This is a genomic window from Mannheimia glucosida, from assembly GCF_046267875.1.
Lineage (GTDB): Bacteria > Pseudomonadota > Gammaproteobacteria > Enterobacterales > Pasteurellaceae > Mannheimia > Mannheimia glucosida.
The window spans coordinates 1-57671 of the sequence record NZ_CP176502.1; the positions used below are offsets into that span (position 1 = coordinate 1).

Sequence of the window (57671 nt, forward strand, 5' to 3'; positions counted from 1 at the left end):
TTGGAGCAAATTGTGTCTTCCCTTTGGTCTGATTGCCTTAATCACTTACAAACGAAAGTCTCACCAACCGATTACAGCACTTGGTTGCGTCCTCTGCAAGCGAGTTCTGAGAATGGGGAACTCACACTTTATGCACAAAATCAATTTGTTGAAAACTGGGTAAAAGATAAATTTTTATCAGAGATTATCGAGCTTGCCCGTTTTTTGGCGAAAAATGATAATTTGGTGGTGACGTTAAAAGTTGGGATTAAACCGACAGAGCAGCCAAAGGTCAGCCCAACTCTAAAAAACGAGAGTTCAGAATTCAGCAATACCGGCTTTAAAACCGGGCTAAATCCAAATCAAACCTTTGATAATTTTGTACAAGGTCGCTCAAACCAATTAGCTAAATTAGTGGCTCAACAAGTGGTGGATAATTTAGGCGAAAGCCATTGCAATCCACTCTCGTTTTATGCCGGCACCGGTTTAGGAAAAACCCACTTATTGCACGCTATCGGCAATGAATTAGTTAAACGCACACCGGGTACTCGGGTGCTATATATTCACTTGGAACGTTTTTATCGTGATATTATTAAGGCGATCAACAGTTCCAACAACGATGCGGAAAAAATCAAAAAATTCTACCGCTCGCTTGATGTGTTAATGATTGATGATATTCAATTTCTTGCCAATAAACCGAAAGTGCAAGAAGAATTTTTACATCTGTTGAATTCGCTGTTTGAACAACGCAAACAGATTATTTTAACCTCCGATGTGCTACCGAAAAACATTGATAAAATCGACACGGCGATTAAATCCCGTTTAAGCGGCGGTATTAGTGCGACCATTGAGCCACCTGAATTGGAAACCCGAGTGGCAATTCTTCGCCAAAAAGCCTTAGAACGTGGAGCAGATTTGCAAGAAGATGCCGCCTATTTAATGGGGCAAAAACTTCGAACCAACGTGCGGGAATTGGAGGGCGCATTAAACCGTGTAATTGCGTGGCAAAAATTGACCCTTCGCCCAATTACGGTTGATGCGGTGCGTGAAACCTTGCAAGATCTGTTTGCCTCTTTTGATTACTTGATTACGATTGAAAATATTCAACGCATTGTAGCCGAATATTACGGCATAAAAGTTGCCGATATTAAATCGAAAAGTCGGGCAAGAAGCATTGCCCGTCCTCGCCAAATGGCAATGGCACTGGCAAAAGAGCTAACCAACCATAGCTTGCCGGAAATTGGTCGGGAATTTGGCGGTCGGGATCATACTACCGTGATGCACGCCTGCAAAACCATTAATGAATTACGCGATACCGAAAGCGGTATCCAAGAAGATTATATCCATTTAACACGCAAATTATCATCTTAGCCCGATGAAGGAATGATTATGCAAATTACCATTACCAGAGAACAATTACTTAAGCCTTTACAACAGGTGTGTGGCGTATTAAGTAGCCGTCCGACTTTGCCTGTTATTAACAATCTTTTATTAGAAATTGAAGGTAATCGTCTATCTTTAACCGGTACCGACTTAGAAGTGGAATTAACCACCCAAGCACAACTGCTACAAGCGGTCGATTTTGCCGGAAAATTTACCATTCCGGCGAAAAAATTTTTAGACATCAGCAAAAGCCTACCTGATGACAGCGTGATTTCGGTACAATTTGAAGAAGATAAAGCCATTATCAAAGCAGGGCGTAGTAAATTTAGCTTAGCTACATTGCCGGCAAGTGATTACCCAAATTTGATGGATTGGAAACCGGAAGTGGATTTCTCCATCGATCAATCTACCCTTGCCCGTCTGATTGATGCCACCCAATTCTCAATGGCGAACCAAGATGCCCGCTATTTCTTAAACGGAATGAAATTTGAAACCGAAGGCAATTTATTACGCACCGTTGCGACAGACGGACACCGTTTAGCGGTTTGCACAATGGTGCTAAATCAAGAGCTTTTGACCCATTCGGTTATCGTGCCACGCAAAGCCGTGCTTGAACTTTCCCGCTTGGTTTCCAGTAACGATGAAACCGTGCGTTTGGAAATCGGTTCAAGCAATATCCGTATTACAATGAACGGCATTGTGTTTACCTCTAAACTGATTGACGGCAGATTCCCAGACTACCGCCGAGTTCTACCTCGCAATGCAGACCGTATTTTAGAAGCGGAAACCGAAACCCTCAAACGAGCATTGATGCGTGCGGCAATTCTTTCTAATGAGAAATTTAGAGGCGTGCGTTTAACCTTAAGCAATAATTTACTCAAAATTACCGCCAACAACCCGGAGCAAGAAGAGGCAGAAGAGATCATTGATGTTGCCTACGACAGCCCGGAAATGGAAGTCGGCTTTAATGTTAGCTATGTATTAGATGTGCTAAATACCTTAAAATGCCAACGTGTGCGTTTTAGCTTAGTGGATTCAAGCTCAAGTTGTTTAATTGAAGATTGCGACAATAGCTCTGCCGAATATGTGATTATGCCGATGCGTTTATAATTCACGCAACACTAAACCAACAAAAAAGCCTGATTGATTTTATTTCAATCAGGCTTTGTTTTTATAAGTTATTCAAACGTACATCAATTAAGGTCTGTTCCTGAGGAGCTGCGGTCGTTTTAGCTTGCTCATAAGCACTTTTCGCCGCAGGAATATCGCCTTTTGCGGCAAGAATATCGCCTGTTAGAATTTGCTTACGCAATTCCCACGCTTTATCTTGAATTTGAGCCAGACCTGCCAATGCTTCATCGTAAGATTTTAGTTGGAAGTCAATTTGAGCCAAACGAAAACGGGCGATAGATTGTAAGGTTGAATCTGAATGAGTCAAAACTGACTGTAACGCTGTTTTAGCCGCAGAAAAATCACCTTTTTCGACCGCTTGTTTAGCCGTTTCAAATTGGGCAAAAGCGGCATAGCTTGAATCTTTATTATCCGCAATAAATTTCTCGACAAGCGGTTGATTTTTGCTTGGATTTTGCAAATAACTCTCCATTACACTTTGGTATGAAGCAGAGGTTTTTTGTGCGGTTTCAAGCTGATGGTTTTTCCAGAAATTCCAGCCCAGACTTGCAGCAGAGGCCAAAATAATCGCCACCAAAATCGGTGTGCCGTTCTCTTTAAACCAATTTTTGGCATCTTCAAATTGCTGTTCTTCGGTTTTATTTAAATATTCGTTACTCATCTTTTTCTCCTAAAATCGTTTAGATAGCTCAGCAATCAGCTCTGATTGAGCAATCGTGATTTGTTCTGCTCCTGAACGTAAATCTTTGATAACAACTTGCTTTTCAGCCACTTCACTTTCACCAATCACTAACGCAATTTGGGCTTCTACTTTATCTGCACGTTTAAATTGTTTTTGGAATTTACCACCGGAACAGTGTGTCATTACGCCAACGTGTGGCAATTCGCTACGAATCTGCTCTGCAAGTTGGAAGGCATTTAGTGTTGCCCCTTCACCGGAGAATACGATATACACATCCACCGTTTTTGGTAAATCAATCTCTTTATTCACCTCTTGTACCAACAGCACTAAACGCTCTAAGCCCATTGCAAAGCCAACGCCTTGGGTTGCGTGTCCGCCGAGTTGTTCGACTAAGCCGTCATAACGCCCACCGCCACAGACTGTGCCTTGTGAGCCTAAAGCTGAAGTGACCCATTCAAACACGGTTTTATTGTAATAGTCTAAACCACGCACCAATTTTGGATTGACTTCGTAACGGATTCCCATTGCATCAAGTAAGGCACAAAGCTGGGTAAAATGCTCACGGCTGTCATCATCTAAATAATCAAGCAGTTTTGGGGCATCGTTTAATACATTTTGTAGTGCTTCGTTTTTGGTATCTAAAATCCGCAGTGGGTTTTTCACCAAACGCTCTTTCTCTTCTTCGCTCATTAAAGCGGTGTGATTTTCTAAAAATTTTACTAATGCTGAGCGATAATTTGCACGAGCTTCTAACGAGCCGATAGAGTTAAGTTGCAAAGAAACGTGTTGGTCGATACCTAACTCTTTCCATAGGCGTGCAGTGAGAATAATCAACTCCGCATCAATTTCCGGATTTGCAATGCCAAACACTTCAACACCGGCTTGGTGGAATTGGCGGTAACGCCCTTTCTGTGGACGTTCGTGGCGGAACATCGGCCCCATATACCATAAGCGTTGCTCATTATTGTAGATCCAACCACGCTCAATCGCTGCACGCACACAACCGGCTGTACCTTCCGGACGGAGCGTTAATTGCTCATCGTTATCCCAGAACGTGTACATCTCTTTTGAAACCACATCGGTTACTTCGCCAATGGCACGGGCAAATAACGGGGTGCTTTCTACAATCGGCATACGCACTTCCGAATAGCCGTAACTTGCCAGCACATTACGCACTTTCTGTTCAACCCATTGCCATAATGGAGACTCACTTGGTGAGCAGTCGTTCATTCCTCGAATTGCTTGAATTGTTTTTGCCACTATATTTATCCTATTTGTTCAATATCTATACGATTATGTTGTTGTGCAACTCTGGCACGAATTTTAGCTTCTAATTGGTCGATTAATTTTGCGTTGTCAAAACGCTCTTTTTGACGAACGCCATCTAAATAAAAGCCGCTCATTTTATTGCTGCCGGTTACCCCTAAATCAGACACCAACGCTTCCCCCGGCCCGTTTACCACACAGCCGATAATCGAAACGTCCATTGGTGTGATAATGTCTTCTAAACGTTGCTCTAGCTCGTTTACCGTCGCAATTACATCAATTTCTTGGCGGGAGCAGGTTGGGCAAGCAATAAAGTTGATCCCACGAGAGCGAATACGCAACGATTTCAAAATATCAAAACCGACTTTCACCTCTTCAACAGGATCAGCCGCTAATGACACACGCAAGGTATCACCAATCCCTTCCGACAGCAGCAGACCTAAGCCTACCGCCGATTTCACCGAACCGGCTCTCGCACCACCTGCTTCAGTAATACCTAAATGCAGGGGCTGATCAATCTGTTTTGCAAGAAGTCGGTAAGATTCAACCGCTAGAAATACATCTGAGGCTTTCACGCTGACTTTGAATTGATCAAAGTTAAGGCGATCTAAGTGTTCAACGTGGCGTAATGCCGATTCTAATAATGCCTGTGGTGTCGGCTCGCCATATTTTTCCTGCAAATCACGCTCTAATGATCCGGCATTTACCCCGATTCGGATCGGAATGTTTTTATCTCTGGCACAATCTACCACCGTACGGATCCGCTCTTCATTCCCGATATTGCCCGGGTTAATCCGCAAACAATCCACCCCATATTCGGCAACTTTCAACGCAATGCGGTAATCGAAGTGGATATCCGCCACCAATGGCACATTCACTTGTTGCTTAATCGCTTTAAATGCTTCTGCTGCGTCCATTGTCGGCACAGACACACGCACAATATCAGCCCCGACCCGTTCCAGCGATTTAATTTGAGCAACGGTGGCTTCCACATCGGTTGTGCGGGTGTTGGTCATTGACTGAACCGTAATCGGTGCATCGCCGCCTACAGGCACATTACCCACATAGATTTTCTTCGATACCCGACGTTTAATAGGTGATTGATGTATCATATTTTTAGCTAATTGTGAAAATTTATAAAAACAGAAAACGCTCGTAAAGACAGCTATCGTTAAATGCTAGCTTTACGTGCGTTTCATCGTTAAATCAAGCTTACTGTAACGGTAAACGAATACGAGCTACACGCCCATCAATTTTCAATGGTACTTCTTGACCTTTATAGTACACTTTTACATTGGCAGGCGCACCAATGGTTAAACGATATTGCTCATTCTCATTGAAACTTAAAGTCTCACCATTGTTATATAATTTTTCTGCTAAACGTTTATTTTTAGCACCTCTTACTGTAATCCAACTTTGTGAGCCGGTAATTTCGATACGAAGCTCATCATTCGTTACCGCAACAGGTTGTTCTGTAGGGGCTTGTTCCGATTGAGATTGCTGTAAAACATTAACTGCCTCAACCTGTGCAGTGGTGGCATCAGCTTGTTTAACTTCTTCTACCACTTTAACATCTTCTTGTGTTACAGGTGATGATGCTGCTTGTGTAGGCTCTACTTTTTCAGTTAATGCCGGTTCTGCTGCAACTACCGTTTCTGCTGCTTGAGCGGGCTGCTCTGAAACCTGAATAGGTTGCTGAACAGGCACGGAAGTTTGTGCTGAAGCATCATTATTATTTGTAGTGGTATTTGTCACTTCAGCAACTGGTGCAGAGCTAACAAATTGCTCACGATTTTCCTGTTCTTTTTGATACCCTTGCCACCACCAAAGTAATGTCATTCCTAATGCCGCAAGCAATACTAATACCGTTAAATACTTTAAGGTTTTACCTTGTGAATTTGATGAGGGTTTTACTGAGGAAACTTTAGTGACTTCTTTTGGAATAGTGACTTCACCATAATTCACGCTCGAAATAAGGGATTCAGGCAAACGCAAAAATTTCACATAATTACGCACATAGCCACGCACAAAAGTTGGGGCAACGTTTTGTAGAATAAAGATATCATTTTCAAGTGATTCAATATGTGATTTTTTTAAGTTGGTTTTTTGAGCAACATCTGTAATAGAAAGATTTAACGCTTCACGAGCCGCTTTTAATTGTTGCCCTAAAGAAAGTGCTGTACCAGCTTGAGTAGAATTAACTGATTCCGTCATATAAAACTCTTTAAAGAAAGTAGTAGAAATAAAATTCAAAAATTATTCGGAAGTTTAAAGAGGTAATGCCTATTTTGCAATCTTAATGCGTAAAAAATTGAAAATTTAATCGGCAAGCGGTCATATTTTTCAATTTTTTTGCAAAATATGACCGCTTGTATCTGGCTTTACTTAGAAGCTAAATTGGCTTTTGCAGCCGCAATCGCCTCTGCCACACGTTGTGGGTTCACTCCACCTTTGGCACAACGTTTTTCTAAGCAAGATTCTAACGAGAGAATTGGGTAAACATCATCGCCAATCGAATGATGGAATTGCTGGAATTCGTTAATGCTTAATGCTTCAAGTGGCTCTTTTTTGCTGATTGCGTAAACCACCGCTTCACCAACAATATGGTGAGCTTCACGGAATGGCACACCTTTCGCCACTAAATAATCTGCCAACTCGGTCGCATTCGCATAACCTTGCTGAGCGGCTTCTCGGGTGCGTTCGGTATTCACTTGAATATCAACCAGTACAAGTTCTGCAATTTCTAAACAAGCCTGCCAAGTTTCCAACGCATCAAAAATACCCTCTTTGTCCTCTTGCATATCTTTATTATAAGCAAGTGGCAACCCTTTGAGTGTAGTTAATAAACCGTTTAATGCTCCAAATACCCGACCGGATTTCCCACGAATCAGCTCACAAGCATCAGGGTTTTTCTTCTGTGGCATAAGTGATGAGCCTGAGGTCACACGATCCGACATTTCAAGAAAGCCTGATTCACCACTATTAAAAATGATTAAATCTTCAGCAAAGCGAGAGAGATGCATCATACTGATCGAGGCAGTAGAGAGCAGCTCTAAAATATGGTCACGATCTGACACGCTGTCTAAACTGTTGCGTGTGGCTTCTTCAAAGCCTAAATCACGGGCTAATAAGTCACGATCAATGCCGTAAGCCGTACCAGCCAATGCCCCTGAACCAAGCGGGCAAGTGCTCATACGTTTATTAGCATCGCTCAAACGGCTGAAATCCCGTTCTAGCATTTCATAATACGCCATACACCAATGGGCGAAGGTCACAGGCTGAGCCCGTTGTAAATGGGTATAGCCCGGCATCACCGACTCTTGGTTTTCTTCGGCAACGGAAACTAAACGTTCTTGCAAAGCTCGGATTCGCTCTTGCAATGCCACCGCTTGCACCTTGCACCACATTTTAATATCCACCGCTACTTGGTCGTTACGGCTACGCCCGGTGTGTAATTTTTTACCTAAATCGCCTACTTTTTCAATCAGCTTGGATTCAACCCAGCTGTGAATATCTTCCGCATCATCTTTTAAGATAATCGTGAGGTTAGATTCCACCTCTGCTCTCACCTCTTTTAACGCTGCGATTAGTTGTTCTAATTCTGCTGCCGTTAAAATACCTACCGAAGTAATCGCTTTTGCCCAGCCGATTGAGCCTTCAATATCTTGAATCGCCAAGCGGTAATCAAAACGTAGTGAATCATTAAAATATTTAAATTTTGCATCTGCTTGTTGTGTAAAGCGTCCACCCCAAAGTGCCATAGTCTGTTCCTTGTATATTATTCTTTGTATCGATCAAAATGAAAAAGGCGTTTTACCGCCTTAACTTTTCGCCTATTTTGCATAAATATGCAAAATATTTCAATATTTATTTATAACTATTTTAATTGTGACTCAATAATGCCACCGCCTAAGCAAACCTCACCTAAGTAAAACACGGCAGACTGCCCCGGCGTCACGGCAATTTGCGGTTCATCGAACATCACTCGAATAGTTTCATCATCAATCACTTGAATTTCACACGCAATATCTGCTTGACGATAACGGGTTTTCACCGTGCAGCGTAAATTTTCACGCAACGGCATCATATCCACCCAAGTGAGCTGTTTCGCAATTAAGCCACTTGAAAGCAGAGCTGAATTATCGTGTCCTTGTGCTACAATCAATACATTATTAATTAAGTCTTTCTCCACCACATAAAACGGATCTTCACTCAACCCTTTCACACCGCCGATACCTAAGCCTTTTCGTTGCCCAAGCGTGTGATACATCAGCCCATCGTGGCGACCGACTAATTTGCCGTCAACGGTGCGAATCTCCCCCGGTTGAGCCGGCAGAAAACGTGCCAAGAAATCTTTAAATTTACGCTCACCGATAAAACAAATGCCGGTAGAATCTTTTTTCTTTGCGGTTGCTAATCCTAGATCTTCGGCAATGGCTCGCACAATCGGCTTCTCAATTTCACCCACTGGGAATAAACTCTGCCCGATCTGCTTTTTATTTAACGCATATAAAAAGTAACTCTGATCTTTGTTTTCATCTAAGCCACGCAAAAGTTTCGCATCTTGATCATCGCTCGTACGGCGGACGTAATGCCCGGTCGCAATATAATCCGCACCAAGATCTTCTGCCGCATATTCCAAAAAGGCTTTAAATTTGATCTCTTTATTACACAAAATATCCGGATTTGGCGTTCTTCCTGCCTTGTATTCTGCCAAGAAATATTCAAATACATTATCCCAATATTCCGCTGCAAAATTAATTTTATGCAGTTTCATACCCAGTTTATCGGCAACCGCTTGAGCATCGGCAAGATCGGCAGCGGCAGTACAATAATCGGTATCATCATCTTCTTCCCAGTTTTTCATAAACAAGCCTTCCACTTGGTAGCCTTGTTGTTGAAGAATAAAAGCAGAAACCGAGGAATCCACCCCACCGGACATACCAATAATGACTTTTTTCTTGCCATTTTCAGCAAGTTGCTCTGGTGTTAATTTCGGGAAATGGGTGTTATAAGTGTTTGAAATTAATAGATTTGACATAAATTCTCCCGTAACTTCGGTTAAGGCGAAGCACATTGGTTAGTGATAAAAACAACAAGCGGTGAAATTTGCAAAAAATTTTGCAAAATGAACCGCTTGCCTATTAAGAAATTAGAGTTCTATTTGGTAAAAGACTTTTCCTACTCTATCAATATGTTCAATAAAGTTAGGATTTGTGAGTTTATCATAAATGGAAAGATCAAATAAATAAGGTGAGCTTGAGTCATCAAGATCACCCCAGATTCTTTTTACAATATCATAAGTCAGATCTTTGCCTTTGAAAGTAAGATCTACATCTGAGCCTTCACGATAATTACCTTTAGCACGCGAGCCATAGATAATTGCTTGCTCCACTTCAGGGTATTTCGCAAGAATATCGGTAATAGTTTTCGTCGCTCGTTCGCTTAGTCCAAAGTTTGGCATAGTGTTTCTACTCGCTGTTCAAATTCAATAAATAAAGGCAGATACGCCTTGATAATTTTATTAAATTCTTCAGTTAAAATAGTTTCATCGTAAGTATGAACTATTATATTGCGGCTTTTTATCATTTCTAGCCAAACTTCGCCCTGAGTGATTAGCCCACGATTAAAAGCCAAACGAGAAGCCGTTTTTGAACCATAAATATCAACTTCACCTTCCCATTTTAAAATATCTTGCATTAACTTCCACGCTAACTCGTGTGTAATCTCAAAACTCTGGATAATTCCTTTTTTAATTACATCAATGTCGGTATCAGCGTATTTTTCTGCTTCTGCTTGAAGGTAACTTACTGATTTTTTATAGTTATCAAACCGCTGTTTCCAGCGAATATCTCTATTCATATTATTTCACTTCATAAAATTGTGGCTCTTTATTAAAACGTGCCACTTCTTCAGGGTCGGCTGTGCCGTCTGCGATTTTAGATTTTAGGTTATCGCAAGGTTCTTCGCAGTCGCACATTTTTTTCATACCTAAGGCAGTAATACCGCCACAGCTACCTTTGATGGTTTTACCTTTAACGATAAAACCAATCGACATCGCAAAAATTACAGCTACAAAAAAGCCAAAGGTTAATAATACAGTTTCCATTTTTCACTCCAATTATTGTGATTGAATAAGTTTGTTAAATTCGCTTGACATTTGTGTTCCAAACTTGTCGCCGTTTTTAATAATTAAAAAGATCGCTAATTTTTCACGCTCTGCCACTGCTAATGCTTTTTCCGCTCCTAATACAAATAAACCGGTTGATAAGCCGTCTGCCGTCATTGTGGTTGGGGCAAATACGGTGATAGAGGCTAAATTATGGTTTACCGGACGTAACTGTTTTGGGTCGATAATATGTGAAAGACGGTTGCCTTTTTCATCTTCAAAATAATTACGATAATTGCCCGAAGTTGCCATCGCCAAATTGTGCAACGGCACGGTAATTTGTGCGGCTTGACCTTGTGTCATTACCGGTTGCTCGATTGCAATCCGCCAATCTAAGCCTTGTAAATTTTTTCCTTTGCCTCGTAATTCGCCACCAATTTCAACTAAATAGTTGCTCACACCTATAGTTTCAAGATGCTCGGCTAATTTATCTACACCGAAACCCTTTGCAATAGACGATAAATCTAGATAAAGATTAGCTGCTGACTTGGTGAGCTTGGGTTTACTACTCATTTCAAGCAAAATTTTATCAATGCCGACATAAGCAGAACGCTCTGCAATTTGTTCCTCAGACGGCACTTTATTTAAGCGTTTATCCGGCCCGAACCCCCACAAGTTCACCAATGGACCAACGGTTACATCTAAAGCCCCTTCGGTGACTTTATTCAAACGGATTGCCTCTTGTACCACTTTTGCAAAATCTTGCGAAATTTCGACCGCTTGATTTGCCTGTTTTGTTTGATTAAACCGGCTAATTTCCGAATCTTGTTGGTAGGTGGACATCTGATTATTCACCTCAATCAACAAGCCGTCTAACTGACTTTGCATTTTTTCAGGCGACATTAAATTTTTCACTTCACCATTATCAATATATTTTACGGTGTAAGTCGTCCCCATTGTTTTACCTGAAAGCGTAATTTGCTCAGGGGCTTTTTCACAAGCACTTAAAGTAAAAAAAGCAATTAAAAGAAGAAAAAATTTTTTCATTGGTATCACAAAAGTTAAAAATTGGGAAAATTATAGCATATTTAGCGATTAAATAAGCACTTCATATCGCTGTAAAATAATTTGTTTAAACGATTCGTTGCAACTTGCCCAGTCAATCAGATCTACTGTGAAAGGTAGGTCAGAATCCGTAAACGCAAGCTCTAACTCTGTTTGTTGCCGAATCGTGAGCGGTTGTTTGGTGATTAATGCTAAATCAAGATCCGAATAGGCTTTAGCTGTGCCTTTAATGCGAGAGCCAAAAACCCAAACGGGTGTATCAGGCAAGTATTTTTTGAAAATATCCAACACCTGTTGGCGTTGTGACTCAGTTAAATCAATCATAGCTATTGCGTTTTTGGAGCTGTTTAACTAAAAAATACGTACTTTCCAGAAAGTTTGAAATTCCGTTATACACTTGCTGTGCTTTATTTTGATCATAAGTATGCGAGGTAATATTTCGCATTTTGCGATAATCCAGCCAGGCTTCCGGTGATTCAATCAGCCCATATTGAGCAGCCATTCGCAAAATATCACGGAACTCGGTGCTATCAATATCAGTGTCATTTGATTCAATGTGTTTGAGCTGACGCTTAAGCATTTTTATCGACAATTCGTAAACAAATTCAAATTTTTGGATTGCTCCTGCAATCAAAGTGTCTTGAATAATTGCCTCTTGCCGGTTAAACCACGCTTGATTCTCAAGACTAACAATCGTTTTCTCAAGGGAATTGAAGGCATTTTCAAGTGCCGTAATATCCAGTTGTTCCATTTGCTTCCCCTTAAAATTCACATTATTAAATTACCAAAACTTAATAATATAAATTAAATCAAGCGGTCAATTTTGCAGAAAATTTTGCAAATTTGACCGCTTGTAGTCAGAAGTTAAGGTTTATCAACCACCGAAGTCATCTAATAAGATGTTTTCGTCTTCTACACCTAAGCTCTTCAGCATACCGATTACGGCAGCATTCATCACCGGTGGACCACACATATAGTATTCGCAGTCTTCAGGTGCTTCGTGATTTTTGAGGTAGTTCTCATAAAGCACGTTATGAATAAAGCCACGGAAGTAATCTTCTCTGTCGCCCGGTAATGGATCAGAAAGTGCCACATACCATTTGAAGTTGTCGTTCTCTGCTTGAAGACCATCAAAATCTTCCACATAGAACATTTCACGTTCTGAACGAGCACCATACCAGAATGACATTTTACGTTTAGATTTTAAACGTTTTAATTGGTCGAAGATATGTGAACGCATTGGTGCCATACCTGCACCACCACCAATAAAGACCATTTCCGCATCGGTATCTTTAGCGAAGAACTCACCGAATGGACCTGAAATTGTTACTTTATCGCCCGGTTTTAATGACCAAATGTAGGAAGACATTTGACCCGGCGGTACGTCCGGATTGCGTGGTGGCGGTGTAGCAATACGCACGTTAAGCATAATAATGCCTTTCTCTTCCGGATATGAAGCCATTGAGTATGCACGAATAATATGCTCGTCCACTTTTGAAGTATAACGCCATAAGTCAAATTTATCCCAGTCTTCATGGTACTCTTTTGGAATATCGAAGTCTTTATAATGAACAGTATGAGGCTCAGCTTCAATTTGGATATAACCACCCGCACGGAACGGTACTTCTTCGCCTTCAGGAATTTGAAGTTTAAGCTCTTTGATGAAGGTTGCTTTGTTATCGTTTGAGATAACGGTACATTCCCATTTTTTCACACCAAAGATCTCTTCCGGAAGTTCAACGTCCATTGAAGATTTCACGTTTACCTGACAAGCTAAACGCCAGCCTTCTTTCGCTTCTTTCTTAGAAATGTGCGATAACTCAGTTGGAAGAATTTCACCACCGCCTGATTTCACTTGCACTTTACATTGACCACAAGAGCCACCGCCACCACAAGCTGAGGAAACGAAAATCCCTTTACTTGCTAAAGCACCGAGTAATTTTCCACCAGCCGGTAGCGTAATGCCTTTTTCCGGATCGTTGTTGATTGAGATGGTAATATCACCTGAATCAACTAATTTTGATTTAGCGAAAAGAATGATCACCGCAAGCACTAATACCAGAGCCGTAAATGCGATAATACCGAAAATAAAATTACTATCCACGATATGCTCCTTATAATTGAATGCCTGAGAATGACATAAAGCCTAACGCCATTAAACCTACCGTAATAAAGGTAATACCTAAACCACGTAAGCCTGCCGGCACGTCGGAATATTTCATTTTCTCGGTTAAACCTGCAAGGGCAACAATGGCTAACATCCAGCCTGTACCTGCACCTACGCCATAAACCACAGATTCTACAAAGTTATACTCACGTTGTACCATAAACGATACACCACCAAAAATCGCACAGTTTACGGTGATAAGTGGTAAGAAGATACCTAATGCACTATAAAGTGCCGGGAAAAACTTGTCTAAAATCATTTCCAGAATTTGAACAAGTGCCGCAATAACCCCGATGAAAGTGATAAAGTTTAAGAAGCTTAAATCCACACCTTCTACTAATGCACCCTCTTTTAATACGTGGGTATAAACTAATTGGTTAGCTGGAACTGCAATGCCAAGTACTACAATTACCGCAATACCTAAACCAAAAGCAGTTGAAACTTTCTTAGACACCGCAAGGAATGTACACATACCAAGGAAGAAAGAAAGTGCCATATTTTCAATAAATACGGACTTAACAAAGATACTCAGAAGATGTTCCATCTTATTTCTCCACTTGTTCCGGTTTCCACGTTCTAATCGCCCAGATCACAAATCCGATAATAAAGAACGCACTTGGTGCTAATAAGAATAAACCGTTTGCTTGATACCAACCGCCATTTTGAACAGTTTCAAGAATGGTGATACCGAAAATTTTACCTGAACCGATAAGTTCACGTAAAAAGGCAACGATAATTAACATTGCACCGTAGCCTAAACCGTTACCGATACCATCAACAAAACTTTCAACCGGGCCTGATTTCATCGCGAATGCTTCTGCACGCCCCATTACGATACAGTTAGTAATAATAAGACCTACGAAGACCGATAATTGTTTTGATAGGTCGTAAGCATAAGCACGTAAGATTTGGTCTACCAAAATTACTAATGAAGCAATAATCGCCATTTGTACAATGATACGGATACTATTTGGAATATAGTTACGAATCATTGAAATGAACATACTTGAGAATGCAGTAACTAAACTTACCGCAATCGCCATTACTACTGCTGTTTGTAATTGAGTCGTTACCGCTAACGCAGAACAAATACCTAAGATCTGTAATGCGATCGGGTTGTTATCGACAATTGGCGATAACAATAATTTTTTAAGATTGTTATTGTCTGCCATTAGTTAGCTCCTGCCGCTGCTTTAAATTTTGCTAAATATGGACCAAAACCATTTTGACCAAACCAGTATTTGAATGAACCATCAACACCGTTTGAGGTTAATGTTGCACCAGATAAACCATCAACACCGTGATCTTTATCTGCAGATGCCCCTTTACCCACTCTTAACGCAACTTGGTTTTGCTCGTTATACAGTTTTTTACCTACAAAGTTTTTCTGCCAGTTCGGGTTTGCAATTTCACCACCTAAACCTGCTGTTTCACCTTGTTCATAGTAAGTAATACCATTGATCGTATTTGCATCAGGTTGTACCGCCACAAAACCGTACATAATTGACCATAAGCCGTTACCGTGCATTGGTAATACTACTTGAGTCGTTTTACCTGAGTCATCTTTTACTAAATAAACTTCCGCATATTTAGCTCGAGTTTTGATATTCGCTTTATCATCTTCAGGAGCAATCACAACATTTTGCGCCGGATCTTTAGCTGCTGCACGAGCATCAAAGCCTGTTACACCCTCAACGTAATCGCCTGTTGCTAAATCTACAATTTTCGGCTCAATAAATTTGGTATAGGTTTCTTGCACATCAGTATCTTTTTGCAATAAACCGGCTGCTTGTAAAATGTTTTTCTGTTTATCAAGTTGTTTCTGAATATCTTGTGTGGGTTTAAGCATTACTGCTGCACCTGCCACAATTAAAGAACAGATTAAACTTAATAAAACTACAACAGTTAGCGTTCCGCCAACGCTATCTTTATTAAATTTAGCCATTGTTTGCTACCCTCGCTAATCTGCGTTTGATATTCCCTTGAACTACTAAATAGTCAAAGATTGGAGCAAATAAGTTAGCAAATAAAATCGCTAACATCATACCCTCAGGGTATGCCGGGTTCACCACACGGATTAATACACACATAAAGCCGATTAAGATACCATATGCCCATTTACCTTTGTTGGTAAATGCAGCTGATACCGGGTCGGTTGCCATAAAGAACATACCGATCGCAAAACCGCCTAATACTAAATGCCAATGCCAAGGCATAGAGAATAACGGATTAGTAGCTGAACCAATTACATTAAATAATGTAGCGGTTGCTGCCATACCAATCATTACACCAGCAATAATTCTCCAAGAAGCAATTCGGGCAAATACAATGATTGCAGCCCCAATAATCAACATTAAGGTAGAGGTCTCGCCGATAGAACCCGGAATATTACCTAAGAACGCATCCATCCAAGTAATGGTTTCACCGGTTGCAACGTGCTGTAATGCACCTTGACCACCAACTGCCCATTGAGAAAGTGCAGTTGCACCTGAGAAGCCGTCTGCGGCAACCCATACTGCATCACCTGAAATTTGACCCGGGTAAGCAAAGAACAAGAAAGCACGACCGGCTAACGCAGGGTTCATAAAGTTTTTACCCACGCCACCGAACACTTCTTTTGCGACCACAACACCAAAGGTAGTTGCAAGGGCTGCTTGCCATAACGGTAATGTTGGAGGAACAATTAATGCTAGTAAGATAGAGGTTACAAAGAAACCTTCGTTGATCTCGTGCTTACGCACCATTGCAAACACCACTTCCCAGAAACCGCCCACTGCAAATACTGTTAAGTAGATTGGTAGGAAATAAGTTGCCCCTAGCAACATTTTAGTTCCCCAGCCTGCATCAGCCACAGAGCCTAAACTATCGGCTAAGCTATAGTGCCAGTTGTTAACAACTAAATCTGTTAACGTTCCCATTTTGAGTGCCGCTAGAATACCCTGTGCACCGACATTGTACATTCCGTAGAACATTGCAGGGAATAACGCTAACCATACAATTAACATCATACGCTTAGAGTCAATCGCATCACGCACATGAGCATCTTTACGAGTTACTGTACCTGGTGTATAGAAAATCGTATAGGCAGCTTCAAATAGCGTGTACCATTTCTCATACTTTCCACCTTTATGGAAAGCGGGTTCCATTTTTTCAAAAAGATTTTTCAAACCCATTTTTAACCGTCCTTCTCGATCTTATCTAACGCTTGACGTAATAATGGTCCCCAGTTGTTTTTACCGGAACACACAAAAGTACATAACGCTAAATCTTCTTCGTCTAACTCTAAGCAGCCTAAAGCTTGAGCGGAGTCTGTATCTCCAGCTGCTAAATCACGCAATAAGAGTGTTGGGATAATATCCAACGGCATTACACGTTCATAAGCACCTGTTGGCACCATTGCACGCTCGCTACCATGGACTGCGGTTGTGAAGTTAAATAATTTCTTCGCAAAATGTCCTAAAGTAGTACGCGTAATTGAATACTTATCAGAGTAAGGAGCAATCATACCGAAGAACGCTTTCTCACGCCCTTCTAATAAAGCAGACACTTGTAATGCGTAGCGACCTAAATAGTCGTGTACGCCCGCTGCGATAGCACCACTTAACACAGAACCAGAAATGACACGGTTTTCACCTGCATTTAATTCATTTGCCGTTAATTGTGAAAGATTCGCACCTAAACGAGTACGCACCAAACGTGGATTTTTCACTTGTGGACCTGCTAATGCCACTACACGGTCAGTAAATAACTCACCGGTCGTAAATAATTTACCGATAGCAATTACATCTTGGTAATTTAAATACCAAACTTGTTTAGTTGCACCTACCGGGTCAATAAAGTGAATATGCGTACCAGAAAGACCTGCAGGGTGCGGACCTTTAAAGCGGTTAGTTTCCACATTATTGATCTGACGGCTTTGTGCCGCATTTAAAATATTTGAGTCTGCACTGCCACAGAGATGAATCACTTTTTTACTTTCAAATAAACGACTTAATACAGTTAAGCCATCAAAGAAAGCTTGTTGGTGTTCTGCAATAATCACTTCCGGATTTGCTGCAAGTGGATTGGTATCCATCGCATTGACAAAAATAGAGGAAGGTTCTGCATCTAATGCAGGCACTTTGCTAAACGGACGTGTACGGAAAGCCGTCCATAAGCCTGACTCTACAAGGTTTTGTTTTACTTGCTCTGAAGTTAATGAAGCTAATTGGCTGGCTTCATAACGAGCAAAGGTAATTTGCTCATCACCCTCAACTTTAATTACTACCGATTGAAGAACACGCTTCTCGCCACGGTTAATTGCCGTTACGGTACCACTTGCAGGGGCAGTAAATACCACGCCCGGATTCTTTTTATCTTCAAAAAGAACCTGACCTTTCTTTACTACATCGCCTTCACGCACTTTCATTGAAGGACGCATACCCACATATTCTTCACCAAGCATAGCAACTTCAGTAACGGTATTACCGTTATGGATTACTTGCTCAGGTTTTCCCGCAATCGGAAGATCTAAGCCTTTTTTGATTGTAATCATATTGTTTGCACTACTTTTATTTTGGGTTAAAAAATATGATTGCGCTAACGCAATCGCTTCTATTGAGCCGCAGCTTTACTTAAAAATAAACAATGGTCCCCCACCTATTTTTAAAAGCCACATTAAGTTCTCAAATCTGTGATCAACCTTTATCTTTTCTTAACAAAAGGTTAACTAAAAATAATCTTCTTATTCTACCTAAAAAGCTCCCCTTCTGGCTAGGAAAACCCCCTATTTTTTGCATATTCCCGCGGTAAAATTTGAAATAAATCAAGATTTCAATTCCCTCTTAACATAAATTAACCATAATTAGTTAATCCAATTTCCCTTCAAGCGGTTAAATTTTATTAACAATTTGCAAAAATTTTTTTAGCTAGGCAATTTTGAAATTCAGGCGTAAAATAGTTGATAAATTTTGTAAAATATTAAAAAACAGGATAATTTAAATGGAAGAACAAACCATTCATATTTCAATATCAGATGCAGCACAAGCCCATTTTGCCAGACTATTAGAACAGCAAGAAGAGGGAACTAATATCCGTATTTTTGTGGTCAATCCCGGCACACCGGGGGCAGAATGCGGTGTCTCTTACTGCCCACCCAATGCAGTTGAAGAGACGGATACCGAATTTAAATTTAACCGTTTCTCTGCATTTGTCGATGATATTAGCTTACCGTTTTTAGACGAAGCGGAAATTGATTATGTCACTGACCCGATGGGCTCACAACTTACGTTAAAAGCCCCTAACGCCAAAATGCGTAAAGTAGCTGATGATGCCCCTTTTATCGAGCGTTTAGATTATGTGATTCAGACCCAAGTGAATCCACAACTTGCCAGCCACGGCGGTAAAGTAACCTTAATTGAAATCACCGAAGATAAATATGCTGTGTTGCAGTTCGGCGGTGGTTGTAACGGTTGTTCAATGGTAGATGTGACCTTAAAAGAGGGGATTGAAAAACAGCTTCTGGCAATGTTCCCTGATGAATTAGTTGGTGTGAAAGATATTACTGAACACCAACACGGTGAACATTCTTACTATTAAAAATACTAAAAGGGATAAATCATTTGATTTATCCCTTCTTATAATTAATGAGCAAGCGGTCAAATTTACTCGCTTTCGCTCGCACTTCGTGCCATCGGCAAAGTCGATGTACAAACGCAAGCGTTTGTACAAAAAAATGAGTAAATTCGACCGCTTGTTAAGTTTGATTAAGCCTTACGACTCTCTTGGTGATCTTTCGCAGCTTTCACAAAACCTGCAAATAATGGATGCCCATCACGCGGAGTTGAGGTAAATTCCGGATGGAATTGTGCTGCTATAAACCAAGGGTGATTTGGCACTTCAATAATTTCCACTAATTTACGATCTGCCGATAAACCGCTCACTTTTAAGCCTGCCGCTTCAATTTGTGGTAACAGCTTATTGTTTACTTCGTAACGGTGTCGATGACGTTCAACAATCGTTTCCGCACCATACACTTCACGGGCTTTTGAGCCTTCAATTAAATGGCATTGTTGTGAGCCTAAACGCATTGTACCACCTAAATCTGACTCATCACTGCGGGTTTCCACATTCCCTTCGGCATCTTGCCATTCAGTGATTAAGCCAATCACCGGCTGTGAGCAATCTTTATCAAATTCAGAAGAATTTGCCTCAGTTAAACCTGCCACATTACGGGCATATTCAATTAGGGCGATCTGCATACCTAAACAGATACCTAAGTAAGGAATCTTGTTTTCACGGGCATATTGTGCAGTACGAATTTTGCCTTCCACGCCACGATAGCCAAAGCCACCCGGCACAAGAATGCCGTCTAAACCAGCCAATAACTCCGTGCCTTTGGTTTCAATATCTTGTGAATCAATGTATTTAATATTCACTGTTAAACGATGCGTTAAGCCTGCGTGTTTTAAAGCTTCATTCACCGATTTATACGCATCCGGTAATTCCACATATTTTCCGACCATACCGATAGTTACTTCGCCGGTTGGGTTTGCTTGGCGGTATAACACTTGTTCCCACTCTGAAAGATCGGCTTCTTTGCAATCTAAACGGAAACGATCGCACACAAAGGAATCTAACCCTTGCGACTTCAATAATTCCGGAATGCGGTAAATAGAATCTACATCTTTAAGCGAAATAACCGCACGCTCCGGCACATTACAGAAAAGGGCGATTTTTTTCTTCTCATTTTCCGGAATAGCACGATCTGAACGGCAAATTAACACATCCGGCTGAATACCGATTGAAAGCAACTCTTTCACCGAATGCTGAGTCGGCTTGGTTTTCACTTCACCTGCGGTTGGAATATAAGGCACTAAGGTTAAGTGCATAAACAAGGTTTTTTCACGACCGATATCCACCGCTAATTGGCGTAATGCTTCTAAAAACGGCAGTGATTCAATATCACCCACTGTGCCACCAACTTCCACAATGGCGACATCACGCCCTTTACCGCCTTCTAATACACGGGCTTTAATTTCATTGGTAATGTGCGGAATAACCTGAATGGTTGCCCCTAAATAATCGCCACGGCGTTCTTTACGCAACACTTCAGAGTAAATTTTACCGCTGGTAAAGTTGTTAGCTTTGCTCATTTTGGAACGGATAAAACGCTCGTAGTGACCTAAATCCAAGTCGGTTTCCGCACCGTCTTCGGTCACAAATACTTCCCCGTGCTGAGTAGGGCTCATTGTACCCGGATCGACGTTGATATAAGGGTCAAGCTTCATAATGGTGACATTTAAACCACGAGCTTCAAGAATAGATGCTAAAGAGGCTGCCGCAATACCCTTCCCTAAAGAAGATACAACACCGCCTGTGACGAAAATATAATTCGTTGTCATTGTGATTGCCTTTGCTGATTAATTGGGTTGGAAATTCAGAATATCAGTTTACTTTATAAAAAAGAAACTATCAGGACGGGAAAGTAGTTTACATCAAATTACATTTTTTTGCTAATGGAAAATCGGTAAGCAGTCAGATTAATTCTTTTTCAATAGTGCTAACTAATCTTAACTTAATTAATGCACTATTATTTGCGATAGATCAGAATTAACCTATATGTTTATGGATATCATAATACCTGTTTTTCTAATACTGGAGACGATACAATGAAAATCAAAAAATTACTACTGCCAACTCTGTTAAGCATTGCTACTATGCCAATTCAAGCAGCCGACCTACCTAATATTACAATTCTTGCAACTGGAGGGACAATTGCCGGTAGCCAAAAAAACACGGCAACCTCAGCTTATCAAGCTGGGCAGCTAAATATTGAAACACTCATAGAAGCCGTCCCGGATATTAAAACATTAGCAAATATCAAAGGAGAACAAATCGTTAAAATCGGATCTCAGGATATGTCTGATGAAGTATGGCTAAAACTGGCAAAAGCAATTAATCAACAATGCCCAAACACAGATGGTTTCGTTATTACGCACGGCACAGACACTATGGAGGAAACCGCATACTTCCTTGATATGACTGTAAAATGCGAAAAACCCGTAGTATTAGTGGGAGCCATGCGACCAGCAACTGAAAAAAGTGCCGACGGCGTATTAAATTTATATAACTCAGTTGTTGTCGCCAAAGATTCTAAATCTAGTGGCAGAGGGGTGTTGGTTGCAATGAATGATATTGTATTGGGCGCTCGTGATGTTACAAAAACCAGTACGACATCAGTGCAAACATTTAACTCACCAAACTTCGGTGCGCTAGGCTATATCCATAATAGCAAAGTCGATTATGAACGTTCCCCTGAAAGTAAACACACCGTAAACACCCCATTCAAAGTAGATGAATTAACGGAATTACCAAAAGTCGGCATTATTTATGCTTATTCAAATATGCCAACCGAACCGCTTCAAGCATTATTAGATGCGGGTTATCAAGGCATCGTAGTTGCAGGAGTTGGTAATGGTAATATGAATGCGGCAAATTTAGCTTTACTAGAAGAAGCGGCTAAAAAAGGAATTACCGTGGTTCGCTCGTCTCGAGTGCCAACCGGATATACTACCCGAGATGCAGAAATTGATGATAGCAAGTATGGTTTTATTGCTTCCGGTACATTAAATCCTCAAAAAGCACGAGTATTACTGCAGCTCGCCTTAACACAAACAAATGATATAAAAACCATTCAACAATGGTTTGACGATTTCTAAAAAATAAATAACAAGCGGTCTATTTTGCAGAAAAAATCACAAAATAGACCGCTTGCCTGATCTTATTCCTAATCTTTATTATTTTACAAAGCTATCAAAAGTTAGCTCGTAATTATCACCGTCTCGGCTATAGGCGATGTAGCGTGGGAATTTTTCGCCTTCAAATTTTTTCACCGTAATGTCTTTTTTATCACTGGTTCTAAACTTGTAGGTAATTTCTTGGTAAGTTTTATCACCTACTTTTACCGCCTTTTGAGCTTTACGTAGCTGCACATTCGGTGTCGGGTAAAGTTTTTTACCATTTGTGGTTTGGAAACTGCTCGGTAATTTATCGTAATAGCTTAACTGGAATGCCGTGGTAAATAAATCATAAGTCGGCATTGTCAATGCTTCTTCTTTTAATGGCTCTTTCACTTTGCCGTATTTTACCGTTTTAGAATCAATTTCTGCCATCGCATAAGTTTTGCCGTTACGGGTATCTCGGTAGCTCAACATATGAAATTGTTCGTTTTTTTCTGTTCCTTTCGCAGAAAAGACAATATTATATAAAGGCACATTAATTTTTGCCTGAATATTATATTGCCCACCGCCGTTATTAAAGTTAATGTAGGCTGGCATTAAATAATTTGAGCTGTATTTCAACTTAAAATTCTCCGCACTGGCGTTTGAAATCAAGCCCAAAGTGACCACGATTACGCTCGCTAACTTCTGCCTAATTCTCATCTATTTCTCCTCTAAAGATATACTTTCGAACAACCTTGAAATTGCATTATTATCTCGTAATTGTTCCGCTTTCTCCACTTGTACCCGTGTTAAATGTGGCGAAAAATAATTAATAAAATCATACATATAGTTACGAAGAAAAGTTCCTCGTTTAAAGGCGATTTGCGTCATACTCGGTTGAAACAGGTGGCTTGCATTGATAGCGACTAAGTCTTTATCTGTTTCCGTATGTGCCATTGATGCCATAATACCAACCCCTAAGCCTAAGCGTACATAAGTTTTGATTACATCAGCATCAGTCGCCGTAAATACGATATTAGGCAAAATACCTTCTTTATTGAAGGCGTGATCTAAATCCGATTGCCCTGTAAAACCAAAAGTATAGGTTATCAAATCATATCTACCTAATTGTTCGACAGTCAAATTTTTACTTTGGTTCACAAAAGCCGCAAGAGGATGCTCTGGTTTGACAATAACTGAACGATTCCACCAATAACACGGCAATAAAACCGCTTCATCAAATAAATATTGAGCTTCTGTGGTAATGGCTAAATCCACTTCTCCAGCCATCAAAGCATCATAAATTTGATTCGGGGAGCCTTGGTGCAAATGCAAACTTACTTCAGGATAGCGAGCCTTAAATTTCTCAATTACACTCGGTAGCATATAACGGGCTTGGGTATTGGTGGTCGCAATGCGTAAGATGCCTTTGTTGGGTCGGGTTTGTTCTTCAGCAACCGATTTAATGCTCTGGGCTTTTACCAATAATTCACGGGCGATCGCCACAATTTTTTCACCAGCAGGCGTTAGCCCCTTAACGTGCTTACCGTTACGCTCAAAAATATTAATTCCCAACTCACTTTCCAACAAACGAACTTGTTTGCTAATTCCCGGTTGAGAAGTGTAAAGCACCTCTGCGGCCTCAGTAATATTCAAGTTTTGGTTTACTATTTCAACGATATAACGTAACTGTTGTAGCTTCATAATGATTTCCCCTCTACAATCGCAATAATCTGTTGCATCGTATGCACTTCGTAAGTTGGCTTAATATCCGTATCATTCTCTTTACTAAGCAAATTTAACCAACAAGTATCAATCCCAGCATTATTACCTCCTAAAATATCAGAAGCGAGGGTATCGCCTACCATAAGTACTTTAGTACGATCAAATTCGTCCATTAATGCAAAAGCGTAATCAAACACTTGACGATCAGGCTTTGCGGCACCAATTTGCTCTGAGATCACTACAATATCAAAAAAATGTGAAGTTTGAGTATTATCTAAACGTTTTTGCTGCAAGTCGGTAAAACCATTGGTGATAATGCCCATTTTTACTTTACCATACAAAGCGTTTAACATATCCATTACACCTTCTAAAGGCTGACTGACGAATGCCATCTCCGCCATTAATTCTTGATTAAGTTGTAGCGGATCCACGCCTGTTTGAGCAGATAATTTTGCAAAGCGTCGGGTTTGAATATCTTGAGCAGTGATCTCATTATTTTGGTAAGCCACCCAAAGTGGTTTATTTACCGCTTGAAAGTCTTGATAATCTTGTTCACTAAAATCAATCTGGTAACGAGCCAGCATCGCTTTTAAACCAAGATAAGAATTAAATGAAAACAAGGTTTCATCAGCATCAAATAATACCCATTGATATTTCATAATATTCCTTTTTTAACTTAGATAACAAGCGGTCAAATTTTTCTAATTTTTCGCATACCGCTGATAAAGCCACGCTTAAGCACAACACTCTTTCATTTTTTGCTGAATCCACTCAACAAAAAATTGTACTTTCTGAACTTGGGCTGATTGCGAAGGATAGACAACATAGAACGATTTTTCATCAAACAATGTGGTTGGGAAAGGCTCTATTAAAGTACCTTTTTCAATTTCGTGCTGTGCCAACAACTGGTTGGCAATCGCAATGCCTTGTTGGTGCATTGCAGCTTGAAGCACCATAAAAGTATGGCTAAAAATTGAGCCAGTTTCCGCATCTACTATATCTTCTATATGCAAATGCTCAACCATCCTTTTCCACTTATTATGGGTAGAGGAATGCAATAAATGTTTACCTGCTAAATCTGCCGGTAAATGAATGGTATTTTGCGATAAATACTCAGGCGAAGCTAAAATAACAATACGGGATTCCGTCAAACGGATAGATTCCAGACCTTGCCAATCCCCCTTACCATAATAAATAGCAACATCAGTTTCTTTACCTAATAATCCCTCATCTTGATCAACACCCTTAATACGTACTTCCACTTCTGGATATTTTTCGTGGAAATCCGCCAAACGTGGGACTAACCAATGCATACCAAATGTTTGTGGTACGCTAATAGTCAGAATTTGACGACTACTTTGCTGCCTAATTTTATCTGTTGCGAGAGCAATTTGTTCTAATAATGGCTGAACTTCATAGAAATATTGTGCGCCTAACTCAGTTAATTCCAGCAAACGGTTACGGCGATGGAACAGGGAAGCACCTAAAAAATCTTCTAATAGTTTAATTTGGTGGCTCACTGCAGCTTGTGTGACGAAGAGATCTTCTGCCGCTTTAGTAAAATTTAAATGGCGTGCAGCAGATTCAAATGCTTTCAATGCATTGAGTGGTGGAAGTTTTTTGTTCATAATTTTTCAATCTAATAGATTACTAAACAAGCAACTCTATTATTTTTTCTGATAGTTTAAATAAAAAAAATTCGTTTGATGCTTGCAAATAGAAATAATAAAATATCCGCATACTTAGATGGATAGTTTAGAATTTATTTCTATTCCTAAATTTTAAGTATGATGTTGTGTTTGCATATTGGTCTAGGAAACTAGACTAGAGTAACGAAAGTTACTTGTTTCACTTCCTGTATATTTTGAACCGTATTGGTTTATAACCGCCCACTTTGGGCGGTTTTTTTCTATGTAAAAAACAGCACAAAATCTAGATCGCATTCTATATTATTCGCTACCTTTATTCTAGCCTTTCTGCTTTTTTATTCTTTCACTTTAATCTATTATAAAAAGAGGTTTTATAGTATGCTAAAGCCTATTTTTCATTTGCAATAATTACCGAGAGTTCTTTTGAGTAAACCGAAATTAACCCACAACCAACAGCGTAGAATCCAATCTAACCATCATAAGCGTATCAACAAAAAAGAGATTGAATGGCAAGATGAAATGTTAGGCGAAATGCAACAAGGCATTGTTGTCACCCGCCACGTTAAACACGCGGATGTTGAAACCGCAGAAGGGGAAATTTTCCGCTGTAATATTCGCCGCACGTTGAAAAATGTGGTGGTGGGAGATCAGGTCTCTTGGCGTAAAGGCAGTGAGCAGTTGCAAGGGATTAGTGGTGTCATTGAAGCCGTATTTCCGCGTAAAAATGAACTTACCCGCCCCGATTATTATGATGGTATTAAGGTGATGGCATCGAATATCGATCAAATTATTATTGTTTCGGCTGTGCTACCTACACTTTCGCTGAATATTATCGACCGTTATTTAGTGATTTGCGAAACGGCGAATATTCCTGCCTTAATCGTGCTAAACAAAATTGATTTATTAAACGAAAGCGAACGGCAAGCAGTTAAAGAGCAGCTCAAAATCTATGAAGAGATTGGCTATGAAACCCTATGTTTATCGGCTGATACGGGTGAAAATATGCAGGCGTTACACCAATATCTTGCTAAAGGCACTTCTATTTTTGTCGGACAATCCGGCGTGGGGAAATCCAGCCTGATTAACCAACTCTTGCCTGAAGTCAATGCCCTCACCGGCTCAGTGAGCGATACCTCTGGTTTAGGTCAACACACCACCACTGCCTCTCGCTTATATCATTTACCGCAAGGCGGACAGCTGATTGACTCGCCGGGCATTCGAGAATTTGGCTTATGGCATTTAGAACCGGAGCAAATTACACTAGGCTACAGAGAATTTCAATCGGTTTTAGGCACGTGCAAATTCCGTGACTGTAAACACAAAACCGACCCCGGCTGTGCCTTAAGACAAGCGGTCGAAAATGGGCAAATTTCTGCAATTCGCTTTGAAAATTACCATCGCTTAATTGAAAGCCTGTCAGAAACCAAAAGCCAACGCCATTTTAGAAAAGAAGAAGTATAATGAACGAGTTTATCTACCCTAACGCCCGATTAATCGCCGGTGTTGATGAAGTTGGCAGAGGGCCTTTAGTTGGAGCAGTTGTAACCGCAGCGGTCATTTTAGATCCGAATAACCCGATTCAAGGCTTAACCGATTCCAAAAAATTATCCGAGAAAAAACGCCAAGCGTTAGCGGAAGAAATTAAAGCAAAAGCCCTAAGCTGGTCGTTAGGTCGTGCCGAGCCGGCAGAAATTGATGAGCTGAATATTTTAAATGCGACCATGTTGGCAATGCAACGTGCGGTTGCCGGCTTGCATATTCAACCGGATTTTGTGCTAATTGACGGCAATCGTCCACCAAAACTGCCAATGCCGGCACAAGCAGTAGTGAAAGGAGACAGCTTAGTGGCAGAAATCAGTGCTGCGTCGATTATTGCTAAAGTCGCCCGTGATCACGAAATGGACGAATTAGACCAACAATTTCCGCAATATGGCTTCGCACAGCACAAAGGCTACCCGACCAAACTCCATTTTGAAAAATTAGCAGAATTTGGGGCAACACCTTATCATCGTAAGAGTTTTGCCCCTGTAAGAAAAGTATTAGGTTTAATCGACTAGAAGGAAAATACAATGGCTACAGAGTACCAAGAAACCATTTTCACCAAAATCATCAACAAAGAAATTCCGGCAAATATCGTCTATCAAGATGAACTTGTAACCGCATTTCGTGATATTGCCCCACAAGCACCAACGCACATTTTGATTATTCCAAATAAATTTATTCCAACCGTCAATCACGTGAGTGCGGAAGATGAATTAGCCTTAGGGCGTTTATTCACAGTGGCGGCAAAATTAGCCAAAGAAGAAGGCATTGCCGAAGAGGGCTACCGCTTAGTCATGAATTGCAATAAAAACGGCGGGCAGGAAGTGTTCCATATTCATATGCACTTGTTGGGCGGGCAAAAACTAGGGCCTTTAGTGGCAAAATAACTATGCGTATTTCCTATTTTACATTTGCAATTTTTTCGCTTTTTTTGACCGCTTGCGGCAGCAAACCGGTGAGCTATTTGCCCACAGGCTCAAGTCCAATCGTCAATATTGAAGCCGATATTGCCGAAAAAGTTGAATTGGATACCAACGGAAAAACATTTAGCACTACTAACTTAACCGATTATCCACTCAATGTGGTTTATAAGCTCTTTTGGTATGATAAAAATGGCGTAACTCAATCGCCAAACGGTATTTCAGACAGCAACGGCTGGCAACATTTATGGCTGCAACCTAAGCAAAAACAGACCGTTGCTCTGATTAAACCAACGGAAGAAAGCCACAATTACCGCCTCTATTTACGAGGCGTAAAATAGCAAAAAAGCAGAGCCAACTGCTCTGCTTCTTTATTTATTTCAAAAACGGGTTGGTCTGTTTTTCCCGCCCGATAGTCGTGTGTGGACCATGTCCCGGTATGATAATGAAATCATCATCTAAATCAAACATTTTTTCCCTGATCGTTTCCAATAACTGGCTATAGTTGCCTAAATAGAGATCTGTTCGACCTATGCTATTTTGGAATAAAACATCGCCACTAAAAGCAATACGATTGTCAAAATCAAAAAAGCCGATATGACCCGGAGCATGCCCTGGCAAATGTCGAACAGTATAGCTCAACTCGCCGACTTCGACCCGATCACCTTCCTCTAACCAATGATCCGGCAAAAAGCCATTTACCGGTGGTAAGCCAAATTGTTGGCACATTTCCGGCAAACGTTCAAATAAAGGTTTATCTGCAAGATGCGAGCCGAAAACCTCTACTTGAAAATGCTTCCTCAATTTTTCTACTGCCATAATATGATCTAAATGGCCGTGCGTAATCAATAACTTTTGAACCTTAAGCTGCTGAGATTCAACAAATTGAATAATGACTTCGGCATTATCGCCGCCATCAATAATAGCCGCATTCTTATTTTCGTCCCAAATCACCGTGCAATTTTGTTGAAATGGACTAACAGGAATAATTTGCAAATTAAACATAAAATAAGACCGCTTGTTAGCCTCTCCAAGTGCGAACTGGGCCAGTATCTACGTGAACAAAGTTACTACGAGGATAATAACCTACGCCACCATTATTCAAGCTCTCAGCCGCTTGTTTTACTTTATGTAACGGCACGCCTGATACTTGGAAATCTACTGCTTGTCCAAGAATATGGTAACTATGGCTGGCAACACCACGGCTTCTACGACGAAGTCTTGCATTTGTTTGTGCGGAGCGATAACCACTTAATACTAGGATTTCCGCATTATGGAAACCTAAACGGCGTTGTAATTGATTCAATTTGACAAATAATTTTGGATCAATTGCTTTAACCTGATTGATATGACGATCCCGCATTAAATAGTTTAACTGGCTTAGATCGGTTTTGTTTAATCCACCTGCACCAAATTTAGCAGTGTAAGTATCGCCTGTATTCACATTACGAAAACGTAACGCAGCTGGGGCAGGAGTAGAAAGCGCTGCTATTACTTGACCCGGCAGAAGGCTAGCCCCTAAAACAAGTCCACCGAGTGATAGCCACTTCCGGCGTTGAACATTAATTTGTTTCATTTTTTCCTCATAGGTTAGCTAATGATTTATAGAAAATCACTCACAAATGAGCGAATTTCTATACACCATACTTAAAGTAAGAATTTACAATCGTAAATTTATGTAAGCTATATTTTCAAAAAGTTCCAAGAAGATGATATCTTCTTGGAATTTATCAGAAATAGCACGATTAAATAATGCTCTTTAATTTTCCCCAATTCACAGAATGTTGTGGGATTTTGGCATCAAAGTTATAAATGTCCGGAAGGGTTTGCACTTTTCCACCTTCAACCCAAGCCGTCACATAATAGAGATAAACCGGGTTATCTGAACGAATCTGAGCCGAGGTCGTCTTCTTACTGCCTAAGACTTGATTCTTTTTATCAGATCCCCAACCCGCTTCTTTTAATAAAATGGTTGCCAATTCATCAGATTTTTCTACACGGACACAACCAGAACTTAACGCACGCCCCGTTTTACCAAATAATCCTCTATTTGGCGTATCATGCAAATAAATTGCATCCGAACTTGGCATATTAAATTTATAACGTCCTAAGGCGCTGTCATCGCCTGCTTTCTGACGAATACGGTATGGTGAACTTTTCGCATTTAAATATTGTGACCAATTTACGCTACGCGGATTAATTTTATTGCCGCTACCATCAAGAATTTCGAAACTAGCACGATCTGCATAACCCGGGTCACGCGCTAGTTTAGGAATAATATCTTTAGTCATAATACTGGTCGGCACATTCCAAGGCGGATTTACTACCACATTGCTCAGCTTACTATACATTACCGGTGTACGGCGATCTTCTCGCCCAACAATCACTTTAGATTGAAGAGCTAAATTACCATCACGGAAATAATATAATTGATAGCTTGGGATATTCACAAAAATTCCATTGTTAAAACTTGGAATAATACGTAAACGTTGAGCATTGAGCGCTAATTTATAGAAAGAAGCCCCATTACCACCACCAGCTACCTCCGTAACAGCTTTACCTTTTTTGGCTTTAGGTGCTGAAGAGCCTCCTGCCATTGCCAATACTCTCTGTGCCGTATCACGATATAAATGGTTTCTTGGAACAAGGTTTGTTACAAACTGCCCAGAATCGCCTTCCCTCACGGCATTAGTCCATTGGAAGATTTGCTCTGAAGAGGGCGATTTTGGTACATAACTGCCTAAGTTATATAACCAATTATTTGCATTTTTAAACACATTTTTGTTGTAATACAAATAATCTAAGAAGCCATCAGTTAATAAAATATCTCTACCTAAACCTTCCGGTTGATTTAAGATTTGCTGCAATGCCTTAGCTGATTTAGAGGATACCCCACTTACTGCAAATAATGCATATTCTTTCAAAAATGCTTTTTCTGCGGCTTTATCATTCCACATTGTCGCAAATTCACTGTCTAAATAAACCTTAGTTGTTGCTTGGCTCAGCAATAAGGCATTATTACCTATTTCTTGCTTAATTCTTGCTTCCGCTTCTGCAAATTTTCTTGCTTGCTCTTGACGAATTTGTTCCTGTTCTAACGCATAATCGGCCTGTTTTACCAATTCTGCAGCACGAGCCTGCTGAGCTGCAAAACTTAATTGCGGTAAAATATTATCTTGTACAACAGGCTCAGAAGCCACCTGAGCAACTGTGGCTGTTTCAGCCAAAGCCATGCCAGAAAACGCCACCATAATAGGTAATAATTTAAAGGTTTTCACCCACTCTTCCTCTTAATATTTGCAAATTTATAAAAAAATAAACCGCTTAGCTCCGCTAAGCGGTACGTTATGTGCGCATTATAAACACATTTATGATTTTTTATCAAATTCTGACCAATCAAGCATCATCTGTTCAGCTTCTTTTAAGAAAAAGTCCGGTGCTTCATAGTCTTTTGGTAAATCATCAATATCTTTTAATGCTTTTTTGCCTTCACGGGCAAAACGGGCATTAATATCTTTTAGGCGCTTGCTTTCATCTGATTTATTTTCTTTCAGACGCTCTTCTAAATTTAACGATAAAAACTTACGCTCATCACGTTCTTTTCGAATCGCAATATTCTCGTTTAATACTATAAACTCTGGGTTTTTAGCAATACGCTCTTGATGTTTCGCTGTTAATGTAGCAACTGCCTTACGAGCATTCCCAGCCTCTTTATAATTGGCTGCTGGAATTTTATCCCAAGGAAGCGCATTATCTTCAAAACTTTCACCTGTTTTTGCAGCATTAATGATTTCCGGGAATTTAATATCCGCCTCAACCCCTTTTAGCTGGGTACTTCCACCATTGATACGGTAGAATTTTTGAATCGTATATTGGATAAAACCAAGAGGCTCTTGATCCAAATCATATACAAAATTCAATGAACGGCTCTGTTGAACAGTTCCCTTACCAAAGGTTTGTTGCCCTACAATAATTGCACGGTTGTAATCTTGCATTGCCGCAGCGAAGATTTCAGAGGCTGAAGCACTATGGCGATTAATCATCACCATCACTTTTCCATCATAAACTGATTTTGATTCCGGATCTTCGTGTACTTTGATACGATTGAATGCGTCTTGTACTTGCACTACAGGCCCATCTTTAATAAATAAACCGGTTAATTCAATCACTTCAGTTAACGAACCACCACCGTTTTCACGTAAATCAATGATCAATCCTTCAACATTTTTTTTCTCTATTTGAGTAAGTAATTTACGTACATCTGAAGTCAAACCGATATAAAAAGTAGGGATCTTAATTACTCCTACATTTTTTCCATCTACTTTTTCTACCGTTAATTTAGCAGCACTATCCTCAATACGAACTTTATCACGCACAAGGGTAATAATTTTAGTTTTTCCACCTTTTTCAGGCTCAATTTCTAAACGAACTTTAGTGCCTTTTTTACCTTTGATTTTATCGACTACATTATCCAAACGCCAACCGATAACATCTTCAATCTCACCTCTCTCACCTTGACCTACACCGACAATTTTATCGCCGACTACCAGCTTCTTACTTTTAGCGGCAGGGGCTCCTGGCACTAATGCTCTAATGCTGGTTACATCATCTTCTTGGGTTAGCGTTGCACCAATTCCTTCTAGCGACAGATTCATGCTCTCTTGGAACGCTTTTGCCGCACGAGGAGACAAATAGCTAGTGTGGGGATCGATCTCACGAGAGAATGAATTTAAGTAAGTTTGTAAAATATCATCAGCCTTAACTTGAGTTAAACGCTTAATCGCAAAGTTATAACGTTTAGTGAGTGTTTTCTTAATTTCAGGCCATTTTTTATCTTTAAGATATAAATTGATAATATCGTTTTTAACTCGCTGCTCCCAAAGTGTATTTGCCTCTTCTATACTTTTTGGAAATGCGGCCTTATCACGGTCAATCTCAATTTCATCATTCCCTTTTAAGTCAGGCTCTTTATCTAGTAAAGATAAGGCATAGCTATAACGCTCATAACGACGTTTAGACATTAACTCATACATTGCAAATGCTGCATCTAATTTACCAGCATATAAATCATCATCTAATGTTGCAGCATATTTACTACGCATTTCATCAATATCGGCTTGAAGAAAAGTATTATGAGAAGGATCAAGCCAATCGACATAGCGGTTAAAAATCTTCCCCGCAAATTCATCATTCAGTTGAAATTTATGATAATGCGATTGAGTTAATCGGGCTGTTACACGCTTGGTTGATAAGCTGTGCTGCTCATTAGGTTTTGGCATCACAATCACACTTTCTTTAATGTCCGGCTGAACGGCAAAAGCGTTTCCTACCATTAAACCTAGGGCTAGGGCAAAAATTTTATTTAATCTTGTTAATTTCATCTTCTTTTCCAAATAATCAAGCAGTCATTTTTTTGCAAAAGTTTACTAAAATCCGACCGCTTGTAAGCACAAAGCGACTTGAAAACTATTTACGACCGAATTTATCTGCTAATGCAGCTAATTTTTCTTCTGAAGCTTTAGGTAAATTATCTATTGCTTTTTTCGCCTTAAATTCTGCACGCTTTTTCGCATTTTCTTCACGTGCTTTCTGTTTGAAGTACTCTTTACGTTGTGCTTTACGCTCTTGTGCTTTGCGTTCTGCAACCACCGCTTTCGCAGCAGCCAAAGCTTCTGCGGCGTGAGTAGCTTCGTCTTCTGTTACCACGCCAACTTCTTCACCCTGTAAGCCGACACGAGCAACATTAGCTTGGCTGGCAGCTAAGTAACGCCAAGAGTTAGTATAATTCCGCAATACTTGGCGTAACAATGTTTTACTGACTTTCTCATCATTTTTTAAAGCGTCTGCTAATTCTTGGAAAAGCCCAACTTTCAATGGTTTTACTTCACCTTCAAGCGTGAAACAAAGCGGAAATTTCTCCGCTAAATAAGCAATCACTTCCTTGGTACTTGGATTGGTTTTATTCTGAGTTTGTTCTACTTTTTGCTCAATTTGCTCTGACATAATAAGTCCCATTTAATAAAAATCTGATAATTAGATAAGTGAAAATCTAACTGGATACTATATTTGATTTATAAGGCTTCGTCCATATAAATTCCACATTCCGTTTACAAAAGAGATAGACTCTTTTTTCATTTGAATGTTCATAAAAGTATAAAAATGATTTGCTTAAAAAATGAATAAGTGGTGTAATGACTCAAGCTGTTCGTGCGTTAAAATAGTTGAATCTTTTTAGTTATTTTCCTCAAGGCAAGTGATTGATAGATACGTCTGTAATATCCCGTTTAGCTATCTTTTATCACTTTTTTTATTTATATAAGGAAAATTTTATGTCAGCAATTACCGGTACAGTAAAATGGTTCAACGCCACCAAAGGTTTTGGTTTCATCACCCCTGATCAAGGTGGCAAAGATGTATTCGTACACTTCTCTGCTATCGAAGCAAACGGCGGCTACCGCACATTAGAAGACGGTGCTAAAGTGCAATTTGAAATCCAAGATTCAGAACGTGGTGCTTCAGCCGTAAACGTAAAAACAATCTAATTTTCAGCAAATTCTACGAATTTCGATAAAAATGCCGACAACTTGTCGGCATTTTTACTATCTATTAATCTGCACTTCAAACCTTTTCGGTACAATAAAAATTGCCGGCAAAGCAAAAGCTGCCATCAGCCAAAATGTTAGGTTTGGTGAGTATTGATACAGCATTCCGGCAATAAAGGTAAATACTGCCATAAAAGCACAGCTTGCCAAGCCAAAATAGAGACCTTGTAATTTCGTCACACGCTCTGCCGATTGCATCGAAATATAGCGAATCATCGCAATATGAGCCGCCCCAAAGGTAATGGAATGTAGCATTTGCATTACAATAATCAGTACAACCTCAGTGGTACTACCCATTATTGCCCAGCGAATTACTGCAAAAGCGGCAGCTAAAATCATTAAATGGCTGATTTTCCACGATTTAAACAAACGTTTAGAGACCAAAAAGAATAAGATTTCCGCTACCACTGCCAAGCCCCAAAACAGGCTGGTCATTGCGGTTGAAATACCGGCATTCGACCAATGAATGGTACTGTAAGTGTAATAAGCAGCGTGCGAAGCTGAAATTAACGATACTGCAACCAACATTTTTAAGGTTTCCGGCTCTTTCAATAATTGGCGATAAGTTACGCTCGAAGTATTGGCTTTATTGCTCTGTTCTTCAAACCCGACTTTTGGCGTGGCAAACTGCCCTATTCCTAAAAAAATCAAGAAACCGATAATAATCCACACCACCGAATTTTCACCAAGCAAGCCGATAAGATAGCCGGCAGAAAGTGAGCCTACCACAAACGCCATTGAGCCGAATAACCTTGCTCTGCCGTAATCCAGCCCGATCTGATGTTGCCAAATTGAGGCAATGCTATCGGCTATCGGCATTGCCCCCGAATTGAACATTTGAAACAACATTAACACCGGAAACAGGAGCCAAATGAAATCCCCTGAAAATAACAACGCCACCGCAGCCGCAATATTGAGCCAAGTTAAACTGCGGGCTGTGGGAATAAGCTGGTTCACGGTTTTTACCCGTTGTGAGGCAAGCATACTGCCGGCAAAGCGGAACAAATAGCCCACGGCGGCAAATAAGCCGATCATTTCAGTCGAATAGCCGTGATGTTTAAGCCACACCGGCAAAAACGGCAACAACACGCCATAGGCACAAAAAAAGCCAAAGTAATTAAATGCCGCCCATTGGAACGGGGAAACTTTCATCATAACGATTGCTCCATCTCTCTGGCTCGATGAATTGCCGCCCACATTGCATCATCAACGGTTTTAGCAAGATCGAGCTGCTCAAACACCTCAAGGGCTTTCGCTGTTGTACCACCCTTTGAGGTCACATTTTCCCGCAAGGTCGAAAGTGGCGTAGTCGGGTTCGCTTCCACCAATTTCGCCGCCCCCAAAGCGGCAGATTGTACTAGCATTCTTGCATCTTGCTCGGAAAAGCCCATTTGCACCGCACTTTTCTGCATTGCCTCCATAAAACGGAAGAAATACGCCGGGCTTGAGCCGGTTATCGCAATGATGTGGTTGATTTGCTCCTCGGTTTCCACCCAGTAACATTTGCCAACGGCTGACATCAACTGTTCGGCAAATTGGCAAGCGGTCGGATTTACCGATTTTTTTGCAAATAATCCGGTCATTCCCTCACCAATTAAAGACGGGGTGTTTGGCATCGTGCGAATGATATTTTTCACACTTGGCAACAGCGTTTCCAAGCGTTGCACCGAAATGCCTGCTGCTACTGAAATCACCCATTTGTTGGAAAAATCGACATCGGCAAACTCGGCACACACTTCTGCCATCATCTGTGGTTTTACCGCTAGCACGATCACGTCCGCCTGTTCCACCGCTTCACGATTTGCAAAATTTGTCGCAATACCGACCGCTTGCAGCTCTGCTCGGCGAGCTAAATTACTTTTATTACACGCAATGATTTGTTCTGCGGCATAACCGCTTTTTAATAAGCCTTGAATAATCGCATACGCCATATTGCCGGTGCCGATAAAGGCAAGTTTTTTCTCGTTCATTCGCAAATTCTCTACTGTGTTGGGTTGGGGTCTGTTAGAATAACCCTATTCTACACCCGATAAAGGATATGCAAAAATGGTTTGGTTCAAAAATGTGATGATCTATAAATTAACCGGCGAGCTAGCGTTGGAAAGCAATCGCCTTAACGAGTTACAGCAAGAAACCCGCTTTACCCCTTGCAGCCAGCACGATATGAGCAAATTCGGCTGGGCTACGCCACTTGCCGGCTCGGATTTACTGCATTTCTCACAAGCGAACCAATTTTTGCTGATTTCACACAAAGAAGATAAATTATTGCCTGCCAATGTAGTGAAAGCTGAAACCGAACAGCGAATTGCCGAACTGGAAGAAAAAGAAGCTCGCAAGCTGAAAAAAACCGAAAAACAAGCAGTGAAAGATCAGGTCGTTTCTGCCTTATTGCCTCGAGCGTTCAGCAAACATCAATTTACCGCCCTTTGGTTAGATTTAGATAATCAGTTGGTTTATGTGGATGCAGCCTCGAGCAAACGGGCGGAAGATACGCTGGCGTTACTGCGAAAAACACTTGGCTCGTTGCCGGTTGTGCCGATTTCCTTTACCCTACCGCCGGCAGAGGTAATGACGAATTGGATCGCCAAAGGGCATACGCCAAGTTGGTTGAATTTATTGGAAGAAGCAGAGCTGAAATCTTTCGATACCGACAGCATTATTCGCTGTAAACGCCAAGATTTAGAGGCAGAAGAAATGGTCCAACACTTACAAGCGGGCAAATTTATCACAAAACTTGCAATTGAATGGGAAGGGCATTTCAGTTGCGTGTTAAATGAAGATGCTACACTCTCCCGCCTGAAATTTGCCGATGAAGTGCGAGAGAAAAATGATGATATTCTCAAAGAAGATGTGGCTCAACGCTTTGATGCCGATTTCTTATTAATGACCGAAGAGCTAAAACTTTTCACCGAAAAAATGATTGCCGAATTTGGCGGAATTAAATCCAGAATTTAGAAAAAATTTAAGGAAAGCAATGTTAGATCAAACCATTATCGACCAATATGACGCCTTAATTTTTGATATGGACGGCACATTAATTGACACGATGCCGAGCCACGCCAAAGCGTGGGAAAAAGTAGGCGAAGTGTTAGGCTACCCAATCAATCCAAAGCCAATGTACGAACTGAGTGGCTCAACCACTTTTGTGATTGCCCGAGAAATAATGCAACGCTCCAATATCCCCGAGCATTATTTTGAGCAAGTGGTACAACTAAAACGGGAATTTGGGATTGAAATGGTGTTAGCCAATGCCATTCTGTTGCCTGCCTTTGAGATTATTAAAGCTAACGTTGGCAAAAAGCCAATGGCAATCGGCACAGGCTCACACCGTGCAATGGTGGAATTATTAGACCAAAAATTTAACTTACGTCAATATGTTTCGGTTATTGTAGATTCTGATGATGTAAGCAACCATAAGCCAGATCCTGAAACATTTTTAAAATGTGCGGAAAAACTTGGCATTGCCCCACACCGCTGTTTGGTATTTGAAGATGCCGATTTAGGCGTGCAAGCCGCACTCAACGGCAATATGGACGTATTTGATGTACGCACGAATACGATAACTCACGCAACCCGTTAAAAATGATAGGTTTATATGAAAACAGAATGGATTAAACATTTAATTCAACAATTAACCACGCTTTCCAAAGCCATTGAAAACTACTTTACCAGCGGTTCATTTGGGGTGAAATTTTACCCTTTTCTAATGCACCCTTGCTTTCGCAAAAGCTGTGCCTTTTTAATTTTTATTATTGCAATGGTATCGAGCTTTAGCGGATTATTTTATTTGGTGGCGGAACACATCACGATTTTATTTAGCGAAAGATCGCTCACCACTTACTTCCACCATAGTACCCTTGAATTGATGATTCCGGTCGGCACAATGATAGACGAAAAAATCAGCCAATTATCACCACTTTCAGTGGTAATGCGTTCAATGTTTGTGCTACAAGCGGTGGTTTTTTTCTTTATTTATGCAATCGGCATCACTCACGTTGCTCAAAATAAATTGCGGGTAATCGGCTTATTGCTTTCGCTATGCTTTGCAATTGGCTGCTCGCTGGTTGCCGGTATTCAGCCAAGCAGCCGTGGCGAGTTCGGCATTTACAATTTAGGGGCAAGCATTACATTTTTAATCGGCAATTTAACGCTGATCATCGTAGGTTTCGATCTCTATCACCCATCAATGCAATTTTTTAAACGCTTTAGTATTGGTGCGGGCGTTATCGGGGCAATCTGTATTTTAATCACAATTTTCCTGCCAACCCTGTTTAGCCCGTTAATTGAGCGAGCAGGTATTTACACCATTATGCTGTGGGAAATTTTAGCCGGTTTTGCCATCATCAAACGCCTGTGGAAATTACCCTCATTCAGACAACAAGGATAACCAATGAAACAGATTCCCTTTATTCAACGCTATTCGCAACTGATTGAGCTGCCAACCATTTCCAGCCTTGTTGCCGAAGAAGATTTATCGAACCGTCGTTTGATTGAATTACTCGCCACTTGGCTGGCAGATTTCGGTTTTAAAACTGAGATTTTAGCGGTGGAAGGCAGTCGCAATAAATACAACTTACTTGCCACCTATGGCGAGGGTGAAGGCGGATTATTATTGGCAGGGCATACCGACACCGTACCGTTTGATGAAGGAAAATGGAGCTTCAACCCATTTCAATTAACCGAAAAAGAGGGCAAACTCTACGGCTTAGGCACGGCAGATATGAAAGGCTTTTTCGCCTTTGTGGTGGAGGTGGTGAGCCAACTCGACCTAACTCAAATCAAAAAGCCGATTCGCATTCTTGCCACCGCCGATGAAGAAACGACTATGCTGGGGGCAAAAACCTTTGCGCAACATACTCATATCCGCCCGGATTGTGCCATTATCGGCGAGCCGACCTCGCTCAAGCCGATCCGAGCCCACAAAGGGCATATTGGCGAATCGGTTCGCATTACCGGCAGAAGCGGACACTCCAGCGACCCCGCCAAAGGCATTAATGCCATTGAGCTAATGCACCAATCTATCGGTTATTTAATGAAAATGCGTGATGAACTGCAAGAGAAATACCATAATCCGCTGTTCCAAGTCACCCACCCGACAATGAACTTCGGCAATATTCACGGCGGAGATGCGATTAACCGCATTTGTGCCTGCTGCGAATTGCAATTTGATATGCGACCTCTGCCGAATATGGCGGTACAAGATTTGTATGCAATGGTAAACGAGCATTTAAAACCGATGCTGGAACAATATGGCGATTTAATCGAAATCCGCCATTTACACGATGGCATTCCGGGCTACGAATGTGAACACTCGGCACAAATCGTGCAAGTAGTTGAAAAGCTACTGGGCGAAAAATGCGATGCCGTCAATTACTGCACCGAAGCTCCTTTTATCCAACAACTCTGCCCAACACTGGTGCTAGGCCCCGGCTCCATTGAACAAGCCCACCAGCCCGATGAGTTTTTGGAAATGAAATATATTGAACCGACAAAAGAGCTATTGACTAAATTGATTTATCATTTTTGTAGATAAGATCAAAATAGGGGCAATTTCAATTGCCCCTACCTTGTACAAACGGTTAAATCTGCCTGATTTTTTGCAAATAATTACCACTGATAACGATAATTTGCTAACACACTAAGTGGTTGCTTAAATTTGCTACCCGAAGTAATTGAAGCCTCTAAGCCTAAGCGGTGGTTACTGCTACCTGCCGTTAAACCCAATGCAGTTTGCACTCTGCCTTTATTTTCTGCCACATCAAATTGATATTGATTCACTCGTACTTTTGCATTATTCGCTTTTTCAGTAATCGCATTCACTTCCGCATAAGGTTGTACATTCCAGCCATTATTCAACGTAAAACTTTTTGCAACACGCACGCCGGCACGAGCAGTAAAGAGATTTAAACGGCTCTCATCAGCTTTTCCGTTAATGGTATGATAAGCAAGCTGAGCTTGTGGCGTAATGCTCCAATCATAACTTAGTGCAAAACGTTTCCCTATTTCACTTGAAAGGCTCAACGCATTGTATTTACGTTTTTCACCAACAAATTTAGCGGTTAAGTGTTCATATTTGGCAATATTATCCAGATACCAGCCTTGTTCATTTGCAAAAGTTGCGTATAAACCGACCGCTTGTGAACGTAATTTGCCTTTACCATATTCGCCGTTAAAATCCACATCGGCACGGCTTGTACCTACAAATCCGCCTAAACGCAGATGATCATTAACAGCACGATCCGCCCCAATTTGTAAACTGTGAGAATCCATCTCAAAACCTGAAGAACGGCTATCTACCGCTACATTTTGGGCTTTAGCTTCACTTCGGCTATTGGTATTTTTTACCCATACATTGCTGGATTTATCTGTTTTCAGCTCGCCTAAACGCTGATGAACCCCTTGCAAGTTTTGACTGAGTAATACGCCCTGAGCTTGGCGGAGAGAGACAAGAGCGTTTGTTTTCTCACTTAATGTTTTCAACACAGGAGCAACAACAGGTTGGCTAGGCTGTGTTGGTTGAGGTTGTGTCGGTTGAACAACAACCGGCTGAGTTGGAACTACAGGTTTTGGCTGAACCGCTGGCTGAGTTGGTTCAGTAGATGCCGGTGTTACAGGCTTAGCAGGGAGCGTAGGCTGAGTAGGGTTATTTTTAACTGGTTCAGCTTGGCGGTTTGCCAATACCCAATTTGTTCCCTCTTTGTTTAAGCGGTAACGATACGCCCCAGCATCCACATATTCACGATCTTTTAAGCTAAATTGAGCTTGACCCGTTTGAGTTTCAACTAACGTAACTTTACCATTCGCAGCCTTTGGCTCATTTCCGCTGTCTTTAATGCCTAATGTGAAACGACCACTATCTTCGCCTTTTACCACAATTTTGTCGGATTGTTGGTTGGCGAGATCAGTATTGAGATCGAAATGACCGTTGCCGATTAAGTAATCCGTAATCGTCAAAGTTTGGAATTGATCGCCCGTTTTTTGCAATGAGGTTGTGGAATTTGCCATTGCTAGTCCATTTAAATGGCTATCACCATTTACCGTCCATTGACTGTTTTTCATTGTAAGATCAACATTAGTATTGGCTTGTGTATCAATGCGAATATCTAATTCGTTATCCTCATTTTCATCGGAAACATCTCTCATATTCACAACTCTACCTGAGATCTTACTGCTCTCAACATTCACTGTTGTAGAATAATCACGAGAAAGCGGTTCTGTAGCTTCATTGGTATTTACTGCCACAAATAATTCTCTACCGGTAACATTGCTATGGTTGATATTCACAACACTATGAGCAGAAGTATAATCTTCATTTTCTTTATACCAATACGCGTCCGAAAACACCGCATAATTCGCATTCACATTACTATGATTAATATCTATTTTTCCTGTACCTAAGCTAGCAGCCACAGTTAAAATATCATTCGTTAAATCAATAGTACCTTGATTAAACTCAATAGATGAGCCTGACTCTCCAACCTCTAATGCAAATTGCAATGCATTAGAGCCAGTAATATTTACATTTTCTAATACTACCTTTGCATTATCACGAGCTAAAACTCCCGATGATTCAGGCGATAATTCAATTTTATGATTTTTAGCTGTTACTGTTGAACTATCATTTGCCCAAATGCCAGTAGCATCTCTACTTTTTAATATAATATCTGCGGAAGTTGTCACATTACTTTCACCGGATACATCAATAGTTACCAGCAATGCTTTCTCATCTTCTGATTCTCCTGCTTGTAATCTAACACCTGAATCAATCTTAGCATTCGCATTTCTGATAGATACAACATTAGCATTGTGACGACCACTATTAGCAACGGTTGCTGTCGTGCCTGATGGGATATATAGGCTAGCTTTTCTTTTGTACTCTAATTCAGCAAGAGAAAAAAAGTCTTTATCAGAATTACCAATTCCAATTAAAGAATTAGAACCACGGATATTATCATCAGGTGAAGGTATATTTTGGTAGTGCTGAGGAGTAACCGAAGCCTCTAGATCATCATTGTGCTTACCTAATTTAGTAGAATTTAGATACCAATAATATTCGGTATTAGTCTTACCATCAGCTGTGGTAGTACCAGACTGTAATGTTGAATAATAACAATCGGAACTCACAGAACAAGTATGATTAACTAAATCTGCATAAGCATATTGTCCTGCTAATGCAAGACTTAATGCACTTAATTTAAATAATGCTGTCTTTTTCATATCGTTTATTCCTATTTTATTAATAAAACAAGCGGTCAAATTTCCCTAAAAACTTGCAAATTAACGAAATAAGGCGAACACTAAGGTTCGCCTTATCAATTACTGTGCATAACTAAACACTTTTACCACTTTGGTTACGCCACCTACATTACGGGCGGCTTCGGCAGCGGCATCAGCTTGGTTTTGGCTGACTTTGCCCATTAAAAACACTTCGCCGTTTTCGGTGACGACTTTCACTTCGGTGGCTTTTACCTCGCCATTTACTAACAGTTTGGATTTCACTTGGGTAGTAATCCAACTGTCTTGTGTAATCTGTCCGAAGCCGATTTTTTCGCCTTGGCGGATTTCGTTATAAATTTCCGTCACACCTTCTGCCCCTGCGGCTAGGTTTTTCGCATTTTCCACTACGTCCATACTTGGTGCCTGCCCGATTAATAACACTTTGCCGTTGTAAGCCACCACGTTAATGCGGGCTTCTTGTTTGATTTGCTCGTCTTTATTAATGTTGTAAGCGACTTTTTCTTCTAAAATTTCATCATCAACTTGCGTGCCGGTGGTGCGTGGGTCTGTCGCCACTTTAGTTGCAACCGCAGCGGAAGTCACCACCGCCGTGGTGATACAACCTTGTAAAGAGATAAAACCTAATACTAATAGGCTGCCCTTTAATAGTTTATTTGCTAATGTGTTCATAGTCTCTCCCTACGAGAACAGTAAATGGTCGATAAGTTCACATAATAAATTCACATAAAAATGATGGCTTTCAATCACCCTGAGTTCATTGGTCGAAGGGGCTGAAATTTCAATATCACTTTCGTCTAATAAGCCGAGTGTGTGGTCATTTCGGCTGCCGGTAAAGGCAATAATATCTAAGTCTAAACCTTGATTTTTCGCAGTGTGAATAGCTTGCAGTACATTTTCTTCATTGCCGATGGGTGAAAATGCAATAAAAATATCCCCTGCTTTCGCCACTGCCTGTAACTGTTTTTTATAAACTGCCTCCAGCTCGTTATCTTGTGCAAATACGCCAGCTAATACGCCGGTTAATTGTAGCTGAACGGCAGCAAAACTCGGTCTTGCCAGCTCATAACGGTGAAGTAAGTGGCTGACCAATAATTCGGCATTACCGTAAGAGCGACCGTGTCCGCAGACGATAACTTTATCGCCACGCAACAAACAGGCAACAATGCGGTTTGCCGCTTCACTTAATTTAGCCGGCAATAGCTCAGCGGCGGAAATTTGGGTTTGAATACTTTCGGTAAATCTATCTTGGATTTTATTTAACATTCTTTCTAACCTAAAAAGTTAGGAATCCACACAGGCGTTTGGTTTCCTTCAAAAGCAACCACATCAAAACGGCAATTTGCAGTTTCTAAACTTTGGTTTTGTTTAAGCAACCACATATTAGCGGCATTTTGCCATTTTTGTTGCTTGCGGTAATCAATACTCTCAACGGCTGAACCGAAGCGGTTGCTTTTACGCTGGCGAACTTCTACAAACACAACGGTTTGCCCGTCTTGCATAATCAGATCCAGTTCGCCACCTTTAAATGCTTGGTTAGCGGCAACAAAACGAAGCCCTTGCTGTTCTAAAAACACTCGGGCTTTTTGTTCATAAAACGAGCCTTGTTCCCGTTTATTAATAAGCTTGTTGAATAGCTCCATTGCGATATTGCATCCAAGATAAACTACGTTCAATATTACAATGTTGTCCGGCTTTTAACTCACCGGTTAAACCTGAAATTTTGTAGCCCGGAATATGGCGGAATTCATTGAATTTGGTTGCCAATGACCACGCATCAGCCCCCATTGCGTATAAACGCATCATTGAGAAATCGCTGTTGGCTAAATTCTCGGCTTTTTTATATTCACTAGAACTTTGATCAGCTAACAGTGGCACTTCACTAAATTTTACCCCTTCCATTGAAGTGTAAAAATCAATGCCGTTATTTGGCGAATTACTGCGAGATGAGGTATAGATCGCTAAACGATCTTTTAAGGTTGAGCTATCAATACCTTGTTTAATTTCTAATACTTGCTCGGCATTCCCCAAAATATATAAAGCTGCTTTGCTTACTCCTGCATTTTGAATAGCGGCAACGGCATCAAGCGGTTGGTTGTAGTAACGCACATCGGCATCGCTATTGGTAAGCTGACGCCAGCGTTTGGCAAAGGCTTCTGCCGAGCGGTTGCCGTAGTCATCTTGAGGGGCGGCAACGATAGCGACACTATTACCGTCTTGATAAATTTTTTCCGCCCCTGATTGTGCCTCAGATTCAGGAGATAAACCGTAGTAACACACCTGAGCAATATTACGCACATTTTCAGTGGCATTCAGTGCCAAAATATTCACGTTTTGGATTTCTGGGCTAAGTAGCATTTCATCAACACGAGATTTGAGCAATGGCCCGACAATCACATTTGCCCCTTGCTGTTTTGCCTGTGAAATTAAGGAATTAACATCAGATGAATCGGTATCAAAAGTTTGCACTGCGGTTGGGTCATCAGCCTTAGCATCATTAAAACCACGCTTGATAATATCACCTAAAATTTTTGCATCGCCACTTAGAGGCAATAGCAATGCGACACTGTTTAACTGGGTTTGTTGGAAATTATTCACCCCTTGTAATTCCGTTGGCATTACGGCAACCGCACTATGGCTCGGGTATTGGGCTTTCCAATTATTCATTGCTTGCGGCATCTGTGCCGGTGTCGTCACGTTTTGATTATACACATTAATTAACGCCAACCAGCCTGCAAGCTCTAACTCACCCGGCTGCGGTACCGCTTTTTCCAACATTCCACGATTGGCATTACGCAAGATTTGCCAAATAAAATCATTATTTTCTTGGCGTTCACGATTCATTTTATAAAAACTGTTCAGCTTAGATCTAGCTCGCACAATCCCAATCACGTCTTTTTGGTTTTCTGCAATACGGGCTTGGGTTTGAATATAACGCAAACGCTGTGCCGGACTTAATAACGGATCTTGAATCGCTTTTAATTGGCTTGTTGCTTGCTCGTTTTTCCCTTGTAATGCAGCAAGTTGAGCAGAGACTAAGGCATATTCAAGTTTTTGTACCTCGTTCATCTCTGCGGTCAGAATTTCACTAAAGGTATTTTGAGCCTCATATTCCTTATTTTCATCAATTAATTTACGCACGGCTAATAGCTGGTATGAAATTTTATCTTCCGCTTCTTTGGTTTGATCTGCTTTATTAATATAGAATTCCGAGCTTGAATACGCTTCATTTTTAATAGATTCGGTGACAGGATTTACCGATGTACAGGCAGAAATGAATAATGCAATCGCCGTTGGCACCAATGCCTTTTTCATTGTATGGTTTAAAATAGTTGCCATTGTCAGATCCTCAATAGAATATAATGTGCTAAATTTAATGTGAAATCTTACTTATCAAACGAGCTAAAAGCAAATGAAAAACAGACAAAATTCATCTGAAATCAACCCAAATTACGGAATTTTATATATTGTTGCCACCCCCATCGGCAATTTGGGCGATATTACCCAACGAGCGTTAGATACCCTTTCCTCTGTCGATTTAGTCGCCGCCGAAGACACCCGCCACAGCGGTTTATTGCTAAGCCATTACGGTATTAAAAAACCGTTTTTTGCCTTGCACGACCATAATGAACAGCAGAAAGCGGTCGTTTTAGTCGAAAAATTAGCAAAAGGTGAAAATATCGCCCTAATTTCCGATGCCGGCACGCCACTGATTAGCGACCCGGGCTTTCATCTTGTCCGCCATTGCCGCCAAGCAGGAGTAAAAGTTGTACCGATTCCCGGTGCTTGTGCCGCGGTTACCGCATTATGTGCTTCAGGCATTGCTTCAGACCGCTTTTGTTTTGAAGGGTTCTTACCTGCGAAAACAAAATCCCGCTGCGATAAACTTACCGAGCTTGAAAACGAGCCTCGCACGCTGATTTTTTATGAATCCACCCACCGCATTTTAGACACCCTTGCCGATATGCAGACTGTTTTTGGCGAAGATCGCTATGTGGTGATGGCGAGAGAAATCACGAAAACGTGGGAAACCATTTACGGTGATCAACTGGGTAACTTAATCGACTGGCTGAAAGAAGACAGTAACCGCATTAAAGGTGAAATTGTGCTGGTGGTTGAGGGCAAACCTCAAAGTAGTGAGGAAGCATTTTCCAGCCAAGCAATCAAATTGCTGGAATTACTCTGCCAAGAACTCCCGCTTAAAAAAGCCGCTGCCATTGTGGCAGAAACCTTTGGTTACAAGAAAAATGCGTTGTATCAATATGGACTGGAGCATTTTGAGTAACAGACAAGCGGTCAGATTTGGTGAATTTTTTGCAAACTGGGCTTACCCTCTCCACCTGTGGGAGAGGATAAGTATTTCACTTTTCCGTTTTTCGTAATAAGTTACGGTAGGCATACGCCATAATTGCGAACATCAAAAGCAAATATAGCGGTAATAATTGAATACTGATGGCATTGGCGATAAAGCCAAAAATTGGCGGTAATAACAGCACACCGATATAGGCACTTGCCATTTGCACGCCAATTACCGATTGCGATTTGTCCTCGCCGAAAAACGTAGGGGTAGAATGAATTAAGCACGGGAAAATAGGAGCACAGCCAAGCCCGATAATAATTAAACTTGCCAGCGTAACATATTTGCCTAAGGGTAAACACAGTATAGCAATGCCAAGTAAAATCAAAGCTGAACCGAGTTTAATCATTTGCCTGTTGCTAAATTTAAGGGTCAGGAAGCCACTTACGCCTCTGCCAACGGTAATGCCGATAAAGAAAATACTGCCGAACGCAGCCGCTTGTTCCAAACTAACGTCTTTGACCATTACAAAATAGCTACTCGCCCACAGCCCGGCGGTTTGTTCTACGCCACAATAGCCAAAAAAAGCTAAAATACCATATTTCACGCCCGGAATTTTCAGCGTTTCTTTTAAGCTCATCGGTTTTGCCGAATGGTTAATTTCAGCGGTAGTCTGCTTGCGTGATTTCCAAAAAGGCAGTGAGCAAAACAGCATTAGGGTTAGCCCGATTTGTAGCATCGAAATGGCGAAATACCCTGCCTCCCAGCCTCGCCCTTGCAATAAGGCGTAGCCTAAAATATGCGGCCCGATAGAAGCTCCAACGCCCCACATACAATGCAGCCAGCTCATATGGCGGCTGGCGTAGTGAACTGCCACATAGTTATTCAACGCCGCATCAACCGCCCCTGCCCCTAAGCCGTAAGGAATTGCCCACAAACATAAGATCCAGAAAGAATCACTGATTGAAAAGCCCCACAATGCTAAAGCCGTTAAGGCAACGCTGATGACCATCACTTTGCCGGTGCCGAGCTGGTAGGTCAGTTTGTCCGACATCAAGCTGGAAGTAATAGTGCCAATCGACATAATCATCGACACCACACCGGCATAGGAAAGCGGCACGGCAAGCTGTTGGTGCATTGACGGCCACGCCGAGCCTAAAATAGCATCAGGCAACCCTAGGCTGATAAAAGAGAGATAAATAATAGCGAGCAGAAGGTTAGTCATGGCTTACAAGCGGTTAAAGTTCTCAAATTTTTTGCAAAAAAATGGCTTAAGGAGACCTTAAGCCAGATTTTATTATTTCACTTCTGCCAAATAGGCTTTGTTGGCACGGTCAAAAGTGTCTAACACTTCTTTGTTCGGCATTGGCGTAATCAGCGATACCACAATGATCATTACAGTAGCAGCAATAAAGCCCGGGATCATCGAGTAAATTTCAGGTAAGCCCAGCTTAAGTGTAATATCGCCCCAAAAATGCACGATTAACGCACCGGTCAGCATTCCGGCAATCGCCCCGAAACCGTTCATACGTTTCCAGAACAGCGAAAGCAATACCACAGGCCCGAATGCCGAGCCGAAACCTGCCCACGCATTTCGCACTAAGCCAAATACTTTGCTGTCCGGGTCTTGGGCGATATAAATAGCTAATGCTGCCACCGCAAGCACCATCAAGCGGCTTAACCAAACCAGTTCTTTATCGGAGGCTTGAGGGCGTAAAATGCCTTTGTATAAATCTTCGGTAATCGCACTTGAACAAATCAGTAATTGAGCGGAAAGGGTACTCATTACCGCAGCAAGAATGGCAGATAATAAAATGCCGGCTACCCAAGGGTTAAATAACAATTTAGCTAATTCAATGAAAATTTGTTCCGGATTTTTGCTGATATTGCCGACTTGCTCCGGGTTGCCAAAGAAATATGCCATACCAAAATAACCAATACCTATTGCCCCCAGTAAGCAGATAATCATCCAAGTCATACTGATACGGCGTGCATTTTCAAGAGACTTCACACTTTCTGCCGCCATAAAACGCACCACAATATGCGGTTGTCCGAAATAACCCAGCCCCCACGCCATTAAGCTGATAATGCCTAATACGCTGGTGCCGGTGAAAATGTCGTTGTAGTCTTTTTGTGCCATCTCGCCTGCACGATCAATTAAGGCTTGCATTTCATCAAAACCACCTAAGTTATACATCACAAAAAACGGGGTAAGAATCAGGGCAAAAACCATTAATGAAGCTTGAATAGTATCCGTCCAACTTACTGCTAAGAAACCACCAATAAAGGTGTAAAGAATGGTAGCAACAGCCCCATACCAAATCGCTTGGTGGTACGGTAAGCCAAATAAGTTTTCAAATACTCTCGCACCGGCTACAACGCCCGATGCACAGTAAATTGCAAAAAAGAGTAAAAAAATGACCGCTGATAAAATCTTAATTAAACGGGTTTTATCGCCAAAACGATTGTGGAAGTATTCGGGTAAGGTTAAGGCATCGCCACTGTGTTCCGTGTGAGAGCGTAATCTGCCTGCGACTAATTTCCAGTTTAGATAAGCACCGATAGTTAAACCGATAGCAATCCAGCCTTCTATCAAACCGCCTGCATAAACGGCTCCGGGTAATCCCATCAGCAACCAGCCGGACATATCTGATGCACCGGCAGAAAGTGCGGTCACAAAGCTACCTAAACGGCGACCGCCTAAAATATAGTCTGAAAGGTTATTGGTAACACGATAGGCAATAAAGCCGATGGCAATCATTCCTAGAATATAGACAACAAACATAATTGTTGTTGGATCAAGACCAAACATTATTAATGAATCCTCAAGATTTCTTATTGTATAAAGACTAAAGTGAGTAAAGGGTGAAAGATTACCTGAAATAATCAAAATGGCAACACAAAATTACCGTCCGCCCAGCTCGGCTGAAATTTTTTCCGCCGTTTCTTGAATAGCCGGCAGTAGATTTTCTTGCCCTAGCTGATTTAAACGAGCCGTTGAAAGCGAAACGGAAATCGCATAATGGACTTTTTGCTGATGGTCGAAAATCGGGCAAGCGATACAAGAAACTCCTAGTTCATTTTCTTCGTTGTCCATTGCAAAACCTTGCTGGCGAATGGTTTCCAGCTCTGTTTGCATTCCGTCAATCGTCGTAATGGTATTGACCGTCAGTTTTTGAATAATGTCTGATTTAGTCTGCCAATATTGTGGAATGTAATCTGCCGAACCATAAGCAAGAAACAGCTTCCCCATTCCCGAGCAATAGAGTTGCATTTGTTGCCCGATATAGGCTCGAGTACGCATCATTCCGGTGGTGGCTTCTAATTTATTGATTAAAATGGCGTGATTGTTTTCCCGCATCGCAAAATTCACCGTCTCGCCTAAGGTTAAATTTAGGGCTTCTAAATGTGGAGCAGCGATATGCAAAATGTTAATCGAACTTAAGGCTCGCTGCCCGATAGCCAAACATTTGGTGGTTAAGCGATAACTGCCCGCAGTCGGTGCGGGGCGGACATAGCCCTCTTGTTGTAGACCTTGTAGCAGGCGGTGAACCGTGCTTTTGTTTAGCCCCGAAAGCTCAGCTAAATGAGCAAGCGGACAGCCGTTTGGGAATTTTGCTAACAATTCCAACAGTGTTAAGCCACGAATTAAACTTTGATTTCCACTCGATTCCTTTTCTTTCTTTGCATTCATTTGGCTGCTCCCAAAATAATATGATCTAACGGCATATCCCAACTCTCAATCGGTAATTGTTCGACTTGCTGGCATTCGTGTGCCAAGCCAACACTAATCAGATGCGGTGCTTGAGCAAGGGTTCTATCATAAAAGCCACCGCCCATTCCCAGCCGATTTCCGGCTTTATCACAAGCGACAAGCGGGGTAAAAATCATCTCTAATTCTTGCAACGGAATGATATTTCTAACATCTAATACCGGTTCTTGAATCCCCAAGCGGTTAAATTTTAACGATGTTTTGCAATTGTAATTTAAAAACAATAATTGACCGCTTGTGAAAGGGTGCAACAGCGGCAAATAAAGCTTTTTACCCTGTTGAAGTAATTGTTCCATTAAAGGCAGCGGTGAAATTTCACAGTTAAAAGGCAAATAAAACGCAATATGTGAGACTTGGTAAGATTCAATCAATGAAAGGGCTTGAGGAATAATGGATTCGGCTGCTTGAGCTTGCTGACTGGCGGTTAAACTTTGCCGTTTAAGCCGCATGGCTTGCCGTAATTGGCTACGAAGATCGGTTAAAGATGATTGATTCATATAAAGACCCGAGATGCCGCTACCAGTAATGGTCCTTGAACCAGTCGGTTCAAGGGAGTCAAACTTAACTGCTTTTAGGCTTCTTACTCCTAATTAAATTAGGGTAAGCCTGCTCACCAGCGTTAGATGTCCAACTCAAAGTTTCAAATTATCGGCTCAGGGACGTAACTCGTAACGCACACCCCAGGCAAGACTTATAGTAACGGAATTTGATGATTTTTCCTAGTATTTAATACCACAAAATGCAAATTCTCAATCTTTTTGGCTTTATTCCTAATCAATTTGATTAAAAATTACCTAATTGGATTGAAATTTACCAAGCGAATTATCTAACTGCTCAATGCAAGCGACCAACACATTTTTATTTTCTGCATTTTGGCGTTGGGCTTGTTCCAATTCATAATTTAAATTCAGTGCCACAATCGCTAACACTTTTTCAAGCTGAATAATGCCGGACTGCTCTTTCAATACCGCCACACGCTCTTCCAAACGCTGTGCTGAAGCCAGTAAATGCTCTTGCTGTTCAACAGGGCATTGCAAGCGTAAAACCTGCCCAAAAATCTGTAGTTCGATATTATTTGCCGACATAAATACGAAATCCTCACTTAATCGCAAAATTTTTGCTATATTATGCCATTCTTTAGCAAAATCACAAATAATCCCATTATGGCTATCACAGATTCCCAACAATTTAAACAACTGGTATCACAATTACACATTGATGACACACCGGCAGAATTTCACGGTTTTTTATGCGGTTTAATTGCCGGCGGTATTCAAGATGAGTCTTGGAAAACCCTTACCTACCAATTTACCAATGACGGTCACGCATTTTCTATTGAGCCGTTAAATACCTTAACCGATTTTTATCAACAATTAACCGAAAGTTTTTCGGAAGCTAACACGCTGTTTAGTCTTTGGTTGCCACAAAACGAAGAAGACGGTTTTGCCTTGGCGGACAGCATTTCCGAATGGACAAACAGTTTCTTACTAGGGCTTGGCGTTGCTCAACCTAAATTACAACAAGAAACCGATGAGGTCGGCGAGGCGATTGATGATTTAGATGAAATCGCCAAACTGGGCTACAGTGACGATGATAATAACGAGGAACTGCTGGAAGCAGGCGAAGAAGTGTTGGAATATCTGCGTGTTTTAGCCTTGTTCTTACACAGCCATTTTGCTTTGGGCGTGCCGAAAACAGAAGAAAAGCCACAATTACATTAATACAAGCGGTTCAATTTTACTAAAATTTTGTAAATGTATTACGCAGGGCGAAAAATATTTCGCCCCTACCAAAATCAAAGGAAAAACCAATGTCAGAATTAAAAAACGATCTCTATTTAAAAGCGTTATTGCGTGAACCTGTGGATATGACCCCAGTTTGGATGATGCGTCAAGCCGGGCGTTACTTGCCGGAATATAAAGCCACCCGAGCAGAAGCTGGCGATTTTATGTCGCTCTGCCGCAACGCTGATTTAGCGTGTGAAGTGACCTTACAACCGCTACGCCGTTATGAACTCGATGCTGCTATCCTATTTTCCGATATTTTAACTGTGCCTGATGCAATGGGTTTAGGTTTAAGTTTTGGTGCTGGAGAAGGCCCGAAATTTGCCCGCCCGGTGGCAAGCCTCAATGATGTCAATCAGCTACCGATTCCTGATCCGGAAGACGAGTTGCAATATGTAATGAATGCGGTGCGTATCATTCGCCGAGAATTGAAAGGCGAAGTGCCATTAATTGGTTTTTCAGGCAGCCCTTGGACACTCGCCACCTATATGGTCGAAGGCGGTTCAAGCAAAGCATTTACCAAAATCAAAAAAATGCTCTATGCCGAACCACACATTCTGCACAAGTTGCTGGATAAGTTAGCCGACAGTGTGATTTTATACTTAAACGCCCAAATCAAAGCCGGTGCTCAAGCAGTGATGGTGTTCGACACTTGGGGCGGTGTATTGGCTCACGAGGATTATAAAGCCTTCTCATTACACTATATGCACAAAATTGTGGACGGTTTAATTCGAGAAAATGAGGGACGTAAAGTGCCTGTTACGCTATTTACCAAAGGCGGTGGCTTATGGTTAGAAGCGATTGCAGACACCGGCTGCGATGCCGTTGGCTTAGATTGGACGGTGGATATTGCCGATGCTCGCCGCCGTGTTGGCAACAAAGTTGCGTTGCAAGGCAATATGGATCCTAGCGTGCTGTATGCAAGCCCTGAACGAATCGAACAAGAAGTGAAAAACATTCTTGCCGGTTTTGGTAACGGCAGCGGACACGTCTTTAATCTTGGACACGGTATTCACTTAGATGTACCGGTGGAAAGCCCGAAAGTGTTTGTTGATGCGATTCACAACTACTCGAAGCAGTATCATAAATAATGGATAAAATGCCCTCTCCCCTTGTGGGAGAGGGACAGATTTTTCTTTGTTCAGAAGAAAAATCAGGGAGAGGGGCAAGCGGTCATTTTTATACAGAATTTTGCAAAATCGTTCCCTTCTCTCTGAAAAATAAAGAAGGAAATACAATGAGAAACCCGATTCATAAACGCATGGAACGTTTCGAGCCTTGGCAAAACACCACCTTTATGGCGTGCCTATGCGAAAGAATGTACCCTAACTATCAGCTTTTTTGTGAAGTAACCGAACAGCCTGAAAAAGCTAAGGTATTCCAAAATATTTTAAATTTAGTCTGGGAATATTTAACCATAAAAGGGGCAAAAATTAATTTCGATAACCAACTGGAAAAATTAGAAGAAATCATTCCTGATGTGAACGAATATGCGTTTTTTGGTGTCTTACCTGCACAGGAAGCTTGCGAAGCCCTTTCTGAACTTCTTCACAGTATTATCGCTGGTTCAACCCTTGAACAAGCAATCCGCATCAGCCAAATTTCATTAGGCACAGTTGCCAGCTATTTGGAAATGCAACAAGATAAAGAACTGAACGAGCAAGAGCTAAAGAATTCTGAAGAAATTCAAGAAGAACTGGACGTACAGTGGCAAATATACCGCTTGCTAAACGAATGTGAAAAACGTGATCTTGATCTCATTTTTGAACTTAAAGATGAAATCAGAAGCAGCGGGATTAGTAATATCGGGTTAAATATTAACCAATAGCATTGATATTTGCAAAATCTTGCTTAATAATACTTTGAGAAATCTTAACTTTGAATTAAGCTATCGCAAGGTTTCAATAACTTCTCAGACGTTTTACGTCATTTATTAAAAACACATATCTTAGAGGATAAAACTATGAACAAAACTGAGTTAATCGATGCTATCGCCGCTGGTGCAAACTTAACTAAGAAAGATGCTAAAGCAGCATTAGAAGCAACTCTTGATGCAATCTCTGCAAGCTTAAAAGCAGGCGACGCTGTTCAATTAATCGGCTTCGGTACTTTTAAAGTAAATGAGCGTAAAGCACGTACTGGTCGTAACCCAAAAACTGGTGAAGAGATCAAAATTGCAGCAGCTAAAGTACCTGCATTCGTTTCAGGTAAAGCATTAAAAGATTTAGTAAAATAATTCTTTAAAGATATAAAAATAAAGCCTGGATTATAATCCAGGCTTTATTTTTAGCGTATTTCGATAGCTACAGAGAAACTAAAAATCACTATTTGCTTTCAATCGCTTTTTTCATTTCTTCAACTTTCGCTTCTGTCTCAACTTTTACTTCTGCTGCCTTCTCAGCTACTGCCTTTTTAGCTTCTTCCGCTTTATCTGCTGTCGCTTGAGCTGCATCATTTGCTGCTGCTTTTAGTTCTTCCACTTTAGCTTCAGTTGTGGTTTTTAACTCAGCGGCTTTCTCTGCTACTGTCTTTTTTGCCTCTTCTGTTTTATCTGCTGTTGCTTGAGCTGCATCATTTGCTGCCGCTTTCAACTCTTCAACCTTCGCTTCAGTAGCCGATTTAACTTCTGCAGCTTTTTCAGCTACAGCTTCTTTTACTTCAACCGCTTTGTCTGTAGTTGATTGCGCTGCTTCTTTTGCCTGATCACAAGCAGCAAGTGCCATAGTTGTACCTAACACTAATAATGATAAAAATGATTTTTTCATACCGAGTTCCTTAAATAAACTAAAAATAACGCACTTTGTAATAAAGTGCGTTTACTTAGGCAGAAAAATTGATAGAAAGTTCATACTTTGATAAAAAAATGCCTATTAGTTATAACTAATAGGCATTTAAACCAATTAATTGTACTTAACCATTGGTTGAACGAGGCGCTGACTGCACTTGGCTCACTGCGCTGGTATATCCGCCAAACCCTTTGCCATAGAAATAGTATTTAGAGTTTTGCCATTGGCTAATTTCGACTACTTCAAGCTTGTCACTTGGTGCAGAAGCAATCGTCATAGCGGCTTGGGTATGCTCAACACGAGAGAATGTACCTAATCTGCCGTTAAATCGATAATCGCTTTCGTAAGCTGATTTTGGCACTTCAATCGGGTGAGTAACATCTTCCACAATCGCTGGTGCAACTGTTGCTTGTGATTGGAATTTACTAACTCGCTCATTTTTCTCTTTAACTAAATCACGTTCAGAATGCTGAGCAACCACACTGCCAAATGGAGCAATATGCTCCTTTACTTCTACTGGTTTTACGTCTTCAGAAGCAACTTTTTCTTCCTTCGGTTTGGAAAGCTGTTCTTGTTTCTCCTTAACCAAATCACGGTTAGTTGGTTGTGCTACAAAACCACCTAGCGGACTAACTGTCTGAAGTTTCTTCTCTTCTGATTTTTTCTCTGTCTCAACAGGCTGATTTTCTTGCTGTTCAAGCATTTGATCAACGGATAAGAATGGTGCTTTTTCCTCTGCTTTAGCAGTAGAGGTAACCTGAACCCAAACTTTACCGCTCGCAAGCTCAGGCGAAGCAACAGCTGAAGTTAGAGGCATAGGAGAAATAACCTGATTGCGTTGATTTTCACGACGACGCTGATTGCCCACACGCAAATGGCGAGGTAAACGGCGTTGGCGGTTATTTTCACGTCCTTCGTTCGTTGTTTCTACCGTAGAGGTTGTTTCAACAGGTACTTCTTGGGTTATAAGCGGTTGAATTTGCTGATTTTTTTGCACATTTTCAACTTGTTTTGCTACCGTTTCCTCAACAGCAGGTGTTAGATTTTCTGCTTCTACTTCTTGTGTTTCGACACGCACTTTTTTACGTAGATCACGGCGTTGGCGGCGTTCGGTTTGAACCTCACGGGAGCTGCTACGACTCTCTTGCTCGGTTACGCCGGAAACTTCTTCCACTACCGCTCGGCGTGCTTTTTTCTCGCTACGCACCGTTTTTTCTTCCGTTGGAGTAGCTTGAGCTTGCACGGTTTTACGCTCTTGGTTTTCCGCTTTGGTATTGCGGTTCGGGCGTTCACGGCGTTGGCGACGATCACGCTGGTTGCGTACTTTCGGCTTCGGTTTTTCTTCCACTTTTTCTTCGCTAAACCAACCTTTAATGGTCGCAATTAAGCGGCTTAATAGTGATGGTTTTGGTGGTTCGGTAGGTGTTGGCGAAGGTTGGAGATTCAGCTCCGAGCTTTGTAACACAGACTCTACCGTAATCACCGGCTCGTTACGGGTGACTAACACATCTTCTTGATGGTGATGATGTGGGTGTTCTTCCTCACTACGAGCTTCATAATGCTTGGTTAAATCGTAGCTTAACGTTGGGGTAATTTCATTTTCACGCAGGCGATATACGCTGAAATGCGGCGTTTCCATACTTTCAGACGGTACTACGACAATTTGTACATCGTGGCGTTTTTCAATGCTGGAAATCGCTTTACGTTTTTCGTTGAGTAAGTAGCTGGCGATTTGCACCGGCACAATGGTGTGAACCTGTGCTGTGTTTTCTTTGATTGCCTCTTCTTCTAATAAACGTAAAATCGACAGTGCGATTGATTCATTATCACGTACTTTACCTGTTCCCTGACAGCGAGGGCAGATATGTGATGAAG

At 41.1% G+C, this 57671-nt stretch carries 60 protein-coding genes and 1 other RNA gene (1 of these 61 running past the window's edge); 18 read left to right on the plus strand and 43 right to left on the minus strand.

Annotation, left to right across the window (positions count from 1 at the left end):
- Together dnaA and dnaN are read left to right on the plus strand one after the other, a co-directional pair.
- Positions 1-1350: a chromosomal replication initiator protein DnaA gene (gene dnaA, locus ACJ7Z2_RS00005; RefSeq protein WP_409500373.1), complete on the plus strand. Its 1350-nt coding sequence runs from the start codon at positions 1-3 to the stop codon at positions 1348-1350.
- A gap of 18 nt (positions 1351-1368) precedes the next feature.
- A complete protein-coding gene (dnaN, locus tag ACJ7Z2_RS00010) occupies positions 1369-2472 on the plus strand; it encodes a DNA polymerase III subunit beta (protein ID WP_126301020.1) in 1104 nt (367 codons plus the stop codon).
- Positions 2473-2533: 61 nt separating this feature from the next.
- Here dnaN and ACJ7Z2_RS00015 read toward each other — a convergent pair whose 3' ends face one another.
- The 18 genes from ACJ7Z2_RS00015 to ACJ7Z2_RS00100 form a co-directional block, all read right to left on the minus strand.
- Positions 2534-3154: a YfgM family protein gene (locus ACJ7Z2_RS00015; protein WP_409500374.1), complete on the minus strand. Its 621-nt coding sequence runs from the start codon at positions 3152-3154 to the stop codon at positions 2534-2536.
- Positions 3155-3163: 9 nt separating this feature from the next.
- Complete coding sequence (hisS, locus tag ACJ7Z2_RS00020) at positions 3164-4435, minus strand: histidine--tRNA ligase (protein ID WP_409500375.1); 1272 nt, start codon at positions 4433-4435, stop codon at positions 3164-3166.
- A gap of 5 nt (positions 4436-4440) precedes the next feature.
- Positions 4441-5553: a flavodoxin-dependent (E)-4-hydroxy-3-methylbut-2-enyl-diphosphate synthase gene (ispG, locus tag ACJ7Z2_RS00025; protein WP_409500376.1), complete on the minus strand. Its 1113-nt coding sequence runs from the start codon at positions 5551-5553 to the stop codon at positions 4441-4443.
- Positions 5554-5653: 100 nt separating this feature from the next.
- Positions 5654-6655: a RodZ domain-containing protein gene (locus ACJ7Z2_RS00030; protein WP_409500377.1), complete on the minus strand. Its 1002-nt coding sequence runs from the start codon at positions 6653-6655 to the stop codon at positions 5654-5656.
- A gap of 167 nt (positions 6656-6822) precedes the next feature.
- Entirely contained in the window at positions 6823-8202 is a 1380-nt protein-coding gene (gene argH / locus ACJ7Z2_RS00035; protein ID WP_409500378.1) for an argininosuccinate lyase, read from the minus strand.
- A 116-nt stretch (positions 8203-8318) separates the two neighbouring features.
- Positions 8319-9482, minus strand: coding sequence for a tRNA 2-thiouridine(34) synthase MnmA (gene mnmA, locus ACJ7Z2_RS00040; protein WP_409500379.1), 1164 nt, complete (start codon positions 9480-9482; stop codon positions 8319-8321).
- A gap of 111 nt (positions 9483-9593) precedes the next feature.
- Positions 9594-9905: a nucleotidyltransferase domain-containing protein gene (locus tag ACJ7Z2_RS00045; RefSeq protein WP_126301027.1), complete on the minus strand. Its 312-nt coding sequence runs from the start codon at positions 9903-9905 to the stop codon at positions 9594-9596.
- Complete coding sequence (locus ACJ7Z2_RS00050) at positions 9887-10303, minus strand: nucleotidyltransferase substrate binding protein (RefSeq protein WP_126301028.1); 417 nt, start codon at positions 10301-10303, stop codon at positions 9887-9889. The genes ACJ7Z2_RS00045 and ACJ7Z2_RS00050 overlap by 19 nt, the downstream gene beginning before the upstream one ends.
- 1 nt (position 10304) lies before the next feature.
- Positions 10305-10550 carry a (Na+)-NQR maturation NqrM gene (nqrM, locus tag ACJ7Z2_RS00055; protein WP_006250397.1) on the minus strand — a complete coding sequence of 82 codons (246 nt, stop codon included), beginning with the start codon at positions 10548-10550 and terminating at the stop codon, positions 10305-10307.
- Positions 10551-10562: 12 nt separating this feature from the next.
- A complete protein-coding gene (locus tag ACJ7Z2_RS00060; protein WP_409500380.1) occupies positions 10563-11597 on the minus strand; it encodes an FAD:protein FMN transferase in 1035 nt (344 codons plus the stop codon).
- Positions 11598-11645: 48 nt separating this feature from the next.
- Positions 11646-11939 (minus strand): nucleotidyltransferase family protein, encoded by a 294-nt coding sequence (locus tag ACJ7Z2_RS00065; RefSeq protein WP_006250395.1) that lies wholly within the window; start codon positions 11937-11939, stop codon positions 11646-11648.
- Positions 11932-12366 (minus strand): nucleotidyltransferase substrate binding protein, encoded by a 435-nt coding sequence (locus tag ACJ7Z2_RS00070; RefSeq protein WP_409500381.1) that lies wholly within the window; start codon positions 12364-12366, stop codon positions 11932-11934. Before ACJ7Z2_RS00070 ends, ACJ7Z2_RS00065 begins: the two co-directional genes overlap by 8 nt.
- A 123-nt stretch (positions 12367-12489) precedes the next feature.
- Entirely contained in the window at positions 12490-13719 is a 1230-nt protein-coding gene (gene nqrF, locus ACJ7Z2_RS00075) for an NADH:ubiquinone reductase (Na(+)-transporting) subunit F (protein WP_006250393.1), read from the minus strand.
- Positions 13720-13729: 10 nt separating this feature from the next.
- Positions 13730-14326, minus strand: a complete 597-nt coding sequence (nqrE, locus tag ACJ7Z2_RS00080; protein WP_020824243.1) for an NADH:ubiquinone reductase (Na(+)-transporting) subunit E — start codon at positions 14324-14326, stop codon at positions 13730-13732.
- A gap of 1 nt (position 14327) precedes the next feature.
- Positions 14328-14954 (minus strand): NADH:ubiquinone reductase (Na(+)-transporting) subunit D, encoded by a 627-nt coding sequence (locus ACJ7Z2_RS00085; RefSeq protein ID WP_006250391.1) that lies wholly within the window; start codon positions 14952-14954, stop codon positions 14328-14330.
- A complete protein-coding gene (locus ACJ7Z2_RS00090) occupies positions 14954-15727 on the minus strand; it encodes a Na(+)-translocating NADH-quinone reductase subunit C (protein ID WP_409500382.1) in 774 nt (257 codons plus the stop codon). Before ACJ7Z2_RS00090 ends, ACJ7Z2_RS00085 begins: the two co-directional genes overlap by 1 nt.
- Positions 15720-16955, minus strand: coding sequence for an NADH:ubiquinone reductase (Na(+)-transporting) subunit B (locus tag ACJ7Z2_RS00095; RefSeq protein WP_409500383.1), 1236 nt, complete (start codon positions 16953-16955; stop codon positions 15720-15722). Before ACJ7Z2_RS00095 ends, ACJ7Z2_RS00090 begins: the two co-directional genes overlap by 8 nt.
- A gap of 2 nt (positions 16956-16957) precedes the next feature.
- Positions 16958-18316 carry a Na(+)-translocating NADH-quinone reductase subunit A gene (locus ACJ7Z2_RS00100; RefSeq protein WP_409500384.1) on the minus strand — a complete coding sequence of 453 codons (1359 nt, stop codon included), beginning with the start codon at positions 18314-18316 and terminating at the stop codon, positions 16958-16960.
- Between the two features lie 446 nt (positions 18317-18762).
- Between ACJ7Z2_RS00100 and nfuA the strand changes: the two genes are divergently transcribed.
- Complete coding sequence (gene nfuA, locus ACJ7Z2_RS00105) at positions 18763-19359, plus strand: Fe-S biogenesis protein NfuA (protein ID WP_006250387.1); 597 nt, start codon at positions 18763-18765, stop codon at positions 19357-19359.
- A 167-nt stretch (positions 19360-19526) separates the two neighbouring features.
- Here nfuA and pyrG read toward each other — a convergent pair whose 3' ends face one another.
- On the minus strand, positions 19527-21164 hold the full coding sequence (gene pyrG, locus ACJ7Z2_RS00110; RefSeq protein ID WP_409500385.1) for a glutamine hydrolyzing CTP synthase: 1638 nt from the start codon (positions 21162-21164) through the stop codon (positions 19527-19529).
- Positions 21165-21431: 267 nt separating this feature from the next.
- On the opposite strand from pyrG, the gene ansB reads away from it, so the two are divergent.
- Positions 21432-22481 (plus strand): L-asparaginase 2, encoded by a 1050-nt coding sequence (ansB, locus tag ACJ7Z2_RS00115; RefSeq protein WP_409500386.1) that lies wholly within the window; start codon positions 21432-21434, stop codon positions 22479-22481.
- A gap of 78 nt (positions 22482-22559) precedes the next feature.
- On the opposite strand, the gene ACJ7Z2_RS00120 is transcribed toward ansB, so the two are convergent.
- The 4 genes from ACJ7Z2_RS00120 to ACJ7Z2_RS00135 all read right to left on the minus strand — a co-directional run bounded on the left by ACJ7Z2_RS00120 (position 22560) and on the right by ACJ7Z2_RS00135 (position 25837).
- Positions 22560-23204, minus strand: coding sequence for a hypothetical protein (locus tag ACJ7Z2_RS00120; RefSeq protein WP_409500387.1), 645 nt, complete (start codon positions 23202-23204; stop codon positions 22560-22562).
- Complete coding sequence (cysB, locus tag ACJ7Z2_RS00125; protein ID WP_154703337.1) at positions 23205-24188, minus strand: HTH-type transcriptional regulator CysB; 984 nt, start codon at positions 24186-24188, stop codon at positions 23205-23207. It lies immediately after the preceding gene.
- Positions 24185-24868: a pyrimidine 5'-nucleotidase gene (gene yjjG / locus ACJ7Z2_RS00130; protein ID WP_006250873.1), complete on the minus strand. Its 684-nt coding sequence runs from the start codon at positions 24866-24868 to the stop codon at positions 24185-24187. Before yjjG ends, cysB begins: the two co-directional genes overlap by 4 nt.
- Positions 24869-24943: 75 nt before the next feature.
- Positions 24944-25837, minus strand: a complete 894-nt coding sequence (locus ACJ7Z2_RS00135) for a transcriptional regulator GcvA (RefSeq protein ID WP_006250380.1) — start codon at positions 25835-25837, stop codon at positions 24944-24946.
- Between the two features lie 444 nt (positions 25838-26281).
- Here ACJ7Z2_RS00135 and rsgA point away from each other — a divergent pair, with 444 nt between their 5' ends.
- Genes rsgA through ACJ7Z2_RS00155 form a run of 4 tightly spaced genes read left to right on the plus strand, consistent with a single transcriptional unit; the run spans position 26282 to position 28661 of the window.
- Positions 26282-27319, plus strand: a complete 1038-nt coding sequence (gene rsgA / locus ACJ7Z2_RS00140; RefSeq protein ID WP_409500388.1) for a small ribosomal subunit biogenesis GTPase RsgA — start codon at positions 26282-26284, stop codon at positions 27317-27319.
- On the plus strand, positions 27316-27915 hold the full coding sequence (gene rnhB / locus ACJ7Z2_RS00145; protein WP_409501149.1) for a ribonuclease HII: 600 nt from the start codon (positions 27316-27318) through the stop codon (positions 27913-27915). Before rsgA ends, rnhB begins: the two co-directional genes overlap by 4 nt.
- 12 nt (positions 27916-27927) lie before the next feature.
- Positions 27928-28287: an HIT domain-containing protein gene (locus ACJ7Z2_RS00150; protein ID WP_409500389.1), complete on the plus strand. Its 360-nt coding sequence runs from the start codon at positions 27928-27930 to the stop codon at positions 28285-28287.
- A 2-nt stretch (positions 28288-28289) separates the two neighbouring features.
- Positions 28290-28661: a YcfL family protein gene (locus ACJ7Z2_RS00155; protein ID WP_409500390.1), complete on the plus strand. Its 372-nt coding sequence runs from the start codon at positions 28290-28292 to the stop codon at positions 28659-28661.
- A 34-nt stretch (positions 28662-28695) separates the two neighbouring features.
- Here ACJ7Z2_RS00155 and ACJ7Z2_RS00160 read toward each other — a convergent pair whose 3' ends face one another.
- The 5 genes from ACJ7Z2_RS00160 to proQ all read right to left on the minus strand — a co-directional run bounded on the left by ACJ7Z2_RS00160 (position 28696) and on the right by proQ (position 34323).
- Positions 28696-29325 (minus strand): MBL fold metallo-hydrolase, encoded by a 630-nt coding sequence (locus ACJ7Z2_RS00160; protein ID WP_409500391.1) that lies wholly within the window; start codon positions 29323-29325, stop codon positions 28696-28698.
- Between the two features lie 16 nt (positions 29326-29341).
- Complete coding sequence (locus ACJ7Z2_RS00165) at positions 29342-29896, minus strand: YcbK family protein (protein ID WP_409500392.1); 555 nt, start codon at positions 29894-29896, stop codon at positions 29342-29344.
- Between the two features lie 169 nt (positions 29897-30065).
- The gene (locus ACJ7Z2_RS00170; protein ID WP_409501150.1) at positions 30066-31553 is read right to left on the minus strand and encodes a L,D-transpeptidase family protein; all 1488 of its coding nucleotides are present in this window, start codon (positions 31551-31553) and stop codon (positions 30066-30068) included.
- A gap of 135 nt (positions 31554-31688) precedes the next feature.
- Positions 31689-33701 (minus strand): carboxy terminal-processing peptidase, encoded by a 2013-nt coding sequence (gene prc, locus ACJ7Z2_RS00175; protein ID WP_409500393.1) that lies wholly within the window; start codon positions 33699-33701, stop codon positions 31689-31691.
- A gap of 85 nt (positions 33702-33786) precedes the next feature.
- On the minus strand, positions 33787-34323 hold the full coding sequence (gene proQ / locus ACJ7Z2_RS00180; protein WP_409500394.1) for an RNA chaperone ProQ: 537 nt from the start codon (positions 34321-34323) through the stop codon (positions 33787-33789).
- A gap of 326 nt (positions 34324-34649) precedes the next feature.
- On the opposite strand from proQ, the gene ACJ7Z2_RS00185 reads away from it, so the two are divergent.
- On the plus strand, positions 34650-34862 hold the full coding sequence (locus tag ACJ7Z2_RS00185) for a cold-shock protein (RefSeq protein WP_006250370.1): 213 nt from the start codon (positions 34650-34652) through the stop codon (positions 34860-34862).
- Positions 34863-34919: 57 nt separating this feature from the next.
- Here ACJ7Z2_RS00185 and ACJ7Z2_RS00190 read toward each other — a convergent pair whose 3' ends face one another.
- Both ACJ7Z2_RS00190 and proC read right to left on the minus strand, forming a co-directional pair.
- Positions 34920-36077, minus strand: coding sequence for a 3-phenylpropionate MFS transporter (locus ACJ7Z2_RS00190; protein WP_409500395.1), 1158 nt, complete (start codon positions 36075-36077; stop codon positions 34920-34922).
- The gene (gene proC, locus ACJ7Z2_RS00195; protein ID WP_409500396.1) at positions 36074-36892 is read right to left on the minus strand and encodes a pyrroline-5-carboxylate reductase; all 819 of its coding nucleotides are present in this window, start codon (positions 36890-36892) and stop codon (positions 36074-36076) included. Before proC ends, ACJ7Z2_RS00190 begins: the two co-directional genes overlap by 4 nt.
- 76 nt (positions 36893-36968) lie before the next feature.
- Here proC and rdgC point away from each other — a divergent pair, with 76 nt between their 5' ends.
- From rdgC to argE, 4 genes are read left to right on the plus strand one after another with little or no spacing between them, the layout of a single operon-like run.
- Positions 36969-37877 (plus strand): recombination-associated protein RdgC, encoded by a 909-nt coding sequence (rdgC, locus tag ACJ7Z2_RS00200; protein WP_409500397.1) that lies wholly within the window; start codon positions 36969-36971, stop codon positions 37875-37877.
- 19 nt (positions 37878-37896) lie between these two features.
- On the plus strand, positions 37897-38502 hold the full coding sequence (locus ACJ7Z2_RS00205) for a beta-phosphoglucomutase family hydrolase (RefSeq protein WP_409500398.1): 606 nt from the start codon (positions 37897-37899) through the stop codon (positions 38500-38502).
- A 15-nt stretch (positions 38503-38517) separates the two neighbouring features.
- Entirely contained in the window at positions 38518-39309 is a 792-nt protein-coding gene (locus ACJ7Z2_RS00210; RefSeq protein WP_154703350.1) for a DUF998 domain-containing protein, read from the plus strand.
- 3 nt (positions 39310-39312) lie between these two features.
- Positions 39313-40455, plus strand: a complete 1143-nt coding sequence (gene argE, locus ACJ7Z2_RS00215) for an acetylornithine deacetylase (RefSeq protein ID WP_409500399.1) — start codon at positions 39313-39315, stop codon at positions 40453-40455.
- Between the two features lie 74 nt (positions 40456-40529).
- On the opposite strand, the gene ACJ7Z2_RS00220 is transcribed toward argE, so the two are convergent.
- From ACJ7Z2_RS00220 to ACJ7Z2_RS00240, 5 genes are all read right to left on the minus strand, one after another.
- Entirely contained in the window at positions 40530-43139 is a 2610-nt protein-coding gene (locus tag ACJ7Z2_RS00220) for an autotransporter outer membrane beta-barrel domain-containing protein (protein ID WP_409500400.1), read from the minus strand.
- A gap of 99 nt (positions 43140-43238) precedes the next feature.
- Entirely contained in the window at positions 43239-43829 is a 591-nt protein-coding gene (gene dolP, locus ACJ7Z2_RS00225) for a division/outer membrane stress-associated lipid-binding lipoprotein (RefSeq protein WP_409500401.1), read from the minus strand.
- A gap of 9 nt (positions 43830-43838) precedes the next feature.
- A complete protein-coding gene (locus ACJ7Z2_RS00230) occupies positions 43839-44423 on the minus strand; it encodes an SIS domain-containing protein (protein WP_409500402.1) in 585 nt (194 codons plus the stop codon).
- 5 nt (positions 44424-44428) lie between these two features.
- The gene (locus tag ACJ7Z2_RS00235) at positions 44429-44800 is read right to left on the minus strand and encodes a YraN family protein (RefSeq protein ID WP_006250860.1); all 372 of its coding nucleotides are present in this window, start codon (positions 44798-44800) and stop codon (positions 44429-44431) included.
- Positions 44775-46496, minus strand: a complete 1722-nt coding sequence (locus tag ACJ7Z2_RS00240) for a penicillin-binding protein activator (RefSeq protein ID WP_409500403.1) — start codon at positions 46494-46496, stop codon at positions 44775-44777. Before ACJ7Z2_RS00240 ends, ACJ7Z2_RS00235 begins: the two co-directional genes overlap by 26 nt.
- A 73-nt stretch (positions 46497-46569) precedes the next feature.
- Here ACJ7Z2_RS00240 and rsmI point away from each other — a divergent pair, with 73 nt between their 5' ends.
- Positions 46570-47442: a 16S rRNA (cytidine(1402)-2'-O)-methyltransferase gene (gene rsmI, locus ACJ7Z2_RS00245; protein ID WP_409500404.1), complete on the plus strand. Its 873-nt coding sequence runs from the start codon at positions 46570-46572 to the stop codon at positions 47440-47442.
- Positions 47443-47518: 76 nt separating this feature from the next.
- On the opposite strand, the gene ACJ7Z2_RS00250 is transcribed toward rsmI, so the two are convergent.
- The 6 genes from ACJ7Z2_RS00250 to ACJ7Z2_RS00275 form a co-directional block, all read right to left on the minus strand.
- On the minus strand, positions 47519-48679 hold the full coding sequence (locus ACJ7Z2_RS00250; protein WP_409500405.1) for an MFS transporter: 1161 nt from the start codon (positions 48677-48679) through the stop codon (positions 47519-47521).
- Positions 48680-48751: 72 nt separating this feature from the next.
- Entirely contained in the window at positions 48752-50266 is a 1515-nt protein-coding gene (gene putP, locus ACJ7Z2_RS00255; RefSeq protein WP_409500406.1) for a sodium/proline symporter PutP, read from the minus strand.
- Positions 50267-50359: 93 nt separating this feature from the next.
- Positions 50360-51148 carry an IclR family transcriptional regulator gene (locus ACJ7Z2_RS00260; protein WP_409500407.1) on the minus strand — a complete coding sequence of 263 codons (789 nt, stop codon included), beginning with the start codon at positions 51146-51148 and terminating at the stop codon, positions 50360-50362.
- The gene (locus tag ACJ7Z2_RS00265) at positions 51145-51723 is read right to left on the minus strand and encodes a 5-formyltetrahydrofolate cyclo-ligase (RefSeq protein ID WP_409500408.1); all 579 of its coding nucleotides are present in this window, start codon (positions 51721-51723) and stop codon (positions 51145-51147) included. The genes ACJ7Z2_RS00260 and ACJ7Z2_RS00265 overlap by 4 nt, the downstream gene beginning before the upstream one ends.
- A gap of 1 nt (position 51724) precedes the next feature.
- Positions 51725-51916, minus strand: a non-coding RNA gene (gene ssrS / locus ACJ7Z2_RS00270) — 6S RNA.
- 104 nt (positions 51917-52020) lie between these two features.
- Positions 52021-52311, minus strand: coding sequence for a cell division protein ZapA (locus ACJ7Z2_RS00275; protein ID WP_006250856.1), 291 nt, complete (start codon positions 52309-52311; stop codon positions 52021-52023).
- A 78-nt stretch (positions 52312-52389) separates the two neighbouring features.
- On the opposite strand from ACJ7Z2_RS00275, the gene ACJ7Z2_RS00280 reads away from it, so the two are divergent.
- From ACJ7Z2_RS00280 to ACJ7Z2_RS00295, 4 genes are all read left to right on the plus strand, one after another.
- Positions 52390-52947 carry a UPF0149 family protein gene (locus ACJ7Z2_RS00280; RefSeq protein ID WP_409500409.1) on the plus strand — a complete coding sequence of 186 codons (558 nt, stop codon included), beginning with the start codon at positions 52390-52392 and terminating at the stop codon, positions 52945-52947.
- 89 nt (positions 52948-53036) lie between these two features.
- Positions 53037-54101, plus strand: a complete 1065-nt coding sequence (gene hemE / locus ACJ7Z2_RS00285; RefSeq protein WP_409500410.1) for a uroporphyrinogen decarboxylase — start codon at positions 53037-53039, stop codon at positions 54099-54101.
- Between the two features lie 146 nt (positions 54102-54247).
- Entirely contained in the window at positions 54248-54838 is a 591-nt protein-coding gene (locus ACJ7Z2_RS00290; protein ID WP_006250347.1) for a YjaG family protein, read from the plus strand.
- Between the two features lie 117 nt (positions 54839-54955).
- Positions 54956-55246 carry an HU family DNA-binding protein gene (locus ACJ7Z2_RS00295; protein ID WP_226318009.1) on the plus strand — a complete coding sequence of 97 codons (291 nt, stop codon included), beginning with the start codon at positions 54956-54958 and terminating at the stop codon, positions 55244-55246.
- A gap of 88 nt (positions 55247-55334) precedes the next feature.
- On the opposite strand, the gene ACJ7Z2_RS00300 is transcribed toward ACJ7Z2_RS00295, so the two are convergent.
- A complete protein-coding gene (locus tag ACJ7Z2_RS00300; RefSeq protein ID WP_409500411.1) occupies positions 55335-55775 on the minus strand; it encodes a hypothetical protein in 441 nt (146 codons plus the stop codon).
- Positions 55776-55920: 145 nt separating this feature from the next.
- Positions 55921-57671: the 3' portion of a ribonuclease E gene (gene rne / locus ACJ7Z2_RS00305; protein ID WP_409500412.1), read on the minus strand. The gene runs 1192 nt beyond the window's last position; the window shows 1751 of its 2943 coding nt (coding positions 1193-2943); its start codon lies beyond the right edge, outside the window — the gene reads right to left on this strand; its stop codon occupies positions 55921-55923.

Excerpts from the sequence above, each read along its gene's own strand:
- dnaN (WP_126301020.1), top strand. The coding sequence starts at position 1,369 with ATGCAAATTACCATTACCAGAGAACAATTACTTAAGCCTTTACAACAG.
- ACJ7Z2_RS00015 (WP_409500374.1), bottom strand. The coding sequence starts at position 3,154 with ATGAGTAACGAATATTTAAATAAAACCGAAGAACAGCAATTTGAAGAT.
- ispG (WP_409500376.1), bottom strand. The coding sequence starts at position 5,553 with ATGATACATCAATCACCTATTAAACGTCGGGTATCGAAGAAAATCTAT.
- ACJ7Z2_RS00030 (WP_409500377.1), bottom strand. The coding sequence starts at position 6,655 with ATGACGGAATCAGTTAATTCTACTCAAGCTGGTACAGCACTTTCTTTA.
- argH (WP_409500378.1), bottom strand. The coding sequence starts at position 8,202 with ATGGCACTTTGGGGTGGACGCTTTACACAACAAGCAGATGCAAAATTT.
- mnmA (WP_409500379.1), bottom strand. The coding sequence starts at position 9,482 with ATGTCAAATCTATTAATTTCAAACACTTATAACACCCATTTCCCGAAA.
- ACJ7Z2_RS00045 (WP_126301027.1), bottom strand. The coding sequence starts at position 9,905 with ATGCCAAACTTTGGACTAAGCGAACGAGCGACGAAAACTATTACCGAT.
- ACJ7Z2_RS00050 (WP_126301028.1), bottom strand. The coding sequence starts at position 10,303 with ATGAATAGAGATATTCGCTGGAAACAGCGGTTTGATAACTATAAAAAA.
- nqrM (WP_006250397.1), bottom strand. The coding sequence starts at position 10,550 with ATGGAAACTGTATTATTAACCTTTGGCTTTTTTGTAGCTGTAATTTTT.
- ACJ7Z2_RS00060 (WP_409500380.1), bottom strand. The coding sequence starts at position 11,597 with ATGAAAAAATTTTTTCTTCTTTTAATTGCTTTTTTTACTTTAAGTGCT.
- ACJ7Z2_RS00065 (WP_006250395.1), bottom strand. The coding sequence starts at position 11,939 with ATGATTGATTTAACTGAGTCACAACGCCAACAGGTGTTGGATATTTTC.
- ACJ7Z2_RS00070 (WP_409500381.1), bottom strand. The coding sequence starts at position 12,366 with ATGGAACAACTGGATATTACGGCACTTGAAAATGCCTTCAATTCCCTT.
- nqrE (WP_020824243.1), bottom strand. The coding sequence starts at position 14,326 with ATGGAACATCTTCTGAGTATCTTTGTTAAGTCCGTATTTATTGAAAAT.
- ACJ7Z2_RS00085 (WP_006250391.1), bottom strand. The coding sequence starts at position 14,954 with ATGGCAGACAATAACAATCTTAAAAAATTATTGTTATCGCCAATTGTC.
- ACJ7Z2_RS00090 (WP_409500382.1), bottom strand. The coding sequence starts at position 15,727 with ATGGCTAAATTTAATAAAGATAGCGTTGGCGGAACGCTAACTGTTGTA.
- ACJ7Z2_RS00095 (WP_409500383.1), bottom strand. The coding sequence starts at position 16,955 with ATGGGTTTGAAAAATCTTTTTGAAAAAATGGAACCCGCTTTCCATAAA.
- ACJ7Z2_RS00100 (WP_409500384.1), bottom strand. The coding sequence starts at position 18,316 with ATGATTACAATCAAAAAAGGCTTAGATCTTCCGATTGCGGGAAAACCT.
- nfuA (WP_006250387.1), top strand. The coding sequence starts at position 18,763 with ATGGAAGAACAAACCATTCATATTTCAATATCAGATGCAGCACAAGCC.
- pyrG (WP_409500385.1), bottom strand. The coding sequence starts at position 21,164 with ATGACAACGAATTATATTTTCGTCACAGGCGGTGTTGTATCTTCTTTA.
- ansB (WP_409500386.1), top strand. The coding sequence starts at position 21,432 with ATGAAAATCAAAAAATTACTACTGCCAACTCTGTTAAGCATTGCTACT.
- ACJ7Z2_RS00120 (WP_409500387.1), bottom strand. The coding sequence starts at position 23,204 with ATGAGAATTAGGCAGAAGTTAGCGAGCGTAATCGTGGTCACTTTGGGC.
- cysB (WP_154703337.1), bottom strand. The coding sequence starts at position 24,188 with ATGAAGCTACAACAGTTACGTTATATCGTTGAAATAGTAAACCAAAAC.
- yjjG (WP_006250873.1), bottom strand. The coding sequence starts at position 24,868 with ATGAAATATCAATGGGTATTATTTGATGCTGATGAAACCTTGTTTTCA.
- ACJ7Z2_RS00135 (WP_006250380.1), bottom strand. The coding sequence starts at position 25,837 with ATGAACAAAAAACTTCCACCACTCAATGCATTGAAAGCATTTGAATCT.
- ACJ7Z2_RS00150 (WP_409500389.1), top strand. The coding sequence starts at position 27,928 with ATGGCTACAGAGTACCAAGAAACCATTTTCACCAAAATCATCAACAAA.
- ACJ7Z2_RS00155 (WP_409500390.1), top strand. The coding sequence starts at position 28,290 with ATGCGTATTTCCTATTTTACATTTGCAATTTTTTCGCTTTTTTTGACC.
- ACJ7Z2_RS00160 (WP_409500391.1), bottom strand. The coding sequence starts at position 29,325 with ATGTTTAATTTGCAAATTATTCCTGTTAGTCCATTTCAACAAAATTGC.
- ACJ7Z2_RS00165 (WP_409500392.1), bottom strand. The coding sequence starts at position 29,896 with ATGAAACAAATTAATGTTCAACGCCGGAAGTGGCTATCACTCGGTGGA.
- ACJ7Z2_RS00170 (WP_409501150.1), bottom strand. The coding sequence starts at position 31,553 with ATGGCTTTGGCTGAAACAGCCACAGTTGCTCAGGTGGCTTCTGAGCCT.
- prc (WP_409500393.1), bottom strand. The coding sequence starts at position 33,701 with ATGAAATTAACAAGATTAAATAAAATTTTTGCCCTAGCCCTAGGTTTA.
- proQ (WP_409500394.1), bottom strand. The coding sequence starts at position 34,323 with ATGTCAGAGCAAATTGAGCAAAAAGTAGAACAAACTCAGAATAAAACC.
- ACJ7Z2_RS00185 (WP_006250370.1), top strand. The coding sequence starts at position 34,650 with ATGTCAGCAATTACCGGTACAGTAAAATGGTTCAACGCCACCAAAGGT.
- ACJ7Z2_RS00190 (WP_409500395.1), bottom strand. The coding sequence starts at position 36,077 with ATGATGAAAGTTTCCCCGTTCCAATGGGCGGCATTTAATTACTTTGGC.
- proC (WP_409500396.1), bottom strand. The coding sequence starts at position 36,892 with ATGAACGAGAAAAAACTTGCCTTTATCGGCACCGGCAATATGGCGTAT.
- rdgC (WP_409500397.1), top strand. The coding sequence starts at position 36,969 with ATGGTTTGGTTCAAAAATGTGATGATCTATAAATTAACCGGCGAGCTA.
- ACJ7Z2_RS00205 (WP_409500398.1), top strand. The coding sequence starts at position 37,897 with ATGTTAGATCAAACCATTATCGACCAATATGACGCCTTAATTTTTGAT.
- ACJ7Z2_RS00210 (WP_154703350.1), top strand. The coding sequence starts at position 38,518 with ATGAAAACAGAATGGATTAAACATTTAATTCAACAATTAACCACGCTT.
- argE (WP_409500399.1), top strand. The coding sequence starts at position 39,313 with ATGAAACAGATTCCCTTTATTCAACGCTATTCGCAACTGATTGAGCTG.
- ACJ7Z2_RS00220 (WP_409500400.1), bottom strand. The coding sequence starts at position 43,139 with ATGAAAAAGACAGCATTATTTAAATTAAGTGCATTAAGTCTTGCATTA.
- dolP (WP_409500401.1), bottom strand. The coding sequence starts at position 43,829 with ATGAACACATTAGCAAATAAACTATTAAAGGGCAGCCTATTAGTATTA.
- ACJ7Z2_RS00230 (WP_409500402.1), bottom strand. The coding sequence starts at position 44,423 with ATGTTAAATAAAATCCAAGATAGATTTACCGAAAGTATTCAAACCCAA.
- ACJ7Z2_RS00235 (WP_006250860.1), bottom strand. The coding sequence starts at position 44,800 with ATGGAGCTATTCAACAAGCTTATTAATAAACGGGAACAAGGCTCGTTT.
- ACJ7Z2_RS00240 (WP_409500403.1), bottom strand. The coding sequence starts at position 46,496 with ATGGCAACTATTTTAAACCATACAATGAAAAAGGCATTGGTGCCAACG.
- rsmI (WP_409500404.1), top strand. The coding sequence starts at position 46,570 with ATGAAAAACAGACAAAATTCATCTGAAATCAACCCAAATTACGGAATT.
- ACJ7Z2_RS00250 (WP_409500405.1), bottom strand. The coding sequence starts at position 48,679 with ATGACTAACCTTCTGCTCGCTATTATTTATCTCTCTTTTATCAGCCTA.
- putP (WP_409500406.1), bottom strand. The coding sequence starts at position 50,266 with ATGTTTGGTCTTGATCCAACAACAATTATGTTTGTTGTCTATATTCTA.
- ACJ7Z2_RS00260 (WP_409500407.1), bottom strand. The coding sequence starts at position 51,148 with ATGAATGCAAAGAAAGAAAAGGAATCGAGTGGAAATCAAAGTTTAATT.
- ACJ7Z2_RS00265 (WP_409500408.1), bottom strand. The coding sequence starts at position 51,723 with ATGAATCAATCATCTTTAACCGATCTTCGTAGCCAATTACGGCAAGCC.
- ACJ7Z2_RS00275 (WP_006250856.1), bottom strand. The coding sequence starts at position 52,311 with ATGTCGGCAAATAATATCGAACTACAGATTTTTGGGCAGGTTTTACGC.
- ACJ7Z2_RS00280 (WP_409500409.1), top strand. The coding sequence starts at position 52,390 with ATGGCTATCACAGATTCCCAACAATTTAAACAACTGGTATCACAATTA.
- hemE (WP_409500410.1), top strand. The coding sequence starts at position 53,037 with ATGTCAGAATTAAAAAACGATCTCTATTTAAAAGCGTTATTGCGTGAA.
- ACJ7Z2_RS00290 (WP_006250347.1), top strand. The coding sequence starts at position 54,248 with ATGAGAAACCCGATTCATAAACGCATGGAACGTTTCGAGCCTTGGCAA.
- ACJ7Z2_RS00300 (WP_409500411.1), bottom strand. The coding sequence starts at position 55,775 with ATGAAAAAATCATTTTTATCATTATTAGTGTTAGGTACAACTATGGCA.